This window comes from Frankia sp. CpI1-P, from assembly GCF_001421075.1.
Classification (GTDB): domain Bacteria; phylum Actinomycetota; class Actinomycetes; order Frankiales; family Frankiaceae; genus Frankia; species Frankia torreyi.
In genome coordinates, this window is record NZ_LJJX01000048.1 from 1 (window position 1) to 46,781 (window position 46,781).

The window sequence follows — 46,781 nt, forward strand, 5'->3', positions numbered from 1 at the left end:
GGCCGGAGTTCATTCCGTTCCTCGACTACCCACCCGAGCTCCGGAAGATCGTGTACACGACCAATGCGATCGAGTCGATGAACTTCCAGCTCCGGAAAATCACGAAGAACCGCGGGCATTTTCCCGACCGTGACGCGGCGATGAAGCTACTCTACCTCGGGCTTCGCAACATATCGAGTCAGCGGGGCGGCGAGTCNGGCACCGGAACCCACGGATGGAAAATCGCACTCAACACGCTCTCCAGCCTCTTCCCCGGACGCCTACCTTTCTGATAGTGTGAACGCGTAAGCTAAGCTATTCACCTCTGGCTTACACGGAAATCGTGACAGGCTCGCGGGCGGCACGCGGGGGTCCTGGGCGGACCCACGACACCGACCACCTGCTCCTGCTCTGCTCCGCCCACCATCACACGATCCACGACGACAACATCGCCCTCACCCGAACCCCCGACGGCACCGCCCACGCCCACACCCCCGACGGCCGCACCCCCACCCCTCGACCCCGGCCCCCACCCCACCAGCACCCTCGCCGACACCACCCGACACATCCCGACACATCAACCCCACCGCCATCCACACCCCCGACGGCGGCCCACCGAACCTCCACGACTCCATCCACACCAACCGGCCCAACCCAGGCCCCCAGCACTCGACCTCCGAGACAACGCCTCCACACAGTCAAGCTGCCTAACTAGATCGCTTGGTGCGGCCCCGCGGAACCGACTCCCGGGCACTTCCGCACCCAGACCACCAACACCCCATCGGGCCGGCGAGAAGATCGTTACTGCTTCTTCCCCAACCCGCACCTCACGGTGCCGGGTAGCGGCGGGGGGTGAAGACGAGGTCGCGGCCGGTGCCGCGGCGGACGATCCGCGTCGTCGAGGAGCCGACGAGCAGCAGGCAGCGCATGTCGACCACGCCCGGGTCAAGATCGCCGAGAGTCGTCACGGTGACGGTCTCGGTGGGGCCGCCGACGTCGCGACCGATCACCACCGGAGTGTCCGGCGCGCGGTGCTCCAGCAGCGCCGCGCGGGCCAGTTCGAGCTGCTCGCGGCGTGTCCGCGACGCCGGGTTGTAGATGGCGAGCACGAGGTCGGCCGCCGCGGCGGCGCGCAACCGCCCCTCGATGATCTCCCAGGGCTTGAGCCGGTCGGACAGTGACAGCACGCAGAAGTCGTGGCCGAGCGGCGCGCCGACCCGGCTCGCCACCGCCTGGGCGGCGGTCAGCCCGGGCACGACCCGCACGTCGACGTGGGCGAACCGCCGCTGCGCCGCGGCCTCGACGACCGCGGTCGCCATCGCGAAGACGCCGGGGTCGCCGGAGGACACCACCGCGACGTTCGCCCCGGCGGCGGCCAGCTCCAGAGCGAGCTCGGCGCGTTCCGCCTCGACCGTGTTGCCCGACGGGTGTCGGCGCTGGCGCGGATCGGCGGGCACCCGGTCGAGGTAGGGGCCGTAGCCGATGAGGTCGTCGGCGGCGGCGAGTGCGGCGGCGGCCTGCGGGGTCAACCAGCCCTGCGCGCCCGGGCCGAGCCCGACCACGACGACCTCGCCGACCACGACGACCTCGCCAACCTCGCCAACCTCGACGGCGCGGGGCGCATCGGTGGCCTCCCCGACCGCCGGCGCCGGCGCCGGCTGGCTCGCGGCGCCGACGAGCACCCAGTCGGCCTGGCCGGCGCGCAGNGGCGCCGGATCGTCCGGGCCGCGCACCGGGCTCGGCAGCACGGCCAGGGAGAAGTAGGGCACGGTGGCCGGGTCGACCTCGCCGAGCGGGGCGATCCGCTGACCGGCGGTCGTCGCCCGCTCGACGTACCAGGTGTCGGCGAGCCGGCCGGCGTCGGTGAAGGCGTCGCGAACGCCGGGGAAGGTCCGGCCCATCTTGAGCACGACCGCGGTGTCTGTGCCGGCGATGCGCTCGGCGAGGATCTGCGGCGTCAGCGTGCCCGGCAGGACGGTGAGGACCTCGTTGCCCTCGACGAGCGGGCGGCCGAGCACCGCGCAGCCCGCCGACAACGACGTCACCCCGGGCACGACCTCGGTCGGGTAGCGATCGGCGAGACGGCGGTGCAGGTGGATGAACGACCCGTAGAAGAACGGGTCGCCCTCGCTGAGGACGACGACGGTCCGGCCGGCGTCGAGGTGGGCCGCCAGCCGCTTGGCGCAGTCCTCGTAGAACTCGTCGATCGCCCCCCGGTAGCCGCCGGGATGACTGGTCGTCTCCGTGGTGACCGGGTAGACCAACGCNTCCTCGATCTGGTCGCCGCGCAGGTGCGAGGCGGCGATCGACCTGGCGATGCTGCGACCGTGCCGGGCGCTGTGATAGGCGATCACGTCGGCGTCGTGGATGAGCCGCGCCGCCCGCAGCGTCATCAGCTCGGGGTCACCGGGACCGACCCCGACCCCCCACAGCCGGCCCGTCGAGCTGGCCTCCGCCGATTCACGCGGGTCGCTCATTCGTCCTCACTGGCGATCGCGTTGACGGCGGCGACGGCCATCGCGCTGCCACCGCGCCGGCCGTGCACGACGAGGAACTCCAGGCCCGCCGGATCATCGGCGAGCGCCTGCTTCGATTCGGCCGCGCCGATGAAGCCCACCGGGACGCCGAGGACGGCCGCCGGCCGTGGCGCGCCGGCCGCGACGAGTTCCAGCAGCCGGAACAGCGCGGTCGGGGCGTTGCCGATCGCGACGACAGCGCCGGCGAGGCGCTCGCCCCACAGGTCGACCGCCGCGGCGCTGCGGGTCGTGCCCAGCTCTGCGGCGAGGCCCGGCACCCGCGGGTCGCCGAGCAGGCACAGCACGTCGTTGCCGGCGGGCAGCCGGCGGCGGGTCACCCCCGCGGCGACCATCTGGGCGTCGCACAGCACCGGCGCGCCGGCCAGCAGGGCCGCCCGGGCCGCGGCGACCACGCCGGGGCTGAAGGCCACATCGTCGACGAGGTCGACCATGCCGCAGGAATGAATCATGCGGACGGCGACGCGGGCGACGTCGACGGGTAGCCCGTCGAGACGGGCCTCGGCGCGGATCGTCGCGAACGAACGACGGTAGATCTCCGCGCCGTCCCGGACGTAGTCGGGACGCGGCGTTCCGGCCGCCATCGCCACCTCCATCAACGATTCTCCCGTCCATCCCGACGCGGGCGGGCAACCGACCGCTGCGCCGCCACCACGTCGACGAGCGCGTCCCAGTCGACGGCCGACACCTCACCCGGGAGGGCGCCGTCCGACCAGGGCACCAGCGTCCCGCTGCCGGCACAGCGGCGGACCCGGTAGCCGATGGCATCGGCGACGACCTCGACCACCTCGCCGGCCAGCTGGCCGCACCGGCGAGCGCAGCCCGACCAGTGCACGGGCAGCCGATCCCGACGGTGCCGCGGTCCGTCGCCCGGCGAGGGAGGCCGCCCCGGGGCGCTACCTGCCCCCGCCGATCGGCCGGCATCGCGGCGAACGTCGGCGAGCGCCTTGGCGCATCCCGGCCGCCCGGCGCAGCTCGTGACCCCGACCCAGCCCGAGTCCGCGTCGACGACGAGGCCCGTGGCGGCCAGCCGGTCCGATTCCCGCGCCACTGCCGCAGCGTCGAGGTCGCGCAGCACGACCGACCGCCACGGTGTCACCATCACCTGGCCGTCACCGTCAGCCTCGGCGACCGCGGCGAGCAGGTCGAGCTGGTCGGCCCGCAGCCGCCCGAGCGGGACGAGCGCGGTCAACGCCCATCGACCGTCCCGCTGGCGGTGCCGACCCGGCCGGGCGCCCGGCGGTCCACCGCCGACATCAACACCGGCGCCGACATCAACACCGGCGGCGACATCGACACCAGCGGCGGCTGCGGCTGCGGCGAGCAGGCGATCCCGCCCGGTGGGCAGCTCGGCGACGCGCCAGGCTGTCGCGGCGGCGCCCCCGGCGGTGCGGACGTCGAGGAAGGCCCGGGCGGCGGCGAGCAGCGCGGGCACGGCGGCGCGGTCCGGCATCCGCAGCGCGGTCGGCCCGCCAGCGACAGTCGGCCCGCCAGCGACGATCAGCATCGTCTCCCCCGCCGGCAGGGCGCGCAGGGCGAGGTCGGCGGGCAGTTCGGCCAGGTCGCCGCTGCCGTCGTCGACGGCGAAGAGCATCCGCCCGGGCAGGGCGGCGAGCTGCGGGTCCGCGCACAGCCCCGCGTCGAGGGCGTCGACGAGCGAGGCGATGTCCCGCACCCCGGCGGCGGCGCGCCCGGACAACGGGGAGCCGACGATGTTGCGGACCCGCTCGTGGGTGGTCGACGGCAACAACCCGACCGCCCCGGCCCGCGCGGCGAGGACCGCGGCGGCGCCGTCGGCGAGGCCGCGAAGCTGCACGTTCCCCCGGGAGGTCAGTTCCAGGAAACCGTCAGCGACATCCCGGGCGCAGGCCGCGAGCGCGCGCGCCGTGCCGCTGTCGAGGGCTCCGCCGGGAATCCGCAGCCGGGCGAGCGCGCCGTCCGCGGCCGGATGCGTCCGCAGCACGCCGGGGCAGGCGTCATGGGCGCGCTCCCGCGGGCTGGTNGGCACCGGCGGAGCATACGTGCCTCGCCCGGCACCTGTCGGTTGATCGTTGTTCGTGGCGGTATCCGCACAGCGCTTGACACACCCAGCGGCCGTTCTGCGATGGTGAGGCGCCCAACCCCGGGAGAGGCAGCACCATGACCCCTGCGCCCAGCACGCCGTCCGAGTTCACCGCCGAAAGCGAGCTCGACGCCGTCGTCCTGCTGCTGTCGACGTCGGACACCGACCTGCTCTCCGCGCGGGCCAGCGGCGCCCGCTACCGGCTCGGCAACCCGGCCCGCCTCGACGTCACCGACGCCAGCGACGCCAGCGACCTCGACGAGCTGACCGACGGCGTGGACGTGATCGTCGTGCGCATCCTCGGCGGACGGCGGATGTGGGAGGAGGGCCTGGCCGCCCTGCTCGCCGGGCCGCGGCCGGTGGTCGTCCTCGGCGGGGAGCGGGCCCCGGACGCGGAGCTCATGGCCATCTCCACGGTGCCGGCGGGCATCTGCGCCGAGGCGCACGCCTACCTCGCCGAGGGCGGGCCGGCCAACCTCGGCGAGCTGCACCGCTTCCTCGCCGACACGCTGCTGCTCACCGGCGGCGGGTTCGCCCCGCCGGTGACGACCCCGGCCTGGGGCGTGCTCGACCGGCCCGCCGCAGCTCAACCGGCACCGACAGCTCAACCGGCACCGACGGCCGCCGACCAGGGCAGCCCGGTGATCGGGGTGTTGTACTACCGAGCGCATCACGTCGCCGGCAACACGGCGTTCGTCGAGGAGCTGTGCGCCGCGGTCGAGCGGGCCGGCGGCGTGCCGCTGCCGGTGTACTGCGCGTCGCTGCGCACCGCCGAGCCGGACCTGCTCGCCACGCTCGGCCGGGCCGACGCCCTCGTCGTCACGGTGCTCGCCGCGGGCGGCAGCCAGCCGGCGCAGGCCGCCGCCGGCGGCGACGACGAAGCGTGGGACGTCGGGGCGCTGGCGGCGCTGGACATCCCGATCCTGCAGGGGTTGTGCCTGACCGGCGGCCGGGCGGCGTGGGCGGACTCCGACGACGGGCTGTCGCCGCTGGACGCCGCCACCCAGGTCGCGATCCCCGAGTTCGACGGCCGTCTGATCACCGTGCCGTTCTCCTTCAAGGAGGTCGACCCCGACGGGCTGACCAGCTACGTCGCCGATCCCGAGCGGGCCGACCGGGTCGCCGGCATCGCGGTCGCGCACGGCCGGCTGCGGCACGTCGCGCCCGCCGGACGGCGGGTCGCGCTGATGCTGTCGGCGTACCCGACGAAGCACTCCCGGATCGGCAACGCCGTGGGCCTCGACACCCCGGCGAGCACCGTGCGGCTGCTGCGCGAGATGCGCGCCGCCGGGTACGACGTCGGTCCCGCCGACGGCCCGGACGCCCTGCCGGGGGTCGCCGCGCAGGACGGCGACGCCCTCATCCACGCGATCATCGCGGCGGGCGGGCAGGACCCGGCGTGGCTGACCGCGGCGCAGCTCGCCGGCAACCCGGTGCGGATCTCCGCGGCCGCCTACCGGGCCTGGTACGCAACGCTGCCCGCCGACCTGCGGGCCAGCGTCGAGCGGCACTGGGGGCCGCCGCCGGGCGAGCTGTACGTCGACCGCACCCGCGACCCGGACGGCGAGATCGTCCTCGCCGCGCTGCGGGCCGGCAACGTCGTGCTGCTGGTCCAGCCGCCGCGCGGCTTCGGGGAGAACCCGGTGGCGATCTACCACGACCCGGACCTGGCTCCCAGCCATCACTACCTGGCCGCCTACCGCTGGCTCGCCGCCCCGGCGGCGGCCGGGGGCTTCGGCGCGCACGCCGTCNTCCATCTCGGCAAGCACGGGACGCTGGAGTGGCTGCCCGGCAAGACGGTGGGGATGAGCGCGTCCTGCCCGACGGACGCGGCCCTCGGCGACCTGCCGCTGATCTACCCGTTCCTCGTCAACGACCCCGGCGAGGGCACGCAGGCCAAGCGGCGGGCGCACGCGACCCTGGTCGACCATCTCGTCCCGCCGATGGCACGGGCGGAGAGCTACGGCGACCTGGCCCGCCTGGAGCAGCTCCTCGACGAGCACGCCTCGATCGCGGCGATGGATCCGGCGAAGCTCCCGGCGATCCGCGCCCAGATCTGGACCCTCATCCAGGCNGNCCGGCTGGACCACGACCTGGGCCTGGCCGACCGGCCGCACGACGCCGAGTTCGACGACTTCCTGCTGCATGTCGACGGCTGGCTGTGCGAGGTCAAGGACGCGCAGATCCGCGACGGCCTGCACGTGCTCGGCGTCGCCCCGGCCGGCGAGGCGCGGATCAACCTCGTCCTCGCGATGCTGCGGGCCCGCCAGATGTGGGGCGGCCAGCGGACGCTGCCGGGGCTGCGCGAGGCCCTCGGCCTGGCCGAGGACGACAGCGCCGCCCGCGCCGACGTCGACGCCACCGAGCGCACCGCGCTCGCGCTGGTCACCGCGATGGAGGACCGCGGCTGGGAGCCCGCCGCCGTCCCCGCCGCCCTCGACGCCGTCCTGCCCGCGGCACCAGCCGGCCCCGAGGAGGAACCGGAACCACCCGCGGATGCGCGGCGAGAGGCGGTCGGGGCGGTGCTGCGTTTCGCCGCCACCGAGATCGTGCCGCGGCTCGCGCGGACGACCGACGAGATCGCGAGCGTCCTGCACGCCCTCGACGGCGGCTACGTCCCGGCCGGCCCCAGCGGCTCCCCGCTGCGTGGCCTGGTCAACGTGCTGCCCACCGGCCGCAACTTCTACTCCGTCGACCCGAAGGCGGTCCCCAGCCGGTTGGCGTGGGAGACCGGCCAGGCGATGGCGACGTCGCTGCTGGACCGTTACCGGGCCGACACCGGCGACTGGCCGCAGTCCGTCGGGCTGTCCGTCTGGGGCACCAGCGCGATGCGCACGTCCGGCGACGACGTCGCCGAGGTGCTCGCCCTGCTCGGCATCCGGCCCGTCTGGGACGACGCGTCGCGCCGGGTCAGCGGGCTGGAACCGATCGGCCTGGCGGAGCTCGCCCGCCCCCGCATCGACGTGACCGTGCGCATCAGCGGCTTCTTCCGCGACGCCTTCCCGCATGTGGTCGCGATGCTCGACGACGCGGTGCGGATGGCCGCCGGTCTCGACGAACCCGACGAGGACAACCACGTCCGCGCCCACGCCCGCGCGGACCTGGCGACCCACGGCGACGAGCGGCGGGCGACGCTGCGCATCTTCGGGTCGAAACCCGGGGCGTACGGCGCCGGGCTGCTGCCACTGATCGACAGCCGCAACTGGCGCGACGACGCCGACCTCGCCGAGGTCTACGCCACCTGGGGCGGCTACGCCTACGGGCGCGGCGTCGACGGCGCCCCCGCCCGTGCCGACATGGAGGCCGCCTACCGGCGCATCGCGGTGGCGGCGAAGAACGTCGACACCCGCGAGCACGACATCGCCGACTCCGACGACTACTTCCAGTACCACGGCGGGATGGTCGCGACGGTGCGGGCCCTGACCGGCCGGGCGCCCGCCGCCTACATCGGCGACAGCACCCGGCCCGAGGCCGTGCGCACCCGGACCCTGACCGAGGAGACCTCCCGGGTCTTCCGCGCCCGGGTGGTGAACCCCCGCTGGCTGGCGGCGATGNGCCGCCACGGCTACAAGGGCGCGTTCGAGATGGCCGCCACCGTCGACTACCTGTTCGGCTACGACGCCACCGCCGGCGTGGTCGCCGACTGGATGTACGAGCGGCTCGCCGCGACCTACGCCCTCGACGCCGACAGCCAGAAGTTCTTCACCGAGTCCAACCCCTGGGCGCTGCACGNCATCACCGAACGGCTGCTGGAGGCCGCCGCCCGGGGTATGTGGCAGCATCCCGAGCCCGCCACCCTCGACGCCCTGCAGGAGCTCTACCTTCGTACCGAAGGCGACCTGGAGGACGGCGCCGCGGGCGCCGGGCCGGCCTGACCCGATCGGGCCGGGCCGGGCTGCCCGCGCCGGGCGGACCAGCGGTACCCCCGTCCGGGGCCGTTCGGCCACCGGTCGNATGTGCCGAATGGCATGTCGGGAGCCGTCGAGGGCCTTGTCAGCCCTGGTTTCCCGGCGCGGACGGGGTCGGTGGGCCCTGGTCCGGACGGGCCTCGGAGGGGACAACCAGGCCGGATCCGGGAAAATAACCAAGGTGCGGACGACACTTCTGCTGGTGGGGGACGAGGCCGCCCTGCGGCGCGACCTGGTGCCCGCCCTGCTCGGCGAGGGCTATGGCGTCGACACGGCCGGGACCGGCGAGCAGGCCCTCGCCCTGCTGGCCGCGCGCGGCGCGCATCTCGTGCTGACCTGCCTGCCGCTGGCCACCGATGTGCTGTGGCTGGACGAGCTGGTGTTCGGGCCGGCCGGCGATGATCGGTCGGCTCCGGACGACCCGGGTCGGGCCGCGCCGATGGACGGGCTGGAGTTCTGTCGCCGGCTGCGCGCCGCCGGCGACGTCCCCCTCGTCGTCGTCGCCGACCGGCTGGACCCGACCGGCGTCGTCGCGGCCCTGGAGGCCGGTGCCGACGACTACGTCACCGCTCCCCCGGTCACCCCGGAGGTGCTGGCGCGGCTGCGGGCCCTGCTGCGCCGCGTCCATCCGGAGCAGGCGACGGCGAGCGCGCTGAGCGTCGGCGACCTGCAGATCCGCCCGGCCGAGGGGACCGTCAGCCGGCGCGGCGAGGACCAGCACCTGACCCGCACCGAGTTCCGGCTGCTGTGCGAACTCGCCGTGGCGGGCGGCCGGGCCGTCACCCGCCAGCAGCTCCTGGAACGGATCTGGGGCTACGACTACTTCGGCGGGGCGCGGATGCTCGACGTCCACGTCCGCCGGCTGCGCCGCAAGGTGGAGGTGGATCCCTCCGCCCCGACCCACATCCTCACCGTGCGCGGCATCGGCTACCGCGTCTGCTCGGCCTCGCCTCCGCCGCTGGCTTCGGCCCCGCCCCCGGCCTCGGCGGCCTCGGTTACCCGTTGACCCCCGACATGTCGGGGTAGCGGGTGCCCGCCACCACGGACCCGGCGGCGCCGAGCCGCTGCGCCTCGGCGGGGGTGAGGGCGATCTCCGCCGCGGCGATGTTGTCCTCCAGGTAGCGGCGCCGCTTCGTGCCGGGGATCGGCACGACGTCGTCACCCTGGTGGTGCACCCAGGCCAGCGCGAGCTGCGCGGGCGTCACGCCCTTCTCGGCGGCGAGCTTGTCGATCTCGGTGACCACGGCGAGGTTCGCCGCCAGGTTCTCGCCGTTCATCCGCGGCATGTTCCGACGGAAGTCGTCGGCGGCGAAGTCCGCCGCCGAGCGGAAGGCGCCGGTGAGGAAGCCCCGTCCCAGCGGGCTGTAGGAGATGAACCCGATCCCGAGCTCGCGCAGGGTCGGCAGGATCTCCGCCTCCGGCTCGCGGGACCAGATCGAGTACTCGGTCTGCAGTGCGGTGATCGGCGTGACGGCGTGGGCTCGGCGGATGGTGGCCGGCGCCGCCTCGGACAGGCCGAGGTAGCGCACCTTCCCGGCGGCGACGAGCTCGGCCATCGCGCCGACGGTCTCCTCGATCGGCACCGTCGGATCGACCCGGTGCTGGTAGTACAGGTCNATGTGGTCGACGCCGAGCCGGCGCAGCGAGGCGTCGCAGGCCGAGCGGACGTACTCCGGCCGGCCGTCGATCCCTCGGACGGTGGGGTCGGCCGGGTCGCGGACGATACCGAACTTGGTCGCGAGCACGACCTGGTCGCGGCGGTCGGCGATCGCCCGCCCGACGAGCTCCTCGTTGCGGTGCGGACCGTACATGTCGGCGGTGTCCAGCAGCGTGACGCCGAGGTCGAGCGCGCGGNGGATCGTGGCGACGGACTCGGCGTCGTCCCCGGCGCCGTAGAACTCGGACATGCCCATGCAGCCCAGGCCCTGGACGGAGACCTCCAGTCCCTGGCTGCCCAACGTGACCCTGCGCATCAGCGGTCGATCCTTTCCTGGTAGACAGCGATCTTCTTGTCGATGGCGGCGAGGTTGCGCTGGACCTCGTCGAGGCGCTCCANCACTCGGCGGCGGTGCTCGGTGAGCAGCGCCAGGCGCTCGGCCTCGTTGCCCTCGCCCGCGCCGGCCAGCCGGGCGTAGCGGGCCATCTCCCGGATCGGCATGCCGGTCGTCCGCAACCGGGTCAGGAACGTGACCCAGCGGATGTCGTCGGCGGAGTAGCGCCGGTGCTGGGAGGTGGCCCGGGCGACCGGGTCCCGCATCAACCCGGCGCGTTCGTAGTAGCGCAGCGTGTGGGTGCTGACGCCGGTGGCCGCGGCGGCCTCGGCGATCGTCAGGGTGCCGGTGCCGCTGTCCCCCGCCAGCGGGTCGAACACCGGCTCCTCGCAGGCTGCGTGGGGCGGATCCCCCGGCTCGACCACGCCCGCCGGTTCGGATCGCGGCGGGACCTGGCGAAGCGGGGCCTGTCGGGACGAGGCCTGGCGCGACGTTGTCTGCCGGGGCGACGTTGTCTGGCGGGGAGGTGCCTGCCGGGGAGGTGCCTGGCGGGGCGGGATGGTCGGGCTGGACGTCGTCGCGGGTGCTTCGAGCGTGGCCATGGGACCACGCTAGGACCTGGAGCGCACTCCAAGTCAAAACTCCCGCGATTCACCGCAGGACGACGCACACGATGCTCACAGGCCGCCAGGGACCGCCCCCACCCGCACTTGACAACCATCCGCGGCACGTGCAAAATTTTTTTTGCAGGTAGGTGGAGGTGATTGTGCGACAGCCTGAAGTCACTGGCGACGAGCTGTGTCGCCTCCTTGCGGTGCTCGCCAACCCCCATCGCCTCCGGACGATCGCGGCGCTGGTCGGTGGACGTGCCTATGTCAGCCAGCTCGCCCGGGACCTGGGGATGAGCCGTCCCCTTCTCCAGGTCCACCTTCGCCGGCTGGAGGCCGCCGGACTCGTCTCGCCGCACATCGAGGTATCCGAAGACGGTAAGGCCATGAAGTTCTACGAGATCGTGCCGTTCGCGCTCACCCTCACACCCGAGATGCTGGCGGCCGCCGCCCTAACCCTGACCATCGATGCGGACGGCGCGGCCGACCGACCCGTCCCCCCGTCGCGCAAGAACGGAGACTGACATGATCCAGAGTCTGGCGGACGCCGCCTCGGACGAGCACTCGTGGTCGATCGACGGAATGGTGTGGACGTTCGGTTCGCTGATCGTCTCCCTGTTGTTCGTGGCCGTCATCGCCTGGTATGCGGTGGCCCGCTCCCGCATGAAGGTCGCTTTGAGCAAGGAATCCAACTACCGCGAACTGGCTGACGGCGCGACCGACGCCCAATACCAGACGTCGGCGAAACTGACGGACATCGGCAAGCAGCTCGCGGAGATGAGCGGCCGCCTGACCAGCCTGGAACGGATTCTTCGCGAGGTCGAATAACGGGACGCCGGCCGAGCCGCCCACGGAGTGTCAGAGCCGCGCGTGGCCGGCGGGGTGGGCAGGTCGGTACCTCGCAGCGGCGCCGCGACGAGGCCGGCGAGGTAGCGGTCGGGTCGGACGAGCGCGATCGGGAGCGGGCGGCGGGTGCGCAGCGCGTGCAGCAGCGTGCCGTCGAGGTCCTCGACCGCCGGGCAGGAGACGTCGCTGACGGCCCGCAGACCGCCGGGGGCGACGACGGTGAGCGCGGTGGCGGCCCGCCGGTCGACCCAGTCCCGCGCGGCGGGGTCCAGGCCGGCGGTCGGGTCGATCCCGTGGCCGATCAGCGTCCAGGCGTCGGTGAGCAGATCGTCGAGGCGGATGACGCGGCCGTCCATGGTGCGCAGCCGCGGGTTCGGCAGGATCCGCCCGGCGGCGGGACGGGTGCCGGCGACACCGCGGGGCAGCCGCGGCCGCGGTCGGGCCGCGCCGCCCCGCAGCGCACGGCGCAGGCCGGGGGCGTGGTCGAGGGTGACCAGCACGGACCGGGTGAGTCGGGACAGCCGCGGGTTCGTCGTCTGCACGACCCGGCCGACCCGCAGCGCCGCGGACGTCATCGCCTCGACGTGCGGGCGGCGTTCGCGTTCGTACTCGTCGAGCAGCTCCTCGCCGGCGAGCCCGCCGATGACCTCGGCGAGCCGCCAGGACAGCGCGGCGGCGTCGCGCAGCCCGGCGCCGAGGCCCTGGCCGGCGAACGGCGGCATGCTGTGCGCCGCGTCCCCGGCGAGCAGGATCCGGCCGACCCGCCAGCGCGCCGCCGTGCGGGCGTGGAACGTGTAGACGGCGGTGCGTACCACCCGCACCGTGTCCGGGTCCACCCAGTCGCTCAGCAGCNCGCGGACGCCGTCGGCCTGCGCCATCCGGGCCGGGTCCTCCCCGGGCAGCAGCATCCACTCCCAGCGGTGGCCGCCGGGCATCGGCATGGTGACCGCCGGGCGCCGCGGGTCGCAGACGAACGAGAAGTACGGCAGGTGTGCCAGCGGCGTCGGCGTCTCGACATCCACGACCAGCCAGGGCTGGGTGAAGGTCGACCCGGCGTAGTCGACGCCGAGCATGCCGCGCACCGGGCTCGAGGCGCCGTCGCAGCCGACCACCCAGCGGGCCCGCAGCCGGCTGCCGTCGTCCAGCTCGGCGGTGACCGTCCCGCCCGGATCGCCCGGATCACCCGGATCGCCCGCGTCCGCCGGCTCGCCGGCCTGGTGCAGCGCCGTCACCGACCGGCCGAGATGCACGGTGACGCCGGGCAGGGTGGCGATGCCGGCGCGCAGGTCCCGCTCGAACGATGGCTGGTGGAAGAACGCCGCGACCGGGGTACCGAGCTCACTCTCCCCGAGGCCGAGCTCGATGAGCACGCGCCGGTTCGGCNCGAGGATGGCGCTGCGGCCGCTGGCGTGCACCCGGTCGAGGAAGCCGGCCAGGCCAGGCAGCCCGACCAGCAGCCGCAGCGTCTCCTCGTCGAGGCCCACGGCCCGGGGCAGCGGGAAGGGTTCCTTCTGCGGTTCGACGACGCCGACCGACAGGCCGCGCCGGCCGAGCAGCGCCGCCAGCACCGCGCCGACCGGCCCGTAGCCGACCACCAGCACATCCAGCACCGCGCCATCCGTCATCGCGCGCTCCTCCGCCTCGACTTCTACCAACCGTAGAAGATATGAACGCGGAACGCCATAGGCCTGACGCTTTCCGTGACACTCCCGCTCTTACGCGGGAGCGGCACAACCACGGGTCAGCAGGTGGACGCGGCGGGGGNTCGCTGCGCGCGGGTGACCGTGCGCCGAACCGGCCGGGTGGGGCCCGTGGGGCGGGCGGCGGCGATCCAGGCGGTGAGGTCGGGCAGGTCGGGGGTGCGACCTGTGGCGGCGCGGATCCGCTCACCGAGCGCCAGCAGCGCTTCGGGATGATCGAGGCAGAGCCGTCGTTCCAGCCCACCGCCGACCCGGGCGGCGTGGATCAGCGCCAGCCCGGCGAAGGACTCCACCCGTCCCGGCCGCTCGCGCAGCTCCCGGCGGAACTCGACCGCCGCGCGGGCGGTGTCACCGGCGACGGCCGCCCGATCCCCGGCCGTGGCCGCGCCGGGCAGGTGCAGGCCGCCGCAGCGGGGCGAGGCGAAGGCGAGGGCGGTGAGCCGCTGGCGGGCGTGGCGGTGCACCGGGTGCGGCGTGGTCCAGGGCTCCACCCGGGAGCGCGGCGGCGCCGGGCGTCCGCAGGGCCGGCCAGCCAGCCAGTCCCACGCCCAACCGGCGATGTGCTCGGCGTCGGGGCGGATGTTGCGCAGCCGCCAGACCACGCCGACGTCGCGCAACACGCGCCGGGCGGCCCGGGTCAGCGCGGCCGGCAGCTCGACGCGGTCCCAGCCGTCACAGTCGGCTTCCATCGCCGCGACCACGTGGTCACCGGCCTCGGTGAGGCCGCCGGCGGCCCGCAGCGCCGGCAGCGCCAGGCGCAGGGCCCCGCGGCACCAGGCGAGCTCGTAGGCCGCCTGCAGATCATCGGCGCCCGGCGGACGCGCCCAGCGGGCCGCCCAGAAGGCGGCCATCCGGGAGTAGGCGAAGGCGCCGTGCAGGACGGCGACCAGCGGACGGGGATCGGGGCGCCAGGGGGCGAAGTGCACCCGAGGGCCCTCGACCGCCCGTACCAGCGGCGTGATGTCGCCCAGCATCTCCAGCCGGCTGTGCGCCGCCTCGTGGACGAGCGCGATGGCAAGCCGCATCGCGTCGAGCGGTGGCGTGATCATGATGGTGCCGAGGGCGTCGGTCACCGTGGCGCTGCTGCTGGGCTGATCCGGCGCGTCGCGCAGCGGCACCAGGGCGCGCAGGGTACCGGCGACCTCGGCCGCCTGGCTGGCATCTGTCGAGGCCAGAATGGCTCCGGCCGCGCCGGTCAGCCGCCGCCAGCGCGCCGCCGTGGCCGGGCCGCCGCGCGCCGCGACGGGCAGCGGGAGGGCGTCGCTGCCGCGGAACGGGTCGGTGTCCTCCAGCGACAGCTCGAGGCCGCCGGCAGCGGCAGTGGCAGCGGCAGCGGTCCCGGCGGCGGCCGACGCAGACCGCGCCGGGAGCCAGGCGCCCCCGGTCGGCGGGTGCGGATCATCGGGCCGCACCACGATGCACCGGTCGGGAAGCATCACCCGCAGCGCCGACGGCCGGTCGCCCCCGGCGCCGGCCGGCGTGACGACGGCAAGCGCCCAGCCGCCCGCCGCGCCCACGACGGCGCAGCCGACGGTCGGGACGGCGATCAGCCCGTCGACGATCCGGACCGGCACCCGGCACGGCTGCCGGGCGCGCAGGGCCGCGGCGATCGCGATCCCGCCGAGGTAACCCAGACCGTCGACGTCGGCCGCGCCGACACCGTCAACCCGAGCACCGTCAACCCGAGCACCGTCGACCCGAGCAGCCGCCCGCCAGCACCGGCGCAGGCTGTCCACCAGCCAGATCCCGACCGTCGGGTGCAGCAGCAGGGCGTGCACCTCACCGGGCGCCCGCCGCTGGGCCCGGGCGAGCGCCCGCACCGCCGTGGCCAGGCAGGCTTGCGTCTCGGCATCGACATCGGCGGCGCGCATGCTGCGCAGGACGGCCCAGAGCAGCAGCATCCGCCGGCTGATCTGGGCTCGACGCAGCTCGGTGAGCACGGCGGGGCCGGCCCGCCCGCGTGCCACCGCGTCGACGTCACCGTGAGTGACTCGGTGGCGAGCCGAGGGCGCGGGCGGCCCGGCCCGCGAGCCGGCGAACCCCGCCCACGCCCCGGCGGCGGTCAGCGGGGCAGGGTCGTGGGGAAGGCGGGGGCGCGCGGCCGCCGGGGAGGGGGCGGCCGGGAGCGCGGCCGCTTCGCCGGGACGCGCCAGCTCGGCGACCTCGCGGCCACGCCGGACCTCACCGTCCGACACCTCGCCGTACAGGCGGCTGCGGGGCTGGTATCCGGCGGTGGTGAGCGAACCGCTGAACGCGGCGGCGAGGGCGGGCGGCAGCGGCGCGGCCGGATATCCGATCCAGGCCGCGACCTGGCGCAGCCATTCCCCGGACACCGGGCCGGACAATGCGGCGAGCCGGTCGATGTCGAACCCGCAGAGGTCCACCAGACCGCCGGGCAGGGGGGTCGGATCGTGTGCCATCGGTGGAGCCTCCCACCACGCCGGTGCGCGTCCTGCGGCGCAGGAACCTGCACGACGAAGAATAGCGCGGCGGGATCGGCGGCGATCCCGTCCAACGACGGGTTCCCGTCGGCACCGAGGCCCGCCTATCACTCCCCGCGGGCGGCGGTGAATCGGTGCACGAGCAGTTGGAACCGCCGATCCGCGTCGGCCACCCGCCGCTGGTCGACAGTGACGCCGAGCAGAACCTCGTCCCGGCTGATCCGGTGGAAATACAGCGCGCCCTTCTCCACGTCGAGAACGGTGCGGGTCAGGCGACGGTTGAGCACCGAGCGCAGCAGCCCGTCGAGCAGGTCGCTCAGCACCAGGAACTCGGCGCCGACCCGCTCGAAGGCGTCCCGCCGAGCGGTCCGCCCGGGACCGACGAAGAATTCGTTCAGGTCGCTGTGGTCCAGCACGTCCGCGGCGCTCACCCGACCCTCGCGCACCAGCGCGATGTACTGGAGGTCGGCCGGCTGAAGAATGTTCACCGCCTGCGCCTGGAACAGCTCCTCGCGGCCATCGCGCAGCGGCGACCAGCGCCGGTGGATCAGAGTGGCCCAGGGATTGGCGAACACCGGCACCGAGGGCCGTGGCAGCGAGGCGAAGATGTGGGCCGCTCCCCCGGCCTCGACTTCGCCGGCCTCGACTTCGCCGGCATGGTCTCCCCCGGCATGGTCTTCACCGGCATGGTCTTCACCGGCGTCCTCCCTCGGCCGGGCGTCGAGCGCTCCGGTTGCCGACGGCGCCCCCGGCGGCTGGTAGTAGCCGCCCTGGTGGTACCCGCCATAGTTGGGGTCGGCGAGGCCCCGGGCCGTCCGGATCCGCGCCGCCGCCGCCGACAGCGTCAGGTCGGCGGCGTCCAGGGCGTCCGCGGTGAGGCTCACGCCGACGATGTACTGCCCCTCGTCGATGTCGAAGTACAGCACCGCCCGATCGGGCGCCGCGAAGACCGTCCTGATCAGGCGACCGCCGGCCACACCGAACAGTGCGGCATTCAGTTCGGTCATCCGATGGTTGAGCTGGCGGCCGATCGTCTCGTAGTCCCGGCGGGCCCGCTCAACCGTGCGGGCACCACGGAAGTTCTCGGCCAGAACCGGGTGGGCGAGCAGATCCGCCGCCACCGTCGGCAGTCCGCGATCGTAGTATTCGATGTGCTGCGCCCCAGNAATCGCAACCGCCCGGCGAAATTCCCGCATGATGCCGTTGTATTCGTCGCCGATATGCCGGGCGGTGAAGATGTTGGGTTCAAGGGAGTCATCTGGAACAGTCACCATCAGCTCCTCCTTCTGCCGGGTCCCGACGGGTGGTGGCCGGCGCATGCGTCCGATGCGGAGCGGAGATCGGTTCAGACACTGGAGATGTCGATGTCGATGTCCCGGTGACCGTGCCCGCCATCCGCGTTCCCGGCGGCCAGCACCGCCACGTTATTACGCAGTGTCGCCAGATGGGGATGATGCCGATCCAGGGACATCTCGGCCTCCTGCAGCAGTTCCTCCGCCAGCCGGCGGGCCTCGTCGACGTCGTCCAACGCGACCCGCGCGGCACCGAGGTTCACCCCCGCGGCCAAGGCGAACGGATGGTGCAGATAGAGCTCGTCGGCGAGCGTGAGATATGCCTGCTCGGCGAGTGCGAGCGCCTCGGCCGGCCGCCCGTCGGCGCGCAGATAGATCGACAGATCGGACCGGCAGATGTTCGTGAACGGATGTTCGGGGCCATGCAGCCGCAGGTATTCCCGCAGGCACGACTCGGCCTCGACCGCGGCCCGGTGATGCTCCCCAAGGGCGTGCAGGTGACCCGCGCGGCTGAGTCGGCAGGCGATCGTGCCCAGGTCCGCCTCGCCGTAGATCTCGACGTAGCGTCGCAGCGTCTCCGCCGCCAGGTGATCGGCGGCATCCGCGCTGCCCCGCAGGCGCAGGACGACCGCGAGGTGCTTGTTGCAGCGCAGCGTCAGGTGGGTGGTGCTCCCCTCGATGTCGGCGAGGCTCGTCGCGGCCTGCCGCAGCAGCCCCTCGGCCTGCTCCAGTTCACCGAGCTCGCGATGGCAGATTCCCGCCCGCGCCTGCAACCACCAGAACTGCGAGGTGTTCTCGCCGCCGACCAGCCGCAGCCGCTGCATCGTGTCCAGGCTGAGGTTCAGCGCCTCTCGGGCGCGGCCCGCCAGGAAGGTCGACAACGCAAGGTTGCTCGCGGCCATGAGGGTGTCGAGGTGGTTGTCGCCGAGGGTCTCCCGGAACCCCAGCAGGGTGCTGCTGTCCTCGGCCGCCGCCATCGCGTACCGCCCGAGCTCGCGGCTGTCGATGCCGTAACTCATCGCGGTGATCAGCGTGTGCCGGTGATAGATGCCCAGGTGGTGGCGCTGGCGGGCGAGGGTGTCGGTGTTGAGGTCGTAGGCGGCCTGGAACCGGCCGAGGTCCCGCAGCAGCATCGCCAGGTGGGTGGCCATCCGCAGGGTCAGCGGGTCGTCCGGCCCGAACAGCTCCCGCCAGCGGTCCAGCGTGCGCTCGGCCATGTCCCGGCCGAGTTCCAGCCGGCCCGACCGCCACATCGCGTACACCTGGGACACCAGCCACTGGCGCACGGCGGGCGACGGGCTGTCGATCGCGCCGGAGGGCACGACCTGTTCCTCCAGCATCCGGTAGATCGGCCAGCTTCCCGGGTCGGCGGCCCGTGGGGCGGCCAGCGCGATCTCGGCGAAGACCCCGAGCACCGCCTGGCGCGCCGCCGTCCGCGCGGCCGGGGCCATCCGCTCGACGAGCAGCAGTTGCCAGCGCGCCGCCAGCCGCAACTGCCCCTCCGGCACGGCGTCGACCTCGGCCAGCCGAGGCTTGCGGATCTCCCCCCACAACTCGGGCAGCACGGTCGGGTCGGCGATCGTGTCGTCGCCGACCTCTCCGGCCAGGTAGCGCAGCATCACCGGTGACTCCAGCAGGCCGCGCGGGACGCCCTGCGGGGACAGGAAGGCGCACAGCTCCAACAGGCGGGCCGCCGCCCGTCGGACCGGACTCGCCGCGGACCGCAGCGTCTCGAAGGACACCGTCCAGGTCGTCGTCTCGGCCGTGGCACCGACGGCCTGGGCCAGGTAGGCGTCGACCGCCTGGTCGTCGATCTCCGCGCCGCGCCAGTCCTGGCGCAGCCGACCCACGGCCGTGCGAAGACCGGACGGGCGGTGATCGAGGCGTTTGGCGACCAGTTCCAGCCTCTCCCGGTCGACCGCGGGCAGCCACTGGCGCAGGAACGCCAGGCTCTCCTCGGGCGCGAACGGCTCCACCCACAGGGCGCCGGGCTGGTCCCGCCACCCCGGCTCGGCCGAGGTGATCAGCACGTGCCCGTTGGACGTGGCCGTCGGCACCAGCCCGGCCAGCGACGCCGGGTCCCCCGCGCCGTCGTAGATCAGCAACCAGCGCGACGACGGGTCGCCGCGGCGCAGCGCGTCCAGTGCCACCCGTTCGAGCTGCTCCGACGGGGAACGCTGGGCCTGCGGCACGTCGCTGTCCGGGCGCAGCAGGACGGCGAGGTCGGCCAGGGAGCGCCGCACGGACGTCTCGTCACCGGCCGGGATCCAGTGGACGACGTCGTAGTCCGCCCCGAACCGGAGGGCGAACTGGGCCGCGACCGCGCTCTTGCCGATCCCGTCGCCGCCGACCAGCAGGGCCGGGCCGGTGGCCCGACCGCCGGGCAGCAACCGATCGCGCAGGGTGTCGAGCAGGACGTGACGGCCGATGAACGGCTGGCTGAACATCGTCGGCATCGTCCAGACCCGCGGGCGGCGCGTCGGATAGCGGGCAGTGACCGCGGTGAGGTCGCCGAGACCGATCCCGGGGACGGGCAGGGCCAGGCGTTCGAGGACCTCGACCGCCGCCTCCCGCTCCGCGAGCGTCGTCAGCCCGATCAGCTCGGCGCTGGTGTAGTCGTCGTCCAGCCGCGTCACGCCGACCTGGATGATGCTCGCCGCGGCTCGCGCGACCCCGTCGCGCCCGCGGGCGCGCACCACCGCACGCAGTGCCGCTTCGCCCGGAGTGTCCGGCCCGAGGTTCGGCGAGCCGACGACGATCAGCGCGTCGGCCGCGGGGAAGTCCTCCTGGGTGACGGAGGTCGGGGACACCGGTCGAACCCGCACGCCGGTCGGGGTGAGCACGGAGACCAGCCAGTCGACCCACGGCCGGTCCTCCGGCGCGCCGAAGACCGCCACGGAGCGCGGGGCGGGCGGCCCGTAGTGCTCGAAGGCGCGCAGCACCCGCTCCCGCTCCTCGGCGGGCACCGGCCGGGTGGAAAGCGACTCATCCCCGGTGATCACGCTGGCCAGCACCCGGTAGGCGGCCTGCAGGCCCGACCGGCTCGCGGGGTCCTCGAGGAAGGTCGCGAGCACCTCCTCGTAGGCGTAGGCAGCCTTGTAGGGGACCTCCAGCTCGATCAGGCGCGCCCGCTGCGCCTGGAGATCCGGTCCGCACAGGTCGCTCAGCGCCGGGCGGAACGCGTGGAAGGCCGCACGGCGGCGTAGTTCCTGCTTGCGCTGTTCGGTGTCCTCCACCCGCATCGGGACCGGCAGGATACGGATGGCCCGCTCGCCGCCGCGGATCTGGCGCACCACCGCGGCGCCGCCGTCGATCGACTGGTTGTTCAGCGCGAAGCCGACCACGACGGTGTCCGGTAGCAACTGGGTGCAGATGCCCGCGGCGTCCGAGGTTCCGGTCCGACTGTCGATCAGGACATAGTCGTAGCCGGCGAAGCGCATGCGGTCACGCAGCGCGGCGAAGTAGGCCCGCCCGTCGGTGTCCTCGAAGAACGCCGGCCACGGCAGCGCCACCGCGACGACGGCGTTCTTGGCGGTCTGCCGGCCCGGGCCGAGGAAGTCGATGCGCCCGGCGGCGGGGAAACCCGGCCACTCGATCGTCTCGACGTTGTGCCGGAAGTCGCTGTAATGAGCAGTGATCTCCCGGATGGCGGCCGCGTCCGGCGGGCTCACAACCTGCTCCAGCCCCGGGTGCCCGGCGTTCTGCAGGCGGTCGATCTCCCGGATGAAACCCTCCAGCATCTCCGTGACGCCGNCGCTGCTGTCGAGCTCCTTGTTCTGCAGGAAGGGCCGGAAGTAGCGGTGCAGGCCGGGGGATTCCAGGTCCCAGTCGACGGTGAGCACCCGCTTGCCGGACGCGGCGAGCAGCCAGGCGACGTTCGCCACCGCCATCGTGCGACCGGCGCCGCCCTTGTACGAGTAGAAGGTGACGATGTGCGCCGGGCTCTCGGCGGGGTCCGATCTCCCGTTGGCCTCAGTTCCCCCGGCGGCCTCGATTCTCCCGGCGGCCTCGATTCTCCCGGCGGCCTCGATTCTCCCGGCGGCCTCGGTTCTCCCGGCGGCCTCGGTTCTCCCGGTGACCTCAGTCATCGTCTTCGCCCCTTTCCGCGACGCCGGCTCGACGCAGGATGGGCCGGCGGGTGTGCTCGGGATCGGCCATCCGCCACCGGCGCTCCCCGCCGAGGCGCAACGCCGCGCGTGGTGCGGGCCGCCGCGGATCCTGGGCGGCGGCCCCGCCCGCCCAGGCGGTCCGGCCGGAGAGCCGCACGAGCTCGGCGTCGCGTTCGGACAGCGACGGCGGCCCGTCCACCCGAGCCCGCGCGATCAGCTCGACGACGGCCCCGACCAGGTGCCGGTAGCCGGGCGAGGCGGGGGCGGCACGGATCAGCCGCAGCGCTCCACCCGCGGCGAACTCGGCGCCGAAGTCGTCGTCGATCATGTCCGTCTGCCGGATCGGCACCGGGGGCGCTACCGCCCGGATGGACCAGGGGACGCCGATCAGCGCCGGCGAGCGGCGCCCGGTGAAGTGCTGGTGCCAGCGCAGCCGCTCCCGGAACAGCGACCACTCGACCCGGCACTGCGGGTCGGAGAAGTACGCGTCGGAGTACAGCGCCACCAGCACCGGCGACAACANCACCTGCGCGTTCGACTGTCCCGGCGAGCCCGGCGCGGACGCCTCCGCCCCGGCAACCCCGCCCGTGAACGCCTCGCGGCGACCGAANCGCTCGTAGACGCCGTCCTGCACGTCGCCGGCGAAGCGTTGCACATAGCTGCCGTCGCCCCCGGCAAGGGCATGATGCACGAGGAAGAAAGGGGTCATCGGCGCCCCTCGGGTCGCATTCCACGACAGCGCGCCCGCCCCACCATCACACCCGTGCCTCTCACGTCCACGGCGACCGGCTCCGGCCAGACCGCATTCTTTCCTCGACGGTCCCCGGATTCCGTTCCCGACCCGCGACGCGCCGACGGTCGGGCAACCGATCCTGTGCGGTACATCACGACTCGGGGTGGAACGGGGAACGCACGAGCTCGGTCGCGTCGGCCGCCAGCGGCGGTAGTTCGTCGCGAGCGACGTCCATGACCCGGTAGGCCAACAGGCTCACATACTCCGCGAACGCTGCGGGGTGTCGCATCAGGTCCAGGACAGGCAGGTTGTCGTATTTCCGACCAAGATCGATCCGCGCGATGTGCAGCTCCCGCGCGGCCTCGGGCACGTCCGCCTCCCGTACCAGCCAGGGCACCGGAATGATGCCCGCCGGAGGTTTCCCCCCCGGCCTGGTCGCCCGGCGAATCCGTTCCTGAAAGACCCCGAACTCCCGGCCGCACCAGTCACTCTCGAAGTAGTCGTCGCACCACAGGGCGACCAGCACCGGCGCGGTCCGCGCGGCGTCGCGCAGCGCGGTGGGCCAGTGTTCCCCGCCGCCCATCCGTTCGGCGTCGAGGAAGCCCGCCGGCTCGACCCGCCGGCGGACCTTGCGCCNCAGTTCCGCCTCGAGTTCCCGGTGGAAGGCGACGACGCGGTCCCGGTCATGACGATGAGCATGGCTGGTGAAGAAGTAGTAGGCGGCCGCGCCGGCCGGCCCGCGGGGCGGCGGCGGCGCGGACGGCGCGACACCGTCGCCCAACGGCCAGGAGACGAACTGAGGGCCGGCTGCCCGCACCCCCGGATCGGCGGACGGCTCGGGCCCACCGGCACGCCGAGCGGCCAGCTCGGCGACGAGCCGGCGGACGACGGAGACCGCCCGATCGTCCCGGGGAGCGACCAGTTCCAGCGACTGGACCAGCGCGTCGAGCATCCTGCGACCTGGCTCGCGGACTGCCTCGGTGACCAGGGTGGTCAGCCGGACGGCGAGCCACGGCGAGGTCAGTGCGACGGTGCGACCAAGCAGGCGGGTCAGCTCGTCCAGCCAGTGCTCGAACCCGGCGGGTTCGGCTATGTACTCCACCTCCATCAGCGCCGCCACCAGCGCGTCGACCTCCCGGGCGGCCGCCGCCTGCGCGTGGGCAGCGTCGCCGCCGTGACCAGGACCGCCGCCGTGGGCAGCGTCGCCGCCGTGACCAGGACCGCCGCCGTGGGCTGCCCGGATGCTGCCCGCGGCACCGGAGCCGTGAGCAGCACCGGGGCCGCCCGCGGCACGGCGGCTGTCGGGGGCCCCGCGGGAGCCCGAGACGTCGGGGCCGTCCGGCACGCCGCGACCGCGGCGGGGTTCCGCGGAACCGTTGCCCTCGGAGAGGCGGACAGCGCCGTCAGGGTCCGCCGGCTCTCCCGCGACGGCCGGCTCGGCGCCGCTGGATGTGGGCGACGGCTCGGCGGCGGGCGGGGTCGGCCGGGGCACCGCCATCTCGAGCAGACGCTGGCAGAGCTCCGGGGTCACCGCCGTCTCCCGGATCAGGTAGCCGGCGAGTTCGGCCAGCAGCCCGGGCCGGTGGCCGAGCAGCTCGCCGAGCCGGGCGGCGGTGGCCGGATCGACCATGGGCGCGGCGCTGGTGAGCAGCATGACCGACTCGCGCCGACGCAGCGGCCCGATGGCCACCGTCCGATCCCGCCAGGAGTCCACCGTCCGGTCGGCGACGATGAGGCAGTGCGCGCCGCGGCCGGGCAGGTACGGCTCGGCCTCCTCGGGACTGCCCACCCCCGCGAAGACCAGCAGCCACCCCTCGCCAGGCACCGGCGCGGCATCCGCGGCGCAGTCGGCCAGCCGCGCGCGGGCCTGGTCGGCGAGCTCGTCGAGCTGGGCGGCGATGTCGGCGCCCCGGGTGCAGTCCACCCACCAGGCGACGTCGTAGCGCAGCTTGTAACGGTGCTGGTACTCCCCGGCGAGCTCCGCCCTCCCGATGTCGGACAGGTCCTCCTCGGGGACGAGGACGAGATGGCCGTGCCGGCACAGGCCGTCCCAGACGCGCTCCAGCTCGTCGTCCCGGCCGGCGAACAGCTCGTTCTCCCGGCGGCTGCGCCACACGGGCGGGGACTGCCCGGGCAGGCGGCCCGGGCGGCCGAAGGCGGGCACGGGGCTCACCAGTCGCCCCCGGCCCGCACCTCCATCAGGAGTTCGTTGACCACCGCCGGTTCCAGACCGCTGAGGTCCAGCGTCCGGAGGGTGCGCAGCGGCTCGGGCAACGGCTGGGGGTCGATCGTGACGCGCACGACGCGGCAGGCCAGCGGACCCTCCAGGCCGAGGCGCTCCCAGGCCTCGGTCTCGGTGGTGCCGGGATGCTCGGGCCGAGGCGCACGGTAGTGCCGCGACAACAGCACGACCGTGATCTCCGGATCCCACGAGGCGATGCGGTCCACGGTCTCGGCGAGCCGCTCGCCGCGGTTCTGCGCCCACCGCACCTGCCGGACCTCGTGGCAGCCGCGGCGCAGGAGCTGTTCGAGCCAGTCGGCCCACTGCTGGTCGGCCCCGACATAACTGACGGCGACCCGCCGCGGGGCCGCCGGAGAATCCACCGGCGCCGTCGCGAACGCCCCGGCCCCGCGGCCCCCACGGTCGCCCGCCGGGACCGACCCGGCCCGCGGCCGGACGGCCCCCCCGCCATCGTCCCCACCGCCCCGGCCCCCACCGCGCCGAGCGCCGGCGCCCCGATCCCCGCCACCACGCTCGGCGCCCTCTCCCGCGGCGCCGCCTCGAGCGCCACGGCTGCGATCCGAAGCGAGCGGATCCGAAGCGAGCGGCCCCGAAGCGAGCGGCCCCGAAGCGAGCGGCCCCGAAGCGGGTGACCCCAGCCCCTGCCGCCGGACCACCCCGCTGGTTGGCGGCCGGCCGTCGAGTTCCGCGGAAGCGCCGATCGGTGCCTGCCCGGTGCCGTCGATGCCGTGGGAGCCGAAGGCGGGGCCGGCGGCGCGGATCGCGAGCTCGGGCAGAGGGTCGAGATCGATCTGCTGGGCGGCGATGACCCGGGCCGCGAACAGCCGGACGAAGGCGTAGTAGCCGCTGGGCCCGCGCCGCATGTTGCGCATGAGCCACAGCAATCCGTGCTGGCCGTAGACCTCGGGCANCCCGACCCGCGCGTCGGCGAGGGCGGGGCGCGCCGCCGGCGGCACCGGGTCGTGGGTCGGCCGCCACAACACCCGCAGGAAACCATCCTCCAGCCTGGTCGCGCCGGCCTTNCTGAAGTTCTCGACGCGGGCGCCGAAGACCTCCCATTCGCGCCCGCACCAACCGTCCTTGAAAAACGGGTCGGAGCAGAGCGCGACCATCGAGCGGATACGGCCGGCCCCCGCCGCGAGGGCGAGGTCCGCGTCCATGCCGGGCCGCGGCCTGGTATCGAGGATTCCGCCGACCGCGGTCCCGACGAGCAGGCCCAGCTCATACTCCAGATCGGCGTGAAAGCGCTGGACCCAGCGACGGTCCTCTTTGGCGGCATAGGAGACGAAGAAGTAGCTCTTCATCGCGCACACTCGATTACCATCACCGCGCCCCCGGGCTCACCGCCATCCGACGGACGGTGTCGCCAAACGCTATCAGCCGACCGCCCGGATGGCGATGCCCGCGACACGGAAGTATCAATGACGTCTCAACACGTCATCACCCGGGTGGCGCCACTCCGCGTACCCTCCACTGCCCGAGGGCCGCCATCACGCCTTCTCTGCTCCCCGTCAACCGGCGACGAGGGTTCTTTCCCTCAGTGCACTTCCCAGTGTTCGGGTTCGAGGCGCAGCCATCNGTCGATCTCCTCCCGCCACCAGATCCGAGTACCACCCCAGGTCGCGGTGCGGTTGACGACCGCGGCGGGACTCGGTGCGGCCGGATCGACCCGCAGTCGGTGATCGATGGCCTGACGGGTGAGGCCCAGGGCGCGGGCGATGTCGCCGGAGCCGACGAGCAGTGGTAGGTGATCCACGCCTGCCGACGTTAGCCAATCCGGGCCTCGCCGCGCCCGCGACGCCGGGCCCGCGGGCGCCGGACGGCAGCCGTCCGACGCACAGTGAAACCGGCAGCCGCCGGAGGGTGAGCAACGACGTCCGGAGCGCCGCGCGAGGGTGCCGCCGTCCACCATGCGGTGACCGACCGTCCACGCTGTCGTCGCCCCACCGGCCCGGTCGACCGTGGTCGGCGCGCGGGCACGGGCGGCTGTCCCCCCCGACGACGGCGAAGTCTCGCCGGATGCGCTCCCCGGCGGCGTCCGTCTGTGCTTGGCTGATCACGTGAATCGGGCCGGCCGGCCGGCCGGTCCGGCCGGATCGATCGGCGAAAGCCGCGGAAACGGAGAACAGTGGGCATTGATCTCGCCAAGGGCGGCAGCGTCGCTCTTACCGAAGCCACCGAAACCCTCACGCACATCACCGTCGGCCTCGGCTGGGATCCCAACCGTCCAGGAGCGGAGGAGTTCGACCTCGACGCGAGTGCGATCGCCCTGCAGGAGAACGACCGGGCGCCCAGCCTGAGCTATTTCGTCTACTACAACAATCTGAGCAGCCCGCGCGGGGAGATCGTGCACCGCGGGGACAACCTCACCGGCGAGGGTGCGGGCGACGACGAGCAGATCGACGTGCGCCTCGACCTGTTGTCCAGCGCGATCACCCGCATCGTGTTCCCGGTGAGCATCCACAACGCCGACTACCGGCATCAGAGTTTCGGTGACGTGCACGGCGCGTACATCCGGGTCGTCAGCACCGACACCGGCGACGAGCTGGTGCGCTACGACCTGTCGAGCACCGCCGCGCGGGACACCTCGATGCTGTTCGGTGAACTGCACCGCGACGGCGGCGGCTGGCATTTTCGCGCGCTCGGTGAGGGTGGCGTCGCCGGCCTGGCGGAGATCGCCCGCGGGTACGGTCTCGACGTCTGAACCCGTGGCCGGCCGGCCGAGACGCCCCGTGGGCGACCCGACCGTCCCGGCCGGCACCGGCTCGGAGATGGGCTCAACCCGGGGATGCGCTCAGCCCGGGGATGCGCTCAACTCGGGGATGCGCTCAACTCGGGGATGCGCTCAACGGGGGATGGAGGTGTGCTTGAACTCGTTGAGCTCCGGCCAGCCGGTGAGCTGGTCGACGACGCGCTCCACCGCCCGGATGGACGGCGCCGCCTCGGCACCGAGCGGAGCCCGGTTCATCAACCGCACGAAGACCGCCTGGTCGTCGGCGATGAAGGTGGGCACGCCCCAGACGGAGTGGGAGGCGACGTAGCGCTCGTGCTCGGTCTGGACCCGAGCCAGCCCGCCGTCGTCGACCCGGGCGAGCACCTCGTCCGCGGGCAGCCCGACCGCGGTGAGCGTCTCNCGGATGACCACGCGGTCCTCGAGATGACGACCCTCGTCGTGGCGCGCCGCGAACAACGCGCGATGAGCCGCCGGGAACAGGTCGGGGTATTCATCCCGGATCACGACACCGGCCTGCAGGGCGAGAATGCCGGAATCCTGCTCGGGCTTCTCCCAGACGCTGGGCTGGCCCTCCTCGACATGCGCCTGCCCCAGCGAGAAGGGGATGAAGCTGACATTCCAGTCGGCACCGGCCGCAAGACCGGTGAGCACGTGTTCGTGCGCGTTGCGCGCGAACGGGCAGCGGTAATCCCAGGTGATCGCGAACGTGGCGGAGGTCATAACCCGGGGAACAGCGACGCGCCCCACGATGTTCCGCGCCGACCCGGCCGGCCGACGGCAAGTGCCACAACGCCGGTGCGCTCTCCGGGGGGGGCGACCGGCCGGCGAGCACACATCCAGGTCTCATCATCGATCTCCGGCGCCGTACGGGACGAATCAGTTACGTTTCGCTCATGCCAGGGGTCGAAGTGGCACTGTGGGGGCTGTTCGGCGGCTTCGCGGTCGAGGGTCTCGATCTTTACACCGCGGTCCGCCGATCGGGCCGCTGGCCGTGGCGGACGGGCCGGCCCCGGGAGGTCGGGGCCTGGGCCTACCTGGTGGCCGAGGTCGTCCGGCTCGCGATCGGCGCGGGGCTCGCCGCTGCGGCGGCCGCATCGGGACAGGTGACGACGGCGTTCGCCGCGGTGTCGGTGGGAATCGCCGCACCGCTGGTCGTCGAACGCCTCGCCCGGGCGATCCCGCTCGACCCTCCGCCCGCCGCTGCGCCGGCGGATCCATCCACCCCCGGACCCAGGGGCGCGGGGGTGCGTACACCGGCCGGGCCGGTGGCGCCGGCCGGGGCGGCCCCGTCGGATGCCCCGGCCGGGGAGTGACCATGCGAGCGGACTCCTTCGCCGGCCAGGTCATCGCCGTCCTGTCGCGGCGGACGCCGCAGTTCTCGGCGCCGCCCGGCGAGCCGCAGACCTTCCCGGGGCGCGTCCACGCCCTGCTCATCCAGGCAAGGGCCGGCACGGGAGCCGAGCCCGACCGGACGGCGACGCCCCCACCTGCCGACCGCGGCGCCCGGCCGGAGCCGGCAGCGCCGACCCCGCCCACGCGCCCGGCGACCCTCGTGCTCGGCGGTGAACGGCGGCGGCCGGGACGACCCGCAGGTCCCGCCGCAAGGGGGCGCGGGCGCGTGATCGTCACCGTCGCGGCTGTGCTCGCAGTCTGCGCCGCCATCGTGCTGTCCTCCGTGCAGTGGCGTCACGGCAGCGATGGCGGGGGCGGGGGCGGAGCGGCCGCCACGCCCCCCCACGAGATCGGCCTGGAACTGACGGCCGCCGGATCGGTGACCTCGGTCGACTTCAGCCCGGACGGGCGCACCCTCGCCACCGCCGCCGTCGACGGCACCGTCCGCCTGTGGAACGTCACCAAGCCGACCGACCCCCGCCCGCTCGGCCAGCCTCTGGCTGGGGGTGTCCAGCCCGTGACGTCCGTGGCGTTCAGTGCGAACGGACACATCCTGGCGTCGGCCGCTACCGACGGCACCGTCCGCCTGTGGAACGTCACCAAGCCGACCGACCCCCGCCCATTCGCCACGATCACCCCGCACGCCGGCGCAGTGAGTTCGGTGGCGTTCAGCCCGGACGGCCGCACCCTCGCCACCACCGGCGCCGACCACGCCACCCGCCTGTGGAATGTCACCGACCCACGGGCTCCCAGGGCGATCGGGGTGCCCCTCACCGAGGTGGCCCCCGTATCGGCGGCGGTCTTCAGCCCGGACGGGCGCGCCCTCGCCACCACCGCCACCGACGGCACGGTGCGGCTGTGGGACGTCACCCACCCGGCCGCTCCGACCCGGCTCGGTCTCCTACCCCCCGCGACCGATCAACCCGGCACCGCCCGCCCGGTGGCGTTCNCTCCTGGCAGCCGGCTCCTCGCCGCCGGGGACGGCCGCAGCGTGCGGCTGTGGGACATCACCGAGCCGGCGCGTCCGCGCCCGCTCGGCCAGCCCCTGACCGAGCACACCGGCGCCGTCACCGCGGTGGCCCTCGCCGGGGACATTCTCGCCGTCGGCGGCGACGACACCATCGCCCTGTGGAAGATCGCCGACCCGGCGGCACCGAGCGAGCTCGGTCGGCCTCTGACGGGCCACACCGGTACCGTCACCACGCTGGCTCTCACCGCAACCATCCTCGCCACCGGCAGCGAGGACCGCACCGTACGGCTGTGGAACGTCGGTTAGCGGCGGTTCGGCCCGGGCGGGCTCGGCGAGACGGGCGCGGGGGCGTCAGCGGCGGTTGCCCTGGCGTCCGCGGGGCAGTCTCGGCGGCGGCTGGCGGGGCAGGTCGCGGGGCGCCCGGCCGGGATGGTCGAGCGCGGCGGGGTCGAGGCCGCGGCGGGCGGCGATCAGGCCGCGGACGTACACGACCGCAGCGATGATCACCATGAGGTCGTCGACCAGCCCGATCGGCCCGAGCGGGATCTCGGGGACGGCATCGACCGGCGAGACGACGTAGGCGAGGCTGGCCAGCGTCGCCACAGTGCCGCGCAGCGGCAGGTCGTATCGGCGGATGACGACGAGGGCGGCCACCGCCAGCGCGAGGCCGAGGGCNACGAGCGCGCCGAGGACGACGAGCAGCGCCGTGCCGAAGCTGTCACCCATCATCCACTCCACTCCAGGTCGGTCCCCGCGGCGACCGGTCGGCGGCCCGGGGGCGATGATCCCTGACGGCATGCCCGATGTCCCGCCGTTACGAACATCCACGCCGCCCGCCGGTGCCGGTCCGGCCCGCCGCACGCCACCGCGGCCGCGACGCCGCCGACACCCCGTCGTCGCGCTGTTGTCCGGTGCGGGCGGCGGGGGAGCCGTGGAATCGACGCCGCGTTGTCGGACGGGTGACGACCCGAGGTTCGACCGTCGGCCGGACACATGCCGGCCTGCGCCGGTAGGCTTTTCGACGTGTCCCCCGTGGATTCACCTGCGCCGCCCGGTCGGCTGATGGCCGTCAGTGATATTCATGTCGGTTATTCGGAGAATCGGCTGATTGTCGAGGGTATCGANCCCGGTTCGCCGGAGGATTGGCTGATTCTGGCCGGTGACGTGGCCGAGGTCGCCGGCGAGATCGAGGCGGTCTGGCAACTGTTCACCCAGCGTTTCGCCAAAGTGATCTGGGTGCCCGGCAACCATGAGCTGTGGACGCCGAAGCACGATCCGCTCCGGCTGCGCGGCGAGGAGCGGTACCGCCACCTGGTCGAGATCGCCCGCGGCCTCGGCGTGGTCACCCCGGAGGATCCGTTCCCGGTGTGGACGGGCGAGGGTGGCCCGGTGGTCGTCGCGCCCCTGTTCGCCCTGTACGACTACAGCTTCCGCCCGGCGGGCACGGCGACGAAGGAGNAGGCCCTCGCCCTGGCCCGGGAGACCGGGGTGGTGTGCACCGACGAGTGGCTGCTGCACCCCGATCCGCATCCCACCATCGACGCCTGGTCCCGGGCCCGGGTCGCCTACACCACCGAGCGGCTGGCCGCCCTCGATCCGGCCGTGCCGACGGTGCTCGTCAACCACTGGCCGCTCGTCCGGGAACCCACCGACATCCTGCGCTACCCGACGTTCGTGCTGTGGTGCGGGACGACCGCCACCGCCGACTGGCACCGGCGTCACCGCACGGCCGCGGTCGTCTACGGCCACCTGCACATCCCCCGCACGACCTGGTACGACGGCGTCCGCTTCGAAGAGGTCTCGATGGGGTACCCCCGGGAACGCGTCGCATGGGAGGCCTACGGCCGGCCCTTCGCCGGCCCCCGCCAGATCCTGCCCTACCCGTCGGAGCCCGGCGGGGCCCCGGCCGCTGGAGCGCAGGGGCGAGCGGCGTCGCCGAGTCCCACCCGGTCCCCGTCGACGGCGCGGAGCTGACCGCGATGCTGTCCAGCCTGCTGCCGGACGCGGCCGTCGCCGTCGAGGCGTTCGAGGACAACCCGAACGCCGTGCTGTTCCCCGAGGAGGCCGCGCTGCTCGCCCGCGCCGTCGACAAGCGCCGCCGGGAGTTCACCACCGCCCGCATCTGCGCGCACCAGGCGCTGACCGGCCTCGGCCTGCCGCCGGCGCCGATCCTGCCGGGCGATCGTGGCGCCCCCCGCTGGCCGGACGGGGTGGTCGGTAGCATCACCCACTGCGCCGGCTACCGGGCGGCGGCGGTGGCGTTCGCCGGGCGGCTGCGCACGATCGGCATTGACGCCGAACCGAACGAACCCAACCCTCAGGGCGTCACGGCGCAGATCACCGTCCCGGCCGAGGAGGGCTGGCTCGCCACTCTCACCCGGACCCGGCCGACCGTGCACTGGGACCGGCTGCTGTTCAGCGCCAAGGAGTCGGTGTACAAGGCGTGGTTCCCACTGGCCCAGCGCTGGCTCGGCTTCGAGGACGCCGCCCTCACCATCGACCCGGGCACAGCCGTCCCGACAGGCACAGCCGTCCCGACGGGCTCGGCAGCCGACAGCGGCACGGCGCTGTCCAGGCCGGTGACCGTCGCCCCGGCCCGCGGCACGTTCACCGCGAAGCTGCTGGTGACCGGGCCGACGCTCGACGGCGGCGAACTCACCGGCTTCGACGGCCACTGGCTCGTCGACCGCGGCCTGCTGCTCACCGCCATCACCGTCCCACACCTCGACGGCGAACCGGTGCCGCCCGTGCCGGACGCGCGGTGAGGCACCATCGCGGGCGCCGCCCGCTCTCGGCCGGCCGACGACGCCCCGCGGTACGAACCGGCCCCGGCGCCTTCCCCGCCGGCCGGCGGCCGCGCACGAGGGGCGTGCAGGGTCGCAAGCCGCGGTAGGGCGCCCGGCCCCCGTGCCGCCGCCCCGGCTCCGGCCAGGTACGCAAGGGCAGGACCGGTGCGCCGCGCCGGGTGTGGCCGGTCGTGCCGAGGTAGGAAGGGATGTGCCCATCCCTGAAGACCGCGGCGCGACGCCGCACTCCGCCGATCCCGGCCGCTCCCCCGGGCCACCGACCGGCCCCGCCGCCCGGACGGCGGCCGGCGAGTTCGTCCTGACGCTGTCCTGCCCCGACCGGCTCGGGATCGTCGCGGCGGTCTCCGCGTTCCTCGCCGACGCCGGTGGCAACATCGCCGACGCCGCCCAGTTCGGCGACACCGACTCGGGCCGGTTCTTCATGCGGGTGCACGTCGTCGCCGAGGAACCGGGCCTCGCCCTGGACGCGCTGCGGGCCGGCTTCGCCCCCGTGGCCCGCCCGTTCGCGATGGACTGGCGAGTCCATGACCTGGCGGTCCGCCCCCGCGTGCTGATCCTGGTGAGCCGGTTCGGACACTGCCTCAACGATCTGCTCTACCGGCACCGGTCGGGGCTGCTCGACGTCGACATCCCCGCCATCGTGTCGAATCATCCCGACTTCGCCGACCTCGCCGGCTCCTATGCCATCCCGTTCCATCACCTGCCGGTCGACCCGACCACCCGCGACCGGCAGGAACAGGGGATTCTGGAGATNATCGAGCGGGAACGGATCGACCTGGTGGTCCTCGCCCGCTACATGCAGATCCTCTCCCCTGAGCTGTGCGCGCTGCTCGCCGGCCGGGCGATCAACATCCACCACTCGTTCCTGCCGAGCTTCTCCGGCGCCCGGCCCTACCACCAGGCACACGCCCGCGGGGTGAAGCTGATCGGCGCGACCGCGCACTACGTGACCGCCGAGCTCGACGACGGCCCGATCATCGAGCAGGACGTCATCCGGGTCGATCACGCCGACGGTCCCGACCGCCTCGCGGCGCTGGGCCGCGATGTCGAGTGCCGCGCGCTCGCTCGCGCTGTGACCTGGCACGTCGAGCACCGCGTCCTCATCAGCGGCCGCCGCACGGTCGTGTTCTCCTGATCGGTGTGCAGCCAGGGGGCGGTCGGCGGGGTCCGCGGGCGGGGATCAGTGGGCTGGGGTCAGTGGTCGGGGATCAGTGGTCGGCGGGGGCGAGGACGGCCCAGCCGAAGGGTGGTAGGCGGGCGAGGGCCTGCGCCGTGCCGGGCTGGACCAGGTCCGCGTGGCCGGCGACAAGCTGCCCGGCGTCGGGTGCGGGGCAGTCGGCGGGGGCCCCGGCGAGGTTGAGCACGACGAGCAGGCGCTGCCCCTCGGCGCTCGTCTCGTAGACGAGCTGCTCGTTGGTCAGGTGCAGCGGGCGGGTGCGGGCGGTGTGCAGCCAGGGGTGACGCCGCCGCAGACCGATGAGGTCCTGGTGCAGCCGGTAGATCGGCCAGCCGTAGGGGGCGAGCGCGGCCGGGCCGACCGGGAACGCGGGGCGGACNGCGTCGTCGCCACCGACGCGGTCCTCCTTGACGCCGACGAACGCCTGCTCGTCGCCGTAGTAGACGCTCGGGGTGCCGCCGACGGTGCACAACACGACGAGTGCGTGGGCCAGGTGGCGCGGTTCGCGCAGCCGGCTGGCGAGCCGGGTGACGTCGTGGTTGCCGACGAAGGTGAGCGGGACGAAGCTGTCGAGGAAGCCGTCGTGCCGGCCCAGCGCCCAGGCCAGTTCGAACAGGTTGGCGTCGTTCAGCGAGCTCCAGATCGCCTTCCACAGCTCGTACTGGGTGACCGCGTCCAGGCCGGTGCGGCGGACGATGTCCGGGTAGTCGCCGTGGATGACCTCGCCGACCAGGTAGGCGTCCGGGTGGGCACGACGCACCCGCGGCAGCACCTGCGCCCAGAAGTCGGCGGGGACCGCGTAGGCGGCGTCGAGCCGCCAGCCGTCGGCGCCCCGGTCGAGCCAGTGGGTCATGATCTCGGTGACGTGGTCGGCGACGGCCGGGTTCGCGTGCCGCAGCGTGACGAGGCTGCCGTGGCCTTCGAAGGTAGCGTACTCGGGCCGTCCACCCGGCCCGGTCCCGCCCGTGGGGACGAACCAGTCCGGGCGCGGCGGCGCGTCCCCGCCGTCGGGCGATGCGGCGAAGGCGGGATGCTCCCGGCCGACGTGGTTGAACNCCCCGTCGAGCAGAATCCGCAGCCCCCGCCGGTGGGCGCGGGCGACGAGATCGTCGAAGTCGGCGTCGTCGCCGAGCCGCGGGTCGATCCGGAAGTGGTCGACCGTGTCGTACCCGTGGGTCGACGATGCGAAGATCGGTCCCAGGGCGAGGCCGGACGCCCCGAGCCGCACCGCGTAGTCGAGCCAGTCGGCAATCCGGGCGAGCCCGCGCGTGGGCCGCCGGTCGGCTCCGGTGGTGTCGGCGCCGGCGAATCCGAGCGGATAGACGTGCCACCAGATCGCGTGGCGCACCCAGTCCGGCTCGCCGGTCGGCGACGCGGACGACGCGGACGACGGTGATGAGGCAGGCGGAGGCGGTGGCCGGTGGGTGGTCACGCCGGCTGCTCCAGGACGGCGCCCAGGTCGGTGCCGCCCGCGAGGCCGCGCAGGCCCACCGGGCGATCCGCCAGCGATTCGAGCAGGCCGGCGGCGATCCGCAGCAGGTCCACCTCGGCCTGCGTGAAGATGTCCAGGGCCTGCGCGAGCCAGGCGTCGCGGTCCGCCATATCGCGGACGAGCGCCTCCCGTCCGGCCGGCGTGATCGTCAACACCGCGGCCCGCCGGTCGCGTTCCCCGGGGCGCCGACTGATCAGCCCGGCGGCCTGCAGCTCGGCGAAGGTGCGCGACAGCGACTGCGGCTGGTGCCGCTCGGCCGCGGCGATCGCACCCGGGGTGCTCGGGCCAAGCCGGTAGAGGTGGCCGAGCACGCTCAGCTTGGTCCCGCTGAGCGCGCCGGCCGGTCGCTCCGCCCGCAGCCGGCGGCCCAGCCGCGTCACCGCCCGCCGGACCGCCGCCGCGCTCTCCGCCTGTCCTGCCGCCTGTCCTGCTCGCACAGTTAGCACGCTATCACTTACTATCAGCCGTCGTGATCAGGCCCGTAGAATGCGGCTACCATGCAACTTGTGCCACCAGGGGGCGGAGATTAGTTCGCTGTGACGACTATCTTCGAACGTGGCCGGGCGGCTCGCGCCCCGGGCTCGCCGTCCGTCGATCGACGCACCGAGCTGCGGGCGGCGGCGGTGACGATGGGCGCCGTGCTGGCCACGTTCGGCACGTCACTGGCGCTGCGTGGCCTGACCGGCGCGTCCGCCGGCATCTCCGTACTCGGCGTGGTCCTCGCGCTGACGCTCAGCCGGGTCGGGCGGGGCGGGCAGGACGGCCCGCGGGCCACGCGGCTGCTGCCGCTGCTCGTGACGCCGTCGGTGGCGCTACTCGCGAGCGAGGTCGCCGACCTCTCCCGACGGCATCGGACCGTGGGCGAGGTCCTGTTCACCGCGGCGGTCAGCGGCGCCGTCTGGGCACGGCGGTTCGGGCCGGTGGGCACCTGGGCCGGCACCCTGGCCACGCTGCCGTTCATCGCGCTGCTCGTCACCCCGGTTCCGCCCGGCGAAGGGCCGACGTCGCGGCTCAACCTCGTCGCGATCGCGCTGATCGCGATCGGTTGGGTGACGATCGCTCGGCACGCCGAGGCTCGGCTGTTCGCACCAGGTCCGCCTCGCCGGCCGGCCCGGCGGGAACAGCCGACAGCAAGGCCGGTCGCGGCCGATCGGACGGCGCCGCCTTCGGCGCCCGGAGTCGCGCCGCCTTCGGCGCCCGGGATCGCACGGCGCAGGCGGCGACTTCCCGCGAGCACCCGGATGGCGGTCCAGCTTGCGGTGGCCCTCGGGGCGGCCTTCGCCGTGGGGCGCCACGTGTTCGGCGAGCACCGGTCCTGGCTCGTTCTCACCGCCTACCTGGTCCACAGCGGCAACCGCGGCCGGGGCGACGTCGCCTACCGCTGCGCGCAGCGGCTGGCCGGCGCGGCGGTGGGGACGGCGGCGGCCACCGTCGTCGCGGGCCGCTTCCCCGCCGGCGACGACGTGTCGATCGTGCTCATCTTCGTCCTGCTCGCGCTCGGGGTGTGGCTGCGGTCGGCGTCCTACGCCTACTGGACGGCGTGCGTCACCGGCGTGCTCGCTCTGCTCTACGGGTACTACGGGCAGACCGGAACGGGGCTGCTGCGGGAAAGGCTGGCCGCGGTGGTGCTGGGCGCGGCGATCGGTCTGGCCGCGGCCTGGTTCGTCCTGCCGGTGCGCACGGGCGACGTCCTGCGCCGACGGATCGCCGACCTCCTTGCCGCCCTGACGGACTACCTGGTCGTCTGCCAGACGGGCCGCGCCCGCATGCCACGCCCGAGCAGGACGACACCCGAGGTCATGCGGGCCGCCCTCGCCGATGCACACGACCGGCTGGAGACCGCCTTCGATCAGCTCGCCCTGGTCGCCCCGCCGCTACGGGCGCACCGGGCGTTGACCCGCCGACCACGCCGACACCGCCGACCCGGCCAGGCCATCCGGCCGCACCGGTACGACGCCGTCGCGGCCCTGCTCGCCTGCCGACCGGCCCTGTGCGCGCTGACCCGTGAACTCGACGCCCGCGGCGCCCCACCTGGCCCCGTCGCGCGCCGCGACATCGCTCGAGCACGCACCATCGTCGTCGAGACCCGTCGCGCCATGGGCCGCGCCGCTGCCGCCGCGGCCCGCCACTGAATCAGGCGCCGGTGGTGTGCCCCGGAACCGCACGAGACCGCCCGGCCTCAGGCCCAGGTCCCAGCGATCGTGCGGTTCCGCGGAACCGCGGAGCCGCGGAGCCGCAGAGCCGCGCCGCGCTGCCCGATCGCAGCCGCCGCGATCAATGCGTCTCTGCTTCCATGCCTCGACGATCCGGATCAGGGAGCACAGCCGAACCTTTCCTGATCGCAACCAGACTCGCGAGCCCAGTCAGGTGCCGGCAGTGAGGTCCACGGCGATCTCGCCGCCGAGGCTGAAGCCGGCGCGCAGCTCCAGCGCGTCCCCGCTCCAGAACCGCCCCGGGTCGTACCAGTTCGGCGCCCGGTTGGGCGGGAGCAGGCCCATCGCCTCGTAGGTGACGGCGACGACTTCGGCGCAGTAGGCGGTCTGCAGCGCCTGCGGGGACACCGCCCGGCGCGGGCGCGGGAACCGTCCGCGTAGCCAGCGCGTCGCGAGCTGGGCGGTGGACGGGAACGGGGTGCCGTCGAGGCGGGCGACCGTGCGCAGCGCGGCGTCCTCCCGTCCGGTGCCGACCGCCGGCGAGAGCTGCCGCAGCCAGGCCCGCTGGCCATAGCGGCGGGCCCAGACCTCCACGGCCGCCCGCAGGTCGTGGAGCTGCACCCCGCGGTGGTGCGTGCCCGCCCAGACGTCGGGAAGCGACTTACCCAGCTCCGCGTGCCACAGCAGCGGGGGGAGATCGTCGAGCACGATCGCCATGCCGACGTGGTTGACCGGACTGTTCGTCGTCGTCTGGATGGCTCGGTCCGCCGCCGTGCGACCGCGGAACAGCCACAGGTCACCGGTGCGGGCCAGCTCCAGGGCGTCGGTCAGGCCGATCCGCGTATCGGGCATGCCGGTAAGGATGCCCCATCCGGGCCGGTACGCCGTAGCCTGACGGAGTGCATCAGCCTGGAGGCACGCGTCAGCCTGGACGAACGCGTCAGCCTGGACGAACGCGTCAGGCCGGCGGGGGGCGTCCGGCCGGCGGGCTGCAGCTCGCCCGGTGGGGGAAGGTGCTCGGCGTCGCCGGGCTGGCGGGGGTGGCCGCGACCGGCGTCCTGGTCGCCCGCGACCAGCGCCAGCGCGGCTCCTACTCCCCCGACGAGATTCGCGCCCGGCTCCAGGCCCGGGCGGCCGCCGACGCGAGCGCGCCACCCCCGACATCCGCCGATCATGAACCGGGCGTCGCCGCCGAGCCGACCGAAACGCGGCGCGGTCGGCTGCTCGGCCGGCTGCCGCGCCGGTTCACCCGANAGCGTCCTGACGCCATCCACTGATCGCCCGGCCGGGCTCGTCCCCGAGCACACCGGGGACGGTGTTGAGCGCGCGGTGCAGGCTGCCGAGCTGCTTGTGATGCTCGTCGAACGGGACGGCGACGGTGTGCACGCCAAACCGGGACAGCACCGGCTCGGTCCACGGCGCGCTGGCCGTCGACACCAGCGCCGCCGGCTCGTCGCCGCCCGCCGTCCAGGCCCCGGGCCGCGGGCCGGGCAGGAAGAACACCCCCGCGGCGAACGCGGCGACCGTCTCCGGAGCCAGCGGGCAGACGGCCAGTTCGATGCTGCGCAGCGCGTCGACGAGGGTCGTCTCCCGGCTGGCCGCGCCGTAACTTTCGACGACGGCGGGCGCGTGCAGCCGGTCCGCGGCAACCAGCGCGATGCCGGGGCCGAGCCCCAGCCAGTGGTCCAGGTGTGGCTCACCCGGGCGGAGCAGCTCGTCGCGAACCCGCACGACCCGGCCGAACGCGGCGAGCAGGTGCGGGCGCAACAGCCCCCACGCCGCCGGGCTGGTCCGCGCGCCGGTGCCGAGGACGGCGACACCGTCGCAGGTGACGAGGTCGCCGCCGGCCAGGAACAGTGGCTCGGGCACCCGCACCTCCGCCGAGCGTCCCCGCAGGCCGCGCAGGACCGCTGCCATCACGACCGTCTCCCGCGCCCGGTCGCGACGGCGCAGCCGGCCGATGGCGATCGCCCCGCCGAGGTCGACGTAGTGGTCGCGGGGAAACATCAGGCCGGCGAGCGGGCGCAGGGCGTAGCTCTCGTCCGGCTGGTCGGGGCCGATCACGCCGCCGCCGGCGGCTGGGTCGAGCAGCAGCCGAGGCTGGCGCAGCACAACCGGGACGAGCGCCGGGACGGACCAGTCGCGCATCACGTCGCGGGCCGCGGACAGCCGGGCGTCGTCGTCGGCGCTGACGGCGCGGGCGGCCAGTTCGAGCAGGACCTCACGGGGTAGGGCGGCGAGAATCTCCGACGGCGCGCGGGGATCGGCCCCGAGGTCGGTCAGCGCCGCCCGCACGGCGGCCGACTCCGCCGCAGCCCGGACCGGGTCGTAGGCGGGCCGGCCCGGCCGGAACACCGACGTCTCCACCGGCTGCACGACCGTCGGATTCTGGATCAGCACCATCGGCCCGCTCACCGCGCGCCGCCACATTTCATCTGGGCAGTATGCAACGGCGCACGGAACCACGATGGCCGCCGGCTCGCCACATCACCACGACGAAATCCGGTCTGACGAAATCCGGTCTATCGATAGACCGACTCATCGCCGCGGCGAAGGACTTTTCTTCTACGGAATGCGCGAAGATGGCGACCCGGGTGTGTCGGCGGGGTCAGAGTACGAGCTCACCGACGGCCCAGACGGCCGCCATCGCGACGCCCGCGACGAGTTCGACGAGCACGCCGACGCCGAACGCGACGATCGCCGCCCAGGTGGTGCCGCCCGCGGTGCGATAGTCACCGAGGCGGATCAGCTCCGCCACGTAGATGCCGAAGACGCCGCCGATCAGCAGCCCGAGAACCGGCACGATGAAGAAGCCGACGATCGCGCAGACCGCGCCGAGGACCAGGCTCTGCCAGGGCACCCCCCGCCCGGCGGTGGCCCGCGCGGGCAGGACGTACTTCGTCAGCGCGCCGATCACGAACAGCGCCGTCATCAGGGCNAGCACGATCCAGCGACCCACCCCGCCGCCGTCCGCGATCACCCACCACAGCCCCGCGCCCCAGACGAGGACCAGACCGGGCAGCACCGGAAGGACGATCCCGACCAGGCCCACGGCCATCACCAGGGCGACGGCGAGCAGCTCACCGGTACTTATGGCGCGACCTCCCTCGAACCGCCTTTCCGAGAAGGTACCGGTACCGGGACCTCCCCGGACCCGCCTGACAAACGCGCGACCACGCAGTTCTCGTCAGGCGTTGCGTGCGGCGATGCGCCGCCCGGTCTCGGCGAGGGCGGCCCGCAGCTCCTCCGGCGCCAGCACCTCGACCCCGTCACCGAGCGCCAACACCTGGGACAGCGCGACATCCGGGCCCTCGGTGGCCAGCTCCACCACCCGCCAGCCGGCACCGTCCGGCGCCGACGCGCCGGCGATGGCGTCGCGGGCGGCGAACGGGTCGACGGCGTGCCGCAAGCCGCGCAGCGCCGCCGGGGACAGCCGAAGCCGACAACTCCAGCGCAGCAGGGAGCGGGCGAACTCGTCGCTGCCCGCCCGCCACCAGGCGGCGAGGTCGAAGTCGTCCGGCCGGTCGAACGTTTCCGCCCGCACGCTGGCCTGGGGGATCCGCCCGACGCGGTAGCTGCGAACATCGCCCCGGTGCCGGGCCACCAGGTACCAGGTACCCGCCTTGCAGACCAGGCCGAGCGGATCGACGCGGCGCGCCACACTTTGATCGACACGGCCCTGATCGACGCCGTCCGGCGACGGGCCGGGGGGAGCCGCGGCGGCACTCTCCCGCCGGTAGCGCAGATCCCCGTAGCGCAGATCCCCGTAGCGCAGATCCCCGTAGCGCAGATCGACGCGGCGACCCGCCCACACCGCCTCGGCGAGCGTGGCCAGGTGCGGCACGGCCTCCTCGCGGTGAAACCATCCCGGCGCGTCGAGCAGGAACCGCTGGCGGACCTGCCCTGCCTGGGCTCGAGGCCGCGGCGGCAGCGTGGCGAGAATCTTCGTGCGCGCGGCCGCGGCGACCGAGGCGAGCCCCAGCCCGCCGAGCACCTCGGGCCCCGCGCCGAGCAGCAGCAGCGCCGCCGCCTCGTCGCCGGTGAGCCCGTCGAGGCTGGTGCGCCAACCGTCCATCAACCGCACCCCGCCGGCCCGGCCCGGCTCGGTCCACAGCGGCACCCCGGCGTCCTGCAACGCCGAGATGTCGCGATGCACCGTGCGGACGGACACCTCCAGCTCGGCGGCCAGCTCCGCCGCCGTCGCCCGCCGCACGGCCTGCAGGTGCAGCAGCAACGCGGTCAGCCGGCTCGATCGCACCCCGCGATGCTAGGCCGGAAACCATGACGGAGGATGGCAGGGTTTGCGCCGCAGGATGGCCGGGTGACGACATCCTGGCGCGACTTCGAGACCGCCCAACCCGCCCTCGCCAACACCATGCGCACCCGGTTCGAGGCTTTCCGCCATCACATCCTGGCCACGATCCGCGCCGACGGCTCCCCGCGCACCAGCGGCATCGAGGTCACGTTCCGCTCCGGCGAGCTGTGGCTCGGCAGCATGCCCGCCGCCCGAAAGTCCCGCGACCTGCGCCGCGACCCCCGCTTCGCGCTGTCCGCCAACCCCGGGCCGGGCACCGACATGGCCGGCGGCGACGTCCGGATCGCGGGTTTCGCCCGCTGGGTCGACGACCCGGCGACCCAGGCCCGCTTCGCCGAACAGGTGCAGCCCCCCGAGCCGTTCGACCTGTTCCGCGTCGAGCTCACCGAGATCGTCCGCACCACCGTCGACGAGCCCGCCGAGGAGATCGTCCTGGCAAGCTGGCGCCCCGGCTATTCCGCGGTGCNCCTCCAGCGCCGCGGCAACAATTCTGCCACCATCCACGAAACCTGGGCCAGAGCAAACCCGTGACCTGCGCCGACACCAGACTTGTCACGAGCGGACGAAAAACCTCCTCCATTGCCGGCCGGCGGCGATCCGGCTATGGCATGCTCGATAAATGCCGAACGGGGTGACACGGGCATGGGAGCACGACTTCTTTATCAGCTACACCGGCGACGACAGGGCCTGGGCGGAGTGGATCGCCTGGCAGCTCGAAAATCTGGAGCGCACGCCGGGTGAACCGTTTCGGGTCTTCGTCCAGGCCTGGGACTTCGTCGCGGGCACCGACTTCGTCACGTGCATGCAGGACGGACTGACCCGGGCCGAACGGATCGTGCCCGTCCTGTCGGAGGCGTACCTCGAACGGTCCTCGTACGGACAGGCGGAGTGGCAGGCCGGATTCCGCCGCGACCCGCTCGGTGCCGGGCGAGTGATCGTCCCGGTGCGCGCGCGGCTGTGCACGCCGACTGGCCTGCTCGCCGGCCGCGGCTACATCGACCTGGTCGGCCTGGACGAGGCCGCGGCCACGGCGACGCTGGCCGCGCAGATGCACGCCACGGTGGCGGGTCGGGCGAGGCCGGCGACCGCTCCCCCTTTCCCGGGTCCGCCCACCTTGCCTCCCCCGCCGGGGGCGGATAGCCGCGCGGGCGAACGGCGACGGCGGTCCATCTCGGTGCTGCACCTGTCCGACCTGCGCTTCGGTGGCTCCGACGAGACTGACGGCGATGCGCAGTCGACACTGACACCGATGCTTGACGACCTACGCGGCCTCGGCGCGAAGCGGTCCGGTGTCGACGGACACGCCGCGATCGCCGACCTGATGATCGTGACCGGGGACCTGACCCGGACGGCGTCCGAGGACGAGTTCGATCGGGCCCACGACTTCCTGGCCGGTCTCGCCGACGGCCTGGGCCTCGCCCGGGAGCGGATCGTCGTCGTGCCCGGCGACCTCGACGTCAACGCCGCGCTCTGCAAGGCGTATGTCGCGCTGGAAGACGCCTACCATCGCACAGCCGTACCGCCGCACTGGCCGAAGTGGGCGTTCTTCGCCGGCTTCCTGCGGCGGCTGCACGGGGCGGAGGCCGAGGCACGCTTCCAGCAGGGACACGAATGGTCGGTCGTCGCCTTCCCGGAGCTGAAGGTTGTCGTCGCCGGGCTGAACTCGACGATGGCGCAGACCCACGAGGTGCGCACCGGCGAGGTCGGCGAGCGCCAGCTGAGCGCGGTGGTGAAGGAACTGGACCAGGGCGGATGGGAGGGCTGGCTGCGGATCGGCGCGGTGCACCACGGCCCGGCGAGCGTCGCCGGCACGGATGCCGGGGCCCTCCTCCACGATGGCGGGGAGCTGGACCGGCTCCTCGCACCCCGGTTGCACCTGCTGCTGCACGGCGGCCACGGCGACGGCCGCATCGGCCGGCTTCCGGCCGGCCTGCTGGCGATCCCGGCAGGGCCCGGGCCGGCGGACCCGCGCAGCGCCGACGCCGCCGCCGCGGTGCAGGCCCCGGGACCAGGCCGCTACCAGCTCATCGACATCGACGCGGCGGGATTCGAGCGCAGGTCACGCGTGTTCGCGCCGGGCACCCCGGCCGGTTTCGAGGCCGACGACGCGCTGTCGGCCCGCGTCTCGCTCTCGCTCGACCCGGCGAGCGAGACGTTCGGTCACGACGCCTGGCCCGCTCAGGACACGGTCCGAGCCTCGGCCGAACAGGCCGAGCCTGACGACGCCTTCGACGCCGACGACTCGCAGCGGCGGCGGCCGGCGGCGGTCGCCCGGCCGCGGGACACCCTCGACGAGCTCGCCGAGGTGGCACGGCTGCACCACCGGGACGCCGTCGTCGAGCGGGTCGAGGCCGCCGGGGACACGCCGACGCATCTGCGGGGGTGGCGACGGGAGGGCCGCATCGTCGAGCTGCGCCTGATCGGCCTGGTCGAGGGCGGAGCCGACGAACTCGCCATCGAGTCCTTCGCGGCCGAGATGACCCGGGCCTACCTGGCGTTCCCGTTACGGCTGACGGATCTGGTGTACACCGGCGACGACCCGGCCTCGCCGAAGCTGGTGGCCTTCGCCCGCGGCCGGGACGTCCGGCTGCTGAGCATGCCGGAGTACCAGGGCGTGTTCGACCTGCGCGACTACCGGGTCCGCCAGACCGAGGAACTGCTCAGCGACCCGGACTACCCGCCCGCCGCCTACGTCCCGCAGCACATCCGCCGCATCGACCGCAGCCGGACGCCGGTCGGNGGCGATGCCCTCGAGATGGTGCTGGACTGGCTGGCCACCGACGACGCACGGTTCATCCTGGTGCTCGGCACGTTCGGCCATGGCAAGACGTTCCTCGCCCGCCAACTCGCCCTGGCCGTGCCCGAACGCCTCNCGCACGTCGACCCGATGCTGATCGAACTCGGCAAGCTGGAGAAGTCGTTCGACCTCGACCTGCTCGCCGTCCAGCACCTGGTCGATGCCGGGGTGCGCCAGCCCGACCTGGACGCCTTCCGATACATGGTCCGCGAGGGCCGGGTGGTGCTGATCTTCGACGGCTTCGACGAGCTGGCCGCCCGGGTCACCTACGCGCGGGCGAGCGCCTATCTCGACGGCCTGCTCGCGATCCTCGACGGCACCGGGTCGGCGGCGGGCGGCGGCGCGGCCGGGCCGAACCGGGCGAAGGTCGTCGTGACCAGCCGGGCCGAGTTCTTCATCAACGACGACGATGTGCTGAAAAAGACCGGCGAGAAGGTCGAGCGGACGCTGGGCCGCTTCATCGTCCGGCTGGAGGACTTCACCCCGGCGCAGATCGAGCGTTACCTGGTCGGGCACTTCACCCGGGCGCTGACCGCGGGCCGGCCGGCCGACGAGACCGCCCTTGCCGAGGCGGCCCGGCAGGCGGCCACCCGCCTCGCGCTCATCGACGACGTCGACGACCTGCTCGAGCTCGCCCGGAACCCGCGGCTGCTGTCGTTCATCGTCGAGATCGACGACGAGCGACTGCGCGCCGTCCGGGACCGGGCCGCGAGCACCGGCGACGGCCGCGTGACCCGCGCCGCGCTCTACGCCGAGCTTGTCGATCAGTGGTTGACGTACGAGACGAAGCGGTCTGTGGAGCTCACCCTGGCCGGGCGCCGCACGGCGGTCCGCGAGCTGGCGGTCGCGATGTGGCGTGGCGGCGAGGTGGCCGTCGATCTGGCCCGGCTCACCGAGATCGCGGCACAGGTGCTGCGCGTGATGGGCCGGCCCAGCGTCCTCAGCGTCGACGAGACCGCGCATCTGCTCGGTTCTGGTACGGCGCTGCGCCGCGATCCCGACGGCCGCTTCTCGTTCATCCACCGCTCGGTGCTCGAATACCTCGTCGCGGTCGAGGTCGCCGCCGGGCTCGCCGGAGCCGCCCAGGAGGCCACGGTGTCCCGGCGCGGTGCACCCCCGGCCGAGGTCGTCAGCGCCGAGGCTCCGGCGACCGCCGGCGACCTGCTCGCCGCCGAGGAGATGTCCGGTCTCATGCTCGACTTCCTGGTCGATCTGGCCCCCCGAAGCCGACTGATCGCCTGGGCGGAGTCCACGGCGAGCGACCCGGACGCGCCCGCGATCGCCCGGGAGAACGCCGTCCTGGTGGCGCGGCGCCTCGACGTGCTTCTCGGTAACGGCGCCCGGCTCGCGGGCATCGATCTGTCCGGACGCGATCTGTCCGGACGCGCCCTGCGCGGCGCCGACCTGCAGGGGGCGAACCTCACCGACGCCCGGCTCGACGGCGCCGACCTGCGCGACGCCGACCTGAGGACGGCGATCCTCGGTGGGGCGTCCCTGCGCGGTACCCGGCTGTCCGGCGCCGACCTGAGGGGGGCGGACCTCACCGGCGCCACGCTCGTAGACGTGGTGTCCGAGCATGTCGAGGCGGCCGGGGCCGTGCTCGACGGCGCCCGGATCGAGGGCGGACGGCACAGCGGCCTCATACTCACCGACGCCTCCCTGCGCGGCGCCCGGCTGACGGGCACCGTCCTCGCCGGGGCGGACCTGTCGGGCGCGAACCTGTCGGGCGCAACCCTCACCGCCGTGACGGTGACGGACGCCAGGGTGGCGGGCAGCCACTGGTCGCGGGCCGCCGTCCTCGGCGGATCACTCGGGTCCGCGGCGGGCGCGACGGAACTCGGCGCGGCCGCGATTCCCGGCTCGGACGAGGCGGACACGGTGACGGCGCCCGNCGATGCGCCCCAGAACTCGGTGGCGTTCTCCCCCGACGGGAGCATGCTGGCGACCGCGGCCGCCGACGGCACCGCGCGGCTGTGGGATGTCGCCACCGGCCAACCCCTGCGCACCCTCACCGGCCACAACGGCTCGGTGTGGTCGGTGGCGTTCTCCCCCGACGGCACCCTGCTGGCCACCGCCGCCGACGACCGCACCGCCCGGCTGTGGGANGNCGCCACCGGCCNNCCNCTGCGCACCCTCACCNGCCACGANGNNTNGGTNNGNNCGGTNGCNTTCTCCCCCGACGGCANCCTGCTGGCCACCGNCGCCNNCGACNGCACCGCCCGNCTGTGGNANNTCGCCACCGGCCACCCGCTGCGCACCCTGGCCGGCCACGACCGCCCGGTCCGCTCGGTGGCGTTCTCCCCCGACGGCACCCTGCTGGCCACCGGCGCCGCCGATGGCAACGCCACGCTCTGGGATATCGCCTTCGGTCAGGCGCTCCGCACCTTTGCCGGCCACGAGGCGTCGGTCCGCTCGGTCGCCTTCTCCCCCGACGGCACCCTGCTGGCCACCGCCGCCGACGACCGCACCGCCCGGCTGTGGGACGCCGCCACCGGCCAC

General features: G+C 74.0%; 30 protein-coding genes and 25 pseudogenes. 24 read left to right on the top strand and 31 right to left on the bottom strand.

All coding sequences use genetic code 11. The annotated features are described in order from the left end of the window. On the top strand, window positions 1–196 hold a 196-nt coding region (locus FF86_RS24395; RefSeq protein WP_242419474.1), incomplete at both ends, for a transposase. 610 nt (window positions 197–806) lie between these two features. Here FF86_RS24395 and cobJ read toward each other — a convergent pair. From cobJ to FF86_RS24410, 5 genes and pseudogenes are all read right to left on the bottom strand, one after another. Continuing rightward, a partial coding sequence (cobJ, locus tag FF86_RS56895) for a precorrin-3B C(17)-methyltransferase (RefSeq protein WP_242419453.1) occupies window positions 807–1,685 on the bottom strand: 879 nt, incomplete at its 5' end. Window position 1,686: 1 nt separating this feature from the next. Next, window positions 1,687–2,246: pseudogene (locus FF86_RS56900) on the bottom strand (SAM-dependent methyltransferase); the annotation flags it as partial. A gap of 1 nt (window position 2,247) precedes the next feature. Continuing rightward, window positions 2,248–2,456: pseudogene (locus FF86_RS63065) on the bottom strand (SAM-dependent methyltransferase); the annotation flags it as partial. Beyond that, window positions 2,453–3,097, bottom strand: a complete 645-nt coding sequence (locus tag FF86_RS24405; protein WP_199865489.1) for a precorrin-8X methylmutase — start codon at window positions 3,095–3,097, stop codon at window positions 2,453–2,455. The pseudogene FF86_RS63065 and the gene FF86_RS24405, both read right to left, overlap by 4 nt. 11 nt (window positions 3,098–3,108) lie before the next feature. Next, window positions 3,109–4,515, bottom strand: a 1,407-nt coding sequence (locus FF86_RS24410) for a nitrite reductase (RefSeq protein ID WP_242419455.1), incomplete at its 5' end; no start/stop codon positions are given. 137 nt (window positions 4,516–4,652) lie between these two features. Here FF86_RS24410 and FF86_RS56910 point away from each other — a divergent pair. From FF86_RS56910 to FF86_RS24420, 6 genes and pseudogenes are all read left to right on the top strand, one after another. Continuing rightward, window positions 4,653–6,326: cobaltochelatase subunit CobN (locus FF86_RS56910; RefSeq protein ID WP_242419457.1), on the top strand; the 1,674-nt coding region annotated here is incomplete at its 3' end. A gap of 1 nt (window position 6,327) precedes the next feature. Next, window positions 6,328–6,649, top strand: a pseudogene (locus FF86_RS56915) (cobaltochelatase subunit CobN); the annotation flags it as partial. 3 nt (window positions 6,650–6,652) lie between these two features. Continuing rightward, a pseudogene (locus FF86_RS56920) lies at window positions 6,653–8,129 on the top strand (cobaltochelatase subunit CobN); the annotation flags it as partial. A gap of 1 nt (window position 8,130) precedes the next feature. Continuing rightward, window positions 8,131–8,307: pseudogene (locus tag FF86_RS56925) on the top strand (cobaltochelatase subunit CobN); the annotation flags it as partial. A 1-nt stretch (window position 8,308) separates the two neighbouring features. Continuing rightward, a pseudogene (locus FF86_RS56930) lies at window positions 8,309–8,450 on the top strand (hypothetical protein); the annotation flags it as partial. A gap of 214 nt (window positions 8,451–8,664) precedes the next feature. Then, window positions 8,665–9,489 (top strand): response regulator transcription factor, encoded by an 825-nt coding sequence (locus tag FF86_RS24420; RefSeq protein WP_082122197.1) that lies wholly within the window; start codon window positions 8,665–8,667, stop codon window positions 9,487–9,489. On the opposite strand, the gene FF86_RS56935 is transcribed toward FF86_RS24420, so the two are convergent. The 4 genes and pseudogenes from FF86_RS56935 to FF86_RS24430 form a co-directional block, all read right to left on the bottom strand. After that, window positions 9,479–10,099, bottom strand: a 621-nt coding sequence (locus FF86_RS56935; RefSeq protein ID WP_242419459.1) for an aldo/keto reductase, incomplete at its 5' end; no start/stop codon positions are given. The genes FF86_RS24420 and FF86_RS56935 overlap by 11 nt on opposite strands. 1 nt (window position 10,100) lies before the next feature. Next, window positions 10,101–10,337 (bottom strand): annotated as a pseudogene (locus tag FF86_RS56940) (aldo/keto reductase); the annotation flags it as partial. 1 nt (window position 10,338) lies between these two features. Next, window positions 10,339–10,456, bottom strand: a pseudogene (locus FF86_RS56945) (aldo/keto reductase); the annotation flags it as partial. 83 nt (window positions 10,457–10,539) lie between these two features. Next, window positions 10,540–11,076 (bottom strand): annotated as a pseudogene (locus FF86_RS24430) (MerR family transcriptional regulator); the annotation flags it as partial. Window positions 11,077–11,228: 152 nt separating this feature from the next. Here FF86_RS24430 and FF86_RS24435 point away from each other — a divergent pair. Beyond that, window positions 11,229–11,606: an ArsR family transcriptional regulator gene (locus tag FF86_RS24435; protein WP_236706547.1), complete on the top strand. Its 378-nt coding sequence runs from the start codon at window positions 11,229–11,231 to the stop codon at window positions 11,604–11,606. 168 nt (window positions 11,607–11,774) lie between these two features. Here the strand turns inward: FF86_RS24435 and FF86_RS56950 are convergent. The 10 genes and pseudogenes from FF86_RS56950 to FF86_RS68160 form a co-directional block, all read right to left on the bottom strand. Then, window positions 11,775–12,780 (bottom strand): FAD-dependent monooxygenase (locus FF86_RS56950; protein WP_242419461.1); only part of this gene is annotated, 1,006 nt, incomplete at its 5' end. A gap of 1 nt (window position 12,781) precedes the next feature. Continuing rightward, a pseudogene (locus tag FF86_RS56955) lies at window positions 12,782–13,311 on the bottom strand (FAD-dependent monooxygenase); the annotation flags it as partial. 1 nt (window position 13,312) lies between these two features. Continuing rightward, window positions 13,313–13,553: pseudogene (locus tag FF86_RS56960) on the bottom strand (FAD-dependent monooxygenase); the annotation flags it as partial. A gap of 140 nt (window positions 13,554–13,693) precedes the next feature. Continuing rightward, a pseudogene (locus FF86_RS64365) lies at window positions 13,694–16,048 on the bottom strand (aKG-HExxH-type peptide beta-hydroxylase); the annotation flags it as partial. Window positions 16,049–17,414: 1,366 nt separating this feature from the next. Continuing rightward, a partial coding sequence (gene fxsT / locus FF86_RS24455; RefSeq protein WP_396230059.1) for an FxSxx-COOH system tetratricopeptide repeat protein occupies window positions 17,415–21,114 on the bottom strand: 3,700 nt, incomplete at its 5' end. A gap of 1 nt (window position 21,115) precedes the next feature. Continuing rightward, a pseudogene (locus FF86_RS63070) lies at window positions 21,116–21,449 on the bottom strand (AAA family ATPase); the annotation flags it as partial. A 905-nt stretch (window positions 21,450–22,354) separates the two neighbouring features. Then, on the bottom strand, window positions 22,355–22,839 hold a 485-nt coding region (locus FF86_RS56975), incomplete at its 5' end, for a toll/interleukin-1 receptor domain-containing protein (RefSeq protein WP_242419462.1). A gap of 1 nt (window position 22,840) precedes the next feature. After that, window positions 22,841–23,857 (bottom strand): annotated as a pseudogene (locus FF86_RS64370) (hypothetical protein); the annotation flags it as partial. A gap of 515 nt (window positions 23,858–24,372) precedes the next feature. Further along, window positions 24,373–25,317: a toll/interleukin-1 receptor domain-containing protein gene (locus FF86_RS24470; protein WP_313954377.1), complete on the bottom strand. Its 945-nt coding sequence runs from the start codon at window positions 25,315–25,317 to the stop codon at window positions 24,373–24,375. Between the two features lie 151 nt (window positions 25,318–25,468). Continuing rightward, a pseudogene (locus FF86_RS68160) lies at window positions 25,469–25,749 on the bottom strand (TIR domain-containing protein); the annotation flags it as partial. Between the two features lie 824 nt (window positions 25,750–26,573). On the opposite strand from FF86_RS68160, the gene FF86_RS24480 reads away from it, so the two are divergent. Further along, window positions 26,574–27,149: a TerD family protein gene (locus FF86_RS24480; protein WP_044887555.1), complete on the top strand. Its 576-nt coding sequence runs from the start codon at window positions 26,574–26,576 to the stop codon at window positions 27,147–27,149. Between the two features lie 141 nt (window positions 27,150–27,290). On the opposite strand, the pseudogene FF86_RS56985 reads toward FF86_RS24480, so the two are convergent. Both FF86_RS56985 and FF86_RS56990 read right to left on the bottom strand, forming a co-directional pair. Continuing rightward, window positions 27,291–27,578, bottom strand: a pseudogene (locus FF86_RS56985) (protein-disulfide isomerase); the annotation flags it as partial. 1 nt (window position 27,579) lies between these two features. After that, window positions 27,580–27,899: pseudogene (locus FF86_RS56990) on the bottom strand (protein-disulfide isomerase); the annotation flags it as partial. Between the two features lie 173 nt (window positions 27,900–28,072). On the opposite strand from FF86_RS56990, the gene FF86_RS33665 reads away from it, so the two are divergent. From FF86_RS33665 to FF86_RS68165, 3 genes are all read left to right on the top strand, one after another. Further along, window positions 28,073–28,492, top strand: a complete 420-nt coding sequence (locus FF86_RS33665) for a hypothetical protein (RefSeq protein WP_128423623.1) — start codon at window positions 28,073–28,075, stop codon at window positions 28,490–28,492. 2 nt (window positions 28,493–28,494) lie between these two features. Continuing rightward, window positions 28,495–29,520, top strand: a 1,026-nt coding sequence (locus FF86_RS24495; protein ID WP_206779018.1) for a WD40 repeat domain-containing protein, incomplete at its 3' end; no start/stop codon positions are given. A 126-nt stretch (window positions 29,521–29,646) separates the two neighbouring features. Further along, window positions 29,647–29,847: a hypothetical protein gene (locus FF86_RS68165; RefSeq protein ID WP_396230061.1), complete on the top strand. Its 201-nt coding sequence runs from the start codon at window positions 29,647–29,649 to the stop codon at window positions 29,845–29,847. Between the two features lie 45 nt (window positions 29,848–29,892). On the opposite strand, the gene FF86_RS24500 is transcribed toward FF86_RS68165, so the two are convergent. Then, window positions 29,893–30,216, bottom strand: a 324-nt coding sequence (locus FF86_RS24500) for a DUF1232 domain-containing protein (RefSeq protein ID WP_242419463.1), incomplete at its 5' end; no start/stop codon positions are given. 450 nt (window positions 30,217–30,666) lie between these two features. Here FF86_RS24500 and FF86_RS56995 point away from each other — a divergent pair. The 5 genes and pseudogenes from FF86_RS56995 to FF86_RS57010 all read left to right on the top strand — a co-directional run. Beyond that, window positions 30,667–30,999, top strand: a pseudogene (locus FF86_RS56995) (metallophosphoesterase); the annotation flags it as partial. Window position 31,000: 1 nt separating this feature from the next. Next, a pseudogene (locus FF86_RS57000) lies at window positions 31,001–31,515 on the top strand (metallophosphoesterase); the annotation flags it as partial. Window positions 31,516–31,520: 5 nt separating this feature from the next. Further along, on the top strand, window positions 31,521–32,306 hold the full coding sequence (locus FF86_RS24510) for a 4'-phosphopantetheinyl transferase (RefSeq protein ID WP_044887558.1): 786 nt from the start codon (window positions 31,521–31,523) through the stop codon (window positions 32,304–32,306). A gap of 232 nt (window positions 32,307–32,538) precedes the next feature. Continuing rightward, a partial coding sequence (locus FF86_RS57005) for an ACT domain-containing protein (RefSeq protein WP_242419464.1) occupies window positions 32,539–33,101 on the top strand: 563 nt, incomplete at its 3' end. A gap of 1 nt (window position 33,102) precedes the next feature. Then, window positions 33,103–33,483 (top strand): annotated as a pseudogene (locus tag FF86_RS57010) (formyltetrahydrofolate deformylase); the annotation flags it as partial. Window positions 33,484–33,556: 73 nt separating this feature from the next. Here the strand turns inward: FF86_RS57010 and FF86_RS57015 are convergent. The 4 genes and pseudogenes from FF86_RS57015 to FF86_RS24525 form a co-directional block, all read right to left on the bottom strand. Further along, window positions 33,557–33,904, bottom strand: a 348-nt coding sequence (locus tag FF86_RS57015; RefSeq protein WP_242419467.1) for a DUF3459 domain-containing protein, incomplete at its 5' end; no start/stop codon positions are given. A gap of 1 nt (window position 33,905) precedes the next feature. Then, a pseudogene (locus tag FF86_RS57020) lies at window positions 33,906–34,580 on the bottom strand (alpha-amylase family glycosyl hydrolase); the annotation flags it as partial. A gap of 1 nt (window position 34,581) precedes the next feature. After that, window positions 34,582–34,873 (bottom strand): annotated as a pseudogene (locus FF86_RS63080) (alpha-amylase family glycosyl hydrolase); the annotation flags it as partial. Window positions 34,874–34,953: 80 nt separating this feature from the next. Beyond that, window positions 34,954–35,454, bottom strand: coding sequence for a MarR family winged helix-turn-helix transcriptional regulator (locus FF86_RS24525; protein WP_044887561.1), 501 nt, complete (start codon window positions 35,452–35,454; stop codon window positions 34,954–34,956). A gap of 99 nt (window positions 35,455–35,553) precedes the next feature. On the opposite strand from FF86_RS24525, the gene FF86_RS24530 reads away from it, so the two are divergent. Next, window positions 35,554–37,149 carry an FUSC family protein gene (locus FF86_RS24530; RefSeq protein ID WP_044887562.1) on the top strand — a complete coding sequence of 532 codons (1,596 nt, stop codon included), beginning with the start codon at window positions 35,554–35,556 and terminating at the stop codon, window positions 37,147–37,149. A gap of 231 nt (window positions 37,150–37,380) precedes the next feature. Here the strand turns inward: FF86_RS24530 and FF86_RS24535 are convergent, their stop codons facing one another. Next, window positions 37,381–38,022, bottom strand: coding sequence for a hypothetical protein (locus tag FF86_RS24535; RefSeq protein ID WP_044887563.1), 642 nt, complete (start codon window positions 38,020–38,022; stop codon window positions 37,381–37,383). 161 nt (window positions 38,023–38,183) lie between these two features. Between FF86_RS24535 and FF86_RS24540 the strand changes: the two genes are divergently transcribed. Further along, window positions 38,184–38,423: hypothetical protein (locus tag FF86_RS24540; RefSeq protein WP_242419469.1), on the top strand; the 240-nt coding region annotated here is incomplete at its 3' end. A gap of 1 nt (window position 38,424) precedes the next feature. On the opposite strand, the pseudogene FF86_RS24545 reads toward FF86_RS24540, so the two are convergent. The 4 genes and pseudogenes from FF86_RS24545 to FF86_RS24555 all read right to left on the bottom strand — a co-directional run. Then, window positions 38,425–39,600 (bottom strand): annotated as a pseudogene (locus FF86_RS24545) (arginine deiminase family protein); the annotation flags it as partial. A 178-nt stretch (window positions 39,601–39,778) separates the two neighbouring features. Further along, the coding region (locus FF86_RS24550) for a DUF456 domain-containing protein (protein WP_242419470.1) at window positions 39,779–40,108 on the bottom strand (330 nt) is incomplete at its 5' end. A 1-nt stretch (window position 40,109) separates the two neighbouring features. Next, window positions 40,110–40,228 (bottom strand): annotated as a pseudogene (locus FF86_RS57030) (DUF456 domain-containing protein); the annotation flags it as partial. A gap of 129 nt (window positions 40,229–40,357) precedes the next feature. After that, a complete protein-coding gene (locus FF86_RS24555; RefSeq protein WP_055870225.1) occupies window positions 40,358–41,428 on the bottom strand; it encodes a YafY family protein in 1,071 nt (356 codons plus the stop codon). Window positions 41,429–41,461: 33 nt separating this feature from the next. Here FF86_RS24555 and FF86_RS24560 point away from each other — a divergent pair. The 5 genes and pseudogenes from FF86_RS24560 to FF86_RS68180 all read left to right on the top strand — a co-directional run. Then, window positions 41,462–41,951: pyridoxamine 5'-phosphate oxidase family protein (locus FF86_RS24560; protein ID WP_242419472.1), on the top strand; the 490-nt coding region annotated here is incomplete at its 3' end. Window positions 41,952–42,104: 153 nt separating this feature from the next. Further along, window positions 42,105–44,224, top strand: a 2,120-nt coding sequence (locus FF86_RS36375) for a TIR domain-containing protein (protein ID WP_206779019.1), incomplete at its 3' end; no start/stop codon positions are given. A 1,249-nt stretch (window positions 44,225–45,473) separates the two neighbouring features. Beyond that, on the top strand, window positions 45,474–46,173 hold a 700-nt coding region (locus FF86_RS68170; protein ID WP_396230062.1), incomplete at its 3' end, for a pentapeptide repeat-containing protein. A gap of 20 nt (window positions 46,174–46,193) precedes the next feature. Continuing rightward, window positions 46,194–46,387: WD40 repeat domain-containing protein (locus FF86_RS68175; RefSeq protein ID WP_396230063.1), on the top strand; the 194-nt coding region annotated here is incomplete at its 3' end. A gap of 145 nt (window positions 46,388–46,532) precedes the next feature. Continuing rightward, window positions 46,533–46,781: pseudogene (locus FF86_RS68180) on the top strand (hypothetical protein); the annotation flags it as partial.

Coding starts and splice junctions, on each gene's coding strand:
- FF86_RS24470 (WP_313954377.1), bottom strand. CDS start 25,317: ATGCGCAACATGCGGCGCGGGCCCAGCGGCTACTACGCCTTCGTCCGG.
- FF86_RS24510 (WP_044887558.1), top strand. CDS start 31,521: ATGCTGTCCAGCCTGCTGCCGGACGCGGCCGTCGCCGTCGAGGCGTTC.
- FF86_RS24405 (WP_199865489.1), bottom strand. CDS start 3,097: ATGGCGGCCGGAACGCCGCGTCCCGACTACGTCCGGGACGGCGCGGAG.
- FF86_RS24535 (WP_044887563.1), bottom strand. CDS start 38,022: ATGCCCGATACGCGGATCGGCCTGACCGACGCCCTGGAGCTGGCCCGC.
- FF86_RS33665 (WP_128423623.1), top strand. CDS start 28,073: ATGCCAGGGGTCGAAGTGGCACTGTGGGGGCTGTTCGGCGGCTTCGCG.